At 64.1% G+C, this 44,984-nt stretch carries 41 protein-coding genes; 27 read left to right on the forward strand and 14 right to left on the reverse strand.

Going from position 1 to position 44,984, the window contains the following annotated elements; translation table 11 throughout:
* Positions 1–404: PhzF family phenazine biosynthesis protein (locus EOA49_RS08625; RefSeq protein ID WP_164749203.1), on the reverse strand; the 404-nt coding region annotated here is incomplete at its 3' end.
* A gap of 249 nt (positions 405–653) precedes the next feature.
* Here EOA49_RS08625 and dps point away from each other — a divergent pair.
* Complete coding sequence (gene dps / locus EOA49_RS08630) at positions 654–1,142, forward strand: DNA starvation/stationary phase protection protein Dps (RefSeq protein ID WP_066995949.1); 489 nt, start codon at positions 654–656, stop codon at positions 1,140–1,142.
* 32 nt (positions 1,143–1,174) lie between these two features.
* Here dps and xdhC read toward each other — a convergent pair whose 3' ends face one another.
* The 4 genes from xdhC to uraH form a co-directional block, all read right to left on the reverse strand.
* Positions 1,175–2,170 carry a xanthine dehydrogenase accessory protein XdhC gene (gene xdhC, locus EOA49_RS08635; RefSeq protein ID WP_127239727.1) on the reverse strand — a complete coding sequence of 332 codons (996 nt, stop codon included), beginning with the start codon at positions 2,168–2,170 and terminating at the stop codon, positions 1,175–1,177.
* A 62-nt stretch (positions 2,171–2,232) separates the two neighbouring features.
* Positions 2,233–4,596, reverse strand: a complete 2,364-nt coding sequence (xdhB, locus tag EOA49_RS08640; protein ID WP_127239728.1) for a xanthine dehydrogenase molybdopterin binding subunit — start codon at positions 4,594–4,596, stop codon at positions 2,233–2,235.
* Positions 4,596–6,074 carry a xanthine dehydrogenase small subunit gene (xdhA, locus tag EOA49_RS08645; RefSeq protein ID WP_127239729.1) on the reverse strand — a complete coding sequence of 493 codons (1,479 nt, stop codon included), beginning with the start codon at positions 6,072–6,074 and terminating at the stop codon, positions 4,596–4,598. Before xdhA ends, xdhB begins: the two co-directional genes overlap by 1 nt.
* 3 nt (positions 6,075–6,077) lie before the next feature.
* On the reverse strand, positions 6,078–6,452 hold the full coding sequence (gene uraH / locus EOA49_RS08650) for a hydroxyisourate hydrolase (RefSeq protein ID WP_066995957.1): 375 nt from the start codon (positions 6,450–6,452) through the stop codon (positions 6,078–6,080).
* Positions 6,453–6,628: 176 nt separating this feature from the next.
* Between uraH and puuE the strand changes: the two genes are divergently transcribed.
* From puuE to EOA49_RS08715, 13 genes are all read left to right on the forward strand, one after another.
* Positions 6,629–8,053 carry an allantoinase PuuE gene (gene puuE, locus EOA49_RS08655; RefSeq protein ID WP_127239730.1) on the forward strand — a complete coding sequence of 475 codons (1,425 nt, stop codon included), beginning with the start codon at positions 6,629–6,631 and terminating at the stop codon, positions 8,051–8,053.
* Between the two features lie 10 nt (positions 8,054–8,063).
* Positions 8,064–8,924: a bifunctional allantoicase/(S)-ureidoglycine aminohydrolase gene (locus tag EOA49_RS08660; RefSeq protein WP_067324113.1), complete on the forward strand. Its 861-nt coding sequence runs from the start codon at positions 8,064–8,066 to the stop codon at positions 8,922–8,924.
* Positions 8,921–9,412, forward strand: a complete 492-nt coding sequence (locus tag EOA49_RS08665; RefSeq protein WP_127239731.1) for an ureidoglycolate lyase — start codon at positions 8,921–8,923, stop codon at positions 9,410–9,412. The genes EOA49_RS08660 and EOA49_RS08665 overlap by 4 nt, the downstream gene beginning before the upstream one ends.
* 19 nt (positions 9,413–9,431) lie before the next feature.
* Complete coding sequence (locus tag EOA49_RS08670) at positions 9,432–10,025, forward strand: nucleoside deaminase (RefSeq protein ID WP_127239732.1); 594 nt, start codon at positions 9,432–9,434, stop codon at positions 10,023–10,025.
* 83 nt (positions 10,026–10,108) lie between these two features.
* Entirely contained in the window at positions 10,109–12,094 is a 1,986-nt protein-coding gene (locus tag EOA49_RS08675; RefSeq protein ID WP_095824371.1) for a CocE/NonD family hydrolase, read from the forward strand.
* Between the two features lie 149 nt (positions 12,095–12,243).
* On the forward strand, positions 12,244–13,830 hold the full coding sequence (locus EOA49_RS08680) for an ABC transporter substrate-binding protein (RefSeq protein ID WP_067324106.1): 1,587 nt from the start codon (positions 12,244–12,246) through the stop codon (positions 13,828–13,830).
* A gap of 17 nt (positions 13,831–13,847) precedes the next feature.
* The gene (locus EOA49_RS08685; protein ID WP_127239733.1) at positions 13,848–14,807 is read left to right on the forward strand and encodes an ABC transporter permease; all 960 of its coding nucleotides are present in this window, start codon (positions 13,848–13,850) and stop codon (positions 14,805–14,807) included.
* Positions 14,808–14,819: 12 nt separating this feature from the next.
* Positions 14,820–15,647: an ABC transporter permease gene (locus EOA49_RS08690; RefSeq protein WP_066995982.1), complete on the forward strand. Its 828-nt coding sequence runs from the start codon at positions 14,820–14,822 to the stop codon at positions 15,645–15,647.
* Positions 15,647–17,302 (forward strand): ABC transporter ATP-binding protein, encoded by a 1,656-nt coding sequence (locus EOA49_RS08695; RefSeq protein ID WP_067324103.1) that lies wholly within the window; start codon positions 15,647–15,649, stop codon positions 17,300–17,302. Before EOA49_RS08690 ends, EOA49_RS08695 begins: the two co-directional genes overlap by 1 nt.
* An 87-nt stretch (positions 17,303–17,389) precedes the next feature.
* Positions 17,390–18,229 (forward strand): alkaline phosphatase family protein, encoded by an 840-nt coding sequence (locus EOA49_RS08700; RefSeq protein ID WP_082953873.1) that lies wholly within the window; start codon positions 17,390–17,392, stop codon positions 18,227–18,229.
* Between the two features lie 272 nt (positions 18,230–18,501).
* Entirely contained in the window at positions 18,502–19,068 is a 567-nt protein-coding gene (locus EOA49_RS08705) for a sigma-70 family RNA polymerase sigma factor (RefSeq protein WP_067324697.1), read from the forward strand.
* Entirely contained in the window at positions 19,065–19,733 is a 669-nt protein-coding gene (locus EOA49_RS08710; protein WP_127239734.1) for an anti-sigma factor, read from the forward strand. Before EOA49_RS08705 ends, EOA49_RS08710 begins: the two co-directional genes overlap by 4 nt.
* Positions 19,723–21,165, forward strand: coding sequence for a S8 family serine peptidase (locus tag EOA49_RS08715; protein WP_127239735.1), 1,443 nt, complete (start codon positions 19,723–19,725; stop codon positions 21,163–21,165). Before EOA49_RS08710 ends, EOA49_RS08715 begins: the two co-directional genes overlap by 11 nt.
* A 229-nt stretch (positions 21,166–21,394) precedes the next feature.
* On the opposite strand, the gene EOA49_RS08720 is transcribed toward EOA49_RS08715, so the two are convergent.
* On the reverse strand, positions 21,395–22,417 hold the full coding sequence (locus EOA49_RS08720; RefSeq protein ID WP_067324096.1) for a substrate-binding domain-containing protein: 1,023 nt from the start codon (positions 22,415–22,417) through the stop codon (positions 21,395–21,397).
* Positions 22,418–22,763: 346 nt separating this feature from the next.
* Between EOA49_RS08720 and EOA49_RS08725 the strand changes: the two genes are divergently transcribed.
* From EOA49_RS08725 to ugpC, 5 genes are all read left to right on the forward strand, one after another.
* Positions 22,764–24,119: an ABC transporter substrate-binding protein gene (locus EOA49_RS08725; RefSeq protein WP_127239736.1), complete on the forward strand. Its 1,356-nt coding sequence runs from the start codon at positions 22,764–22,766 to the stop codon at positions 24,117–24,119.
* A 167-nt stretch (positions 24,120–24,286) separates the two neighbouring features.
* Positions 24,287–25,300, forward strand: a complete 1,014-nt coding sequence (locus tag EOA49_RS08730) for a sugar ABC transporter permease (protein ID WP_127239737.1) — start codon at positions 24,287–24,289, stop codon at positions 25,298–25,300.
* 1 nt (position 25,301) lies between these two features.
* Complete coding sequence (locus tag EOA49_RS08735; RefSeq protein WP_067324093.1) at positions 25,302–26,456, forward strand: carbohydrate ABC transporter permease; 1,155 nt, start codon at positions 25,302–25,304, stop codon at positions 26,454–26,456.
* A 4-nt stretch (positions 26,457–26,460) separates the two neighbouring features.
* Positions 26,461–28,125: an alpha-glucosidase gene (locus EOA49_RS08740; RefSeq protein WP_095799147.1), complete on the forward strand. Its 1,665-nt coding sequence runs from the start codon at positions 26,461–26,463 to the stop codon at positions 28,123–28,125.
* Between the two features lie 33 nt (positions 28,126–28,158).
* Positions 28,159–29,271, forward strand: a complete 1,113-nt coding sequence (ugpC, locus tag EOA49_RS08745; protein WP_127242226.1) for a sn-glycerol-3-phosphate ABC transporter ATP-binding protein UgpC — start codon at positions 28,159–28,161, stop codon at positions 29,269–29,271.
* Positions 29,272–29,427: 156 nt separating this feature from the next.
* On the opposite strand, the gene EOA49_RS08750 is transcribed toward ugpC, so the two are convergent.
* The 6 genes from EOA49_RS08750 to EOA49_RS08775 all read right to left on the reverse strand — a co-directional run bounded on the left by EOA49_RS08750 (position 29,428) and on the right by EOA49_RS08775 (position 35,111).
* Positions 29,428–29,607: a DUF680 domain-containing protein gene (locus tag EOA49_RS08750; RefSeq protein ID WP_164747077.1), complete on the reverse strand. Its 180-nt coding sequence runs from the start codon at positions 29,605–29,607 to the stop codon at positions 29,428–29,430.
* 147 nt (positions 29,608–29,754) lie between these two features.
* A complete protein-coding gene (locus tag EOA49_RS08755) occupies positions 29,755–29,961 on the reverse strand; it encodes a DUF680 domain-containing protein (RefSeq protein ID WP_066996029.1) in 207 nt (68 codons plus the stop codon).
* A 611-nt stretch (positions 29,962–30,572) separates the two neighbouring features.
* Positions 30,573–32,117, reverse strand: a complete 1,545-nt coding sequence (locus tag EOA49_RS08760; RefSeq protein WP_066996035.1) for a DegQ family serine endoprotease — start codon at positions 32,115–32,117, stop codon at positions 30,573–30,575.
* Between the two features lie 191 nt (positions 32,118–32,308).
* On the reverse strand, positions 32,309–33,055 hold the full coding sequence (locus tag EOA49_RS08765) for an MBL fold metallo-hydrolase (protein ID WP_164746838.1): 747 nt from the start codon (positions 33,053–33,055) through the stop codon (positions 32,309–32,311).
* On the reverse strand, positions 33,055–34,221 hold the full coding sequence (locus EOA49_RS08770) for a diphosphate--fructose-6-phosphate 1-phosphotransferase (protein WP_066996041.1): 1,167 nt from the start codon (positions 34,219–34,221) through the stop codon (positions 33,055–33,057). Before EOA49_RS08770 ends, EOA49_RS08765 begins: the two co-directional genes overlap by 1 nt.
* 122 nt (positions 34,222–34,343) lie before the next feature.
* Entirely contained in the window at positions 34,344–35,111 is a 768-nt protein-coding gene (locus tag EOA49_RS08775) for a L,D-transpeptidase (protein WP_127241162.1), read from the reverse strand.
* 231 nt (positions 35,112–35,342) lie between these two features.
* Between EOA49_RS08775 and EOA49_RS08780 the strand changes: the two genes are divergently transcribed.
* The 3 genes from EOA49_RS08780 (at position 35,343) to xylB (ending at position 38,940) form a co-directional block, all read left to right on the forward strand.
* Entirely contained in the window at positions 35,343–35,966 is a 624-nt protein-coding gene (locus EOA49_RS08780) for a LysE family translocator (protein ID WP_066996047.1), read from the forward strand.
* Between the two features lie 111 nt (positions 35,967–36,077).
* Positions 36,078–37,403 carry a tetratricopeptide repeat protein gene (locus EOA49_RS08785; RefSeq protein WP_127241163.1) on the forward strand — a complete coding sequence of 442 codons (1,326 nt, stop codon included), beginning with the start codon at positions 36,078–36,080 and terminating at the stop codon, positions 37,401–37,403.
* Positions 37,404–37,485: 82 nt separating this feature from the next.
* Entirely contained in the window at positions 37,486–38,940 is a 1,455-nt protein-coding gene (xylB, locus tag EOA49_RS08790) for a xylulokinase (protein WP_127215605.1), read from the forward strand.
* A gap of 191 nt (positions 38,941–39,131) precedes the next feature.
* On the opposite strand, the gene EOA49_RS08800 is transcribed toward xylB, so the two are convergent.
* Positions 39,132–39,500 carry a nuclear transport factor 2 family protein gene (locus EOA49_RS08800; RefSeq protein WP_127241164.1) on the reverse strand — a complete coding sequence of 123 codons (369 nt, stop codon included), beginning with the start codon at positions 39,498–39,500 and terminating at the stop codon, positions 39,132–39,134.
* Positions 39,501–39,610: 110 nt separating this feature from the next.
* On the opposite strand from EOA49_RS08800, the gene xylA reads away from it, so the two are divergent.
* From xylA to EOA49_RS08815, 3 genes are all read left to right on the forward strand, one after another.
* Complete coding sequence (gene xylA / locus EOA49_RS08805) at positions 39,611–40,936, forward strand: xylose isomerase (RefSeq protein ID WP_127241165.1); 1,326 nt, start codon at positions 39,611–39,613, stop codon at positions 40,934–40,936.
* 185 nt (positions 40,937–41,121) lie between these two features.
* Positions 41,122–41,325 carry a hypothetical protein gene (locus EOA49_RS08810; protein ID WP_066996194.1) on the forward strand — a complete coding sequence of 68 codons (204 nt, stop codon included), beginning with the start codon at positions 41,122–41,124 and terminating at the stop codon, positions 41,323–41,325.
* Positions 41,326–41,411: 86 nt separating this feature from the next.
* On the forward strand, positions 41,412–42,197 hold the full coding sequence (locus EOA49_RS08815) for a TIGR01458 family HAD-type hydrolase (RefSeq protein WP_348626864.1): 786 nt from the start codon (positions 41,412–41,414) through the stop codon (positions 42,195–42,197).
* Positions 42,198–42,257: 60 nt separating this feature from the next.
* Here EOA49_RS08815 and EOA49_RS08820 read toward each other — a convergent pair whose 3' ends face one another.
* Positions 42,258–43,238, reverse strand: coding sequence for a GlxA family transcriptional regulator (locus EOA49_RS08820; protein WP_127243120.1), 981 nt, complete (start codon positions 43,236–43,238; stop codon positions 42,258–42,260).
* Positions 43,239–43,366: 128 nt separating this feature from the next.
* Here EOA49_RS08820 and EOA49_RS08825 point away from each other — a divergent pair, with 128 nt between their 5' ends.
* Both EOA49_RS08825 and EOA49_RS08830 read left to right on the forward strand, forming a co-directional pair.
* The gene (locus tag EOA49_RS08825) at positions 43,367–44,284 is read left to right on the forward strand and encodes a 3-keto-5-aminohexanoate cleavage protein (RefSeq protein WP_066996067.1); all 918 of its coding nucleotides are present in this window, start codon (positions 43,367–43,369) and stop codon (positions 44,282–44,284) included.
* A 96-nt stretch (positions 44,285–44,380) separates the two neighbouring features.
* On the forward strand, positions 44,381–44,984 hold a 604-nt coding region (locus EOA49_RS08830), incomplete at its 3' end, for an HD domain-containing protein (protein WP_127243121.1).

Consider the following 44,984-nt stretch of genomic DNA (forward strand, 5'->3'; position numbering starts at 1 on the left):
AACATGGCCAGGGTCTCGCCGGCCAGCTCCGACGGGGCCGGCCGGCTGCGCGTCGGCGGCGACTGCAGGGCGGCGGCAAAGTTGGCGCCGTCGCGAAACCCTTCGACGGTGATGGCGGCCTGGTTCAGGAGCAGCTTGAAAATTCCGTCGCCGAACCTTCTGACCAACGCCGCGCCCAGCGCGATGGTGGCGTGGCCGCAGAACGGCACTTCCGATTCGGGCGAAAAGTAGCGGACACGCCAGCCTTCCCCTTCACTTGCGGCAAAGGCGGTCTCGGAAAAGCCGACCTCTGCAGCGACGCGCTGCATGTCTGCGGCGTCGGGCAGAACCTCGCCAATCATCACGCCGGCCGGGTTCCCGCCGCTGTTGCCGTCCGAAAACGCCGCTATGCGCAAGACATCCATGTCCGCTCGTCCAGTGTTCGTCATTCGTGTTCGTCAGGCGCGCAGAAGACACGGTTCAATCCGGTTTGGGAAACGAAGAAAGCGACGAGCAGCTGTGAGCATCAGTCATACCTTCGCCAGCTGTGCGCCCCTCGATCCGACGCGGAACGAAACCCGCTCCGTCGCCGTTCTGGCGATTGGCGACTGCACGGCCGCCCTTCGAGACCAGTCCCCAGCTTTCACAGCGACCCAGCGCCACAGGAGCCGACCATGGACGCCATTGTCACCAAGAACGACCTCAAATCCGACGCCAAGAAGGAATCGATCGATCTTCTCAATGCCAGGCTTGCCGATGCCATCGACCTGGCGCTGGTCACCAAGCAGGCGCACTGGAACGTCAAGGGACCGCAGTTCATCGCCATCCATGAGATGCTCGACGAGTTCCGCGAGGAGATCGACGGCCATGTCGACATCATCGCAGAACGCGCCGTGCAGCTTGGCGGCACCGCGCACGGCACCTCGCAGGACGTGTCGAGGGCAACGAAGCTCCAGCCCTATCCAACCGACATCCACAAGACCAAGGATCATCTGGCGGCGCTGATCGACCGTTATGCCACGGCTGCCAGGCTGGCGCGTGAGGCGATCGACGAGGCGGACGACGCCGGCGATGCCGACACCGCCGACATCTTTACCGCCTACTCGCGTTCGCTCGACAAATTGCTGTGGTTCCTCGAAGCGCATACGCAGGAAAAGGAATAGAGGGCTCAGCGTTCCTCCGATGGCCGGGTGAATCAGCCGGCCATCGCCTTTTCAGGCGCGGCCGAAGCCTGGGCCGCATGCGACACCAGCGCCGTCATGATTTCGGCGGCGGCGAGCGCGGCGATCACCGGCGGGCGCTTGTCCTTCACGGTATTGCAGCCGATCGGCGAGACGAGACGGTTGAACTGGGCCTCGCTGCCCTCGTCGGACTTCAGGAACCAGTTCTTGAACGTCGCCTTCTTGGTCTTCGAGCCGATCATGCCGACATAGGCGGCGTCGTCGCGCTTGAGCGCCTCGGCGACAATCAGGAAATCGAGCGCATGGTCATGGGTGAGGATGACGAAGGCCGATCCCGCCCGGGCTTCGCGCACCACCGCTTCGGGCATCGGCGTCAGCCGCGTCTCAACCGTTTCCGGCATGCCTTCCAGCGCATCGGCCCGCGTCTCGACGACCTCCACACGAATGGGCAGCAGCCCCAACGACGCGGCCAGCGCCTGGCCGACATGGCCGCCGCCAAAGACATAGACATGCGGCAGATGCGCCTCCTCGGCCTCGGCCTTGGCTACCAGTTCCTGTTCGATCTTAGCGTCAACCAAGCGGATCAGAACCTCGACTCGGCCGCCGCAGCATTGGCCGATTTCAGGACCCAGTGGAACATCCAGGGTCGCGCAGGTTTCGTCGACCTCGATGCGGGCTTCCCTCCCCCTCCAGGGCAGGGTGGCGGCGGAGCCGCCAGGTTGGGTCACCGGGGCAGTGCTCGGCGCTCGCTTGCCTTCTGAGAGCACCCCCTCTGGCCGCTTCGCGGCCATCTCGCCCTCAAGGGAGGAGAAAAGCATCTGCCGCGCCTTGTCGATCGCCATGAATTCAAGCTGGCCGCCGCCGATGGTGCCGAAAATCGCTGATGACGAGACGAGCATGAAGGCGCCGGTCTCACGCGGGGTCGAGCCCTTGGTGGCCGCGACCTCGACGAGCGCGGCCCGGCCGGCCTGGCCGAGAAACGCCTTCAGGCTTTGCACTTTCGAGTTCATCGTCTGCATTTCCACCCAGGAAATATAGCGTTTTGTGCCCCGAATTGCACGTTTTGGCCGGTTCAGGCCGGCTTTGCGGCTTCCCGCTTCAGCCTTTCGATCGCCATCAGCACCCGTTCCGGCGTCGCCGGGGCATCGAGGCGCGGGCAGATCCTGTGATCGGCGACACTCGCCACCGCGTCGGAGAGCGCATGCAGCACCGACATGCCGTGCGGCAGCGGCGGCTCGCCGACCGCCTTGGAGCGATGGATGGTCGGCTCGTAGGCCGATGACCAGTCGGTCAACTTGACGTTGAAGATTTTTGGCCGGTCGGAAGCGAGCGGGATCTTGTAGGTCGACGGCGCATGCGTGCGCAGCCGGCCGCCGTTGTCCCACCAAAGCTCTTCCGTCGTCAGCCAGCCCATGCCCTGGATGAAGCCGCCCTCGACCTGGCCGAGGTCGATCGCGCGGTTCAGCGAGCGGCCGGCATCGTGCAGGATGTCGGTGCGCTCGACGACATATTCGCCGGTCAGCGTATCGACCGAGACTTCCGAGCAGGCCGCGCCATAGGCGTAGTAGTAGAAGGCATGGCCGCAGCCCTTGCTGCGGTCCCAATGGATCTTCGGCGTCTTGTAGAAGCCAGCCGCCGAGAGCTGGACGCGGTTCATGTAGGCTTGCTTGACCAGATCGTTGAAGGCGATTTCCTGGTTGCCGATGCGCACCCGGTTGGGCAGGAACACGACCTGGTCGAGCGGCACCTGGTATTTTTCGGCCGCGAAATCCGTCAGCCGCTTGCGGATCTGCCGAGCGGCATCCTGCGCCGCCATGCCGTTGAGGTCGGCGCCGGAAGATGCCGCCGTCGGCGAGGTGTTCGGCACCTTGGCTGTGGTGGTGGCGGTGATCTTGACCCGGTCGAGATCGATCTGGAATTCCTCGGCGACGACCTGCGCCACCTTGAGATGCAGGCCCTGGCCCATTTCGGTGCCGCCATGGTTCATATGCACCGAGCCGTCTGCATAGACATGCACCAGGGCGCCGGCCTGGTTGGCCTCGGTCTTTGTGAAGGAAATGCCGAACTTGACCGGCGTCAGCGCCAGGCCGCGCTTGATAAAGCGGCTGTTGTTGTTGAAGGCGCTGATCTCGCGCCGTCGCCGCGCATAGTTGGCGCTTTCCTCCAACTCCGCGACGATGCGGTGGATGATGTTGTCCTCGACCTTCTGGTGATAGGGCGTGAGGCAGCGTTCGCCGATCGCATCCATCGGGTCATAAAAATTGAGCTTGCGGATTTCGAGCGGATCCTTGCCGACCGCGAAGGCCACTTCGTCGATGACGCGCTCCGCGCCGACCATGCCTTGCGGGCCACCAAAGCCGCGGAAAGCGGTGTTCGAGACCGTGTTGGTGAAAAGCGGCGCCGATTTCGCGTGCACCGCCGGATAGAAGTAAGCGTTGTCGCAATGGAAGAGCGCCCGGTCGCCGACCGGACCGGACAGGTCGGCGGAGAAGCCGCAGCGCAGCGCATAGGTGAAATCGACGCCGAGGATGTTGCCCTCGTCGTCGAAGCCGACCTCGTAGTCGATGGCAAAATCATGCCGCTTGCCTGTGGCGGTCATGTCCTCGTCGCGGTCGAGCCTGATCTTCACCGCGCGCCCCAGCTTCTTGGCGGCGATGGCGGCTATGGCCGCGCATTGGTTGGCCTGCGTCTCCTTGCCGCCGAAGCCGCCGCCCATGCGGCGCACTTCCACCGTCACCGCATGGCTCGGCACGCCGAGCGCATGCGCAACCAGATGCTGCGTCTCGCTCGGCCCCTGCGTCGAGCAATAGACGATCACCTCGTCGTCCTCACCGGGGATCGCCAGCGAGACCTGGCCCTCGAGGTAGAAATGGTCCTGGCCGCCAAGCCACATGCGGTTCTTGATGCGGCGGGGCGCCGCCGCAATCGCGGCAGCCGCATCTCCACGCTTCAGGATCAGCGGCGTGGTGACCTGCTTGTCCTTGACCGGGTCGAGGTCCCAGATGTCGATCACGGCCGGAAGCTCGTCATATTCGATCCTAGCCAGGCGTGCCGCGCGGCGCGCCGCCTCGCGTGTCTCAGCTACCACGGCGAAGATCGGCTGGCCGTAGAAGTGCACCTTGTGCTCGGCGAGCACCGGATCGTCATGCATGTTGCTCGGCGAGACGTCGTTCTCGCCGGGCACGTCGGCACAGGTCAGCACATCGACGACGCCTGGCGCTGCGCGCACCGCCGACAGATCAATGCTCTTCAGCGTGCCGTGCGCGACCTTGGCGAGGCCAAGGCCGACATGCAGCGTGCCGGCAGGCTCGGGCATGTCGTCGATATAGACGGCGGCGCCGCTGACATGCTTGTGCGCAGAATCGTGCCGCTGCTCGGTGGCGACGCCGCCGACGATTTTTTCGGCCTTGAGGTTGGGAGTGGCGTCCTTGTTCATCAGGCCGCCTCGTTGCGGGTCACTTGAAACGGCGCCCTGGTGCCGGTGGTTTCGATATAAAAACGCAGCAAAAGATTTCTCGCCGCCAGCGCCCGATACTCGGCCGTTGCACGCATATCGGTAATTGGCGTGAAGTCGCTGGCGTATTCGGCCATCGCGGACTCGACACTCGCTTCGCTCCAGACTTTGCCGATAAGGGCGGTTTCAACCGCAGTCGCCCGCTTCGGCGTCGGCGCCATGCCGCCATAGGCGATACGGATATCCGCCACGGTGCCGTTCTTGGCCTCGGTCAGATAGAAGGCGCCGAGGGTAGCGGTAATGTCCTCGTCGCGGCGCTTGGTGACCTTGTAGACGGCAAATTTCGTGCCCTCTGCCGGCACGGGCACATGGACGGCCTCGACGAATTCGCCGGGCTGCCGATCCTGCTTGCCATAGGCAATGAAGAAGGTTTCGAGCGGGATCGTGCGTCGGGCATTGCCCTTGCGGAGCGTGAGCCGCGCGCCGAGCGCGATCAGCGGCGGCGGCGTGTCGCCGATCGGAGAGCCGTTGGCGATGTTGCCGCCGATGGTGCCCATGTTGCGCACCTGCTCGCCGCCGATGCGGTCGACCAGCGGTCCCAAGGCCGGGATACGCCTGGAAAGCGTGGCGAAGGCTTCGCTGTAAGTCACGCCGGCGCCGATCGTAATCACGCCATCGGTCTCCGAGATCGTGCGCAAGCCGTCGAGGCCACCGATGAAGATAGCCGGCGAGATGTCGCGCATATGCTTGGTGACCCACAGCCCGACATCGGTTGAGCCGGCAACGATGGTGGCGCCAGGCTCCTTCTCGAGCGCCATGGCGAAATCGTCGACGCCAGCCGGCACGATCAGCCGCTCCTTACCCGAACCGACCTCGACCCTGGCGCCGTCGCGCAGCGCTCCCAGCCGTGCAGTGATATCCTTGCGCTCCACTGCCAGCGGGTCCTTCGCCGCCTTGCCGTAGCTTGATATGGCGCGCGCGGCGCGCATGATCGCCTCGTAGCCGGTACAGCGGCAGAGATTGCCCTGCAGCGCCTTTTCGATCGCCGCGTCGGCCGGGTTGGGCGTCTTCATCCACAGCGCATAGAGCGACATGACGAAGCCGGGCGTGCAGAAACCGCATTGCGAGCCATGGAAATCGACCATCGCCTGCTGCACGGGGTGAAGCTGTTCGCCATTGCCGCGCAGGTGCTCAACGGTGACGACATGCGTGCCGTCGAGCGAGCCCATGAAGCGGATGCAAGCATTGACGCTTTCATAGACCAGGCCCTCGACCGACAGCTTGCCGACCAGCACCGTGCAGGCGCCGCAATCGCCCTCGGCGCAGCCTTCCTTGGTGCCGCGCAGCGAGCGGTTCAACCGCAGCCAGTCGAGCAGGGTCGCGTCGGGGGCGATGTCGTTCAGCGCGACATCGTCGCCGTTCAGGATGAAGCGTATCTGGTTACGGGTCTTGTCGGCCATGTCTCAGCTCCCGCGATAGGTCGAGTAGCCGTAGGGCGAGATCAAGAGCGGCACATGATAATGCCGCTCCTCCGCCATGCCGAAGCGGATCGGCACGGTGTCGAGGAAAGCCGGCTCCGGCAGGCTGGCGCCCTGCCCGCGCAGATAATCGCCGGCAGCGAAGACCAGCTCGTACTCGCCGGTGCGGAAGTCGGCGCCGGCAAGCAACGGCGCGTCGCAGCGGCCGTCATCATTGGTGGTGACGGTCTTCAAATGCGTGCGGGCCTGGCCTTCGAGGCGGAAAAGCCCAATCGAGAGGCCCTTTGCCGGCCTGCCGGTCGCGGTATCGAGGACATGGGTCGTCAGACGCCCGCCATCGGCTTTCGACGTTTCTGCCACTGGCCGCCTCCCATCCCAAGTAGTCGAACGTTTTCAGGTCAATTGTGCGCCAATTAAAGGCGATGCATAAGCCCCGGTCGAGCGGAGTGCGGCAAAAAGCACTTTCAAAAATTTTCGGGGGAATGCACGAGCACTCCTTTCGATATCTTCATCTCAACAGTCGGGCAGGAGCGATCATGCGTTACGAACGGGACATGCGCGGTTACGGAGCCAATCCGCCAGACCCGAAATGGCCCGGCGGCGCCTATGTCGCGGTGCAGTTCGTCGTCAATTACGAAGAAGGCGGCGAGAACTGCGTGCTGCACGGCGACAAGGCTTCCGAAGCCTTCCTGTCCGAGATCGTCGGCGCCGCCCCCTGGCTCGGCCAGCGCCACTGGAACATGGAATCGATCTATGAATACGGCGCCCGCGCCGGCTTCTGGCGGCTCTACCGGCTGTTCACGCAAGCTGAGGTGCCGGTGACCTGCTACGGCGTCGCCACGGCGCTGGCACGCTCCCCCGATCAGGTCGCGGCGATGCAGGAGGCCGGCTGGGAGATCGCCTCGCACGGGCTGAAATGGATCGACTACCGCGACCATAGCGCGGAGGACGAGCGACGCGACCTCGAAGAGACGATCCGTCTGCATTACGAAGTGACCGGCGCGCGGCCGACCGGCTGGTACACCGGCCGCACTTCGGTCAGCACGGTGCGACTCGTCGCCGAGGAAGGCGGCTTCGATTACGTCTCCGACACATATGACGACGAATTGCCCTACTGGTTCGACCGGGGTGGTCTGGAGAAGCCGCAGCTCATCATCCCCTACACGCTCGACGCCAACGACATGCGCTTTGCCACGCCGCAGGGCTTCAATTCGGGCGACCAGTTCTTCGCCTATCTGAAGGACAGTTTCGACACGCTCTATGCGGAGGGCAAGGCGGGGCGGCCGCGCATGATGAACATCGGCCTGCATTGCCGGCTGGTCGGCCGTCCGGGCCGCGTGGCGGCGCTGAAGCGCTTCGTCGACTATGTGAAGTCGCATGACAGGGTGTGGCTGACCCGGCGCATCGATATCGCAAAACACTGGCGCGAGACGCACCCCTACCAGGCGCCGGCGCTGCGCCCGTCTCGGATGGAATTCGAGGAATTCGTGCATGCCTTCGGCGGGGTGTTCGAGCATTCGCCGTGGATCGCCGAGCGGGCCTACGAACTGGAGCTCGGCCCGGCCCATGACAGCGCCGGCGGCCTGCACAACGCGCTCTGCCGCGTCTTCCGCGCGGCGACCGAGGCCGAGCGGCTTTCTGTGCTCAACGCCCATCCCGACCTTGCCGGCAAGCTGGCGGCGGCCAAGCGGCTGACGCCGGAATCAGCCAAAGAACAGGCCTCCGCCGGGCTCGACGCGCTGACCGACAAGGAGCGCGAGCTGTTTTCGAAGCTCAACGCCGCCTATGTCACGACCTTCGGCTTTCCCTTCATCATCGCGGTCAAGGGCAAGACGAAGGACCAGATCCTGGCGGAGTTCGAGGCTCGCATCGGCAACAGCCGCAGCAATGAATTCGACACCGCGTGCAAACAAGTCGAGCGCATCGCGCTGCTTCGGCTGAAAGACATGCTTCCAAAATAGGCTTCAACACATGGACAGGATGAACATGGCCGAGCGAACCTATTACGCGCCGCATGGCGGCCATCCCGGTCAGCACGAGCTGTTGACCGGCCGCGCCGTCTTCACCGAAGCCTATGCGGTGATCCCCAAGGGCGTGATGCAGGACATCGTCACCAGCCCGCTGCCGTTCTGGGACAAGACAAGGGCCTGGATCATCGCAAGACCGCTTTCGGGCTTCGCCGAGACCTTTTCGCAGTACATCGTCGAGGTCCTGCCCGGCGGCGGCAGCGACCGGCCTGAGCTCGACCCCGAAGCCGAGGGCGTGCTGTTCGTGGTCGAGGGCGAGCTTACGGTCTCGCTTGCCGGCAAGAACCATGTGCTTCGCCCAGGCGGCTTCGCCTTCCTGCCGCCGGGCAGCGGCTGGACGGTGCGCAATGAGAGCAGCGGTGCGGTCCGCTTCCACTGGGTCCGCAAGGCCTATGAGGCGGTCGACGGCCTCGACGTTCCGGAAGCCTTCTTCAGCAGCGACAAGGAGGTCGAGCCGAGCCCGATGCCCGGCACGGGAGGCCACTGGGCGACGACGCGCTTCGTCGACCCGGCCGACATGCGCCACGATATGCATGTCACCATCGTCACGCTCAAACCCGGCGCGGTCATCCCCTTCGCCGAGACCCATGTCATGGAGCATGGGCTCTATGTGCTCGAAGGCAAGGCAGTCTATCGCCTCAATCAGGACTGGGTCGAGGTCGAGGCCGGCGACTTCATGTGGCTGCGCGCCTTTTGCCCGCAGGCCTGCTACGCCGGCGGTCCCGGGAATTTCCGCTACCTGCTATACAAGGACGTCAACCGGCACGCCAAGCTTGGCGGCGCCCTTGGGGCTCGCGCGCGGTGACCAAAATCGTGGCCCAGCCGCTGACACGCGAAAACTTCGCGCCGTTTGGCGACGTGATCGATATGGGCGGCGAGAACCGCTACCCGATCAATGGCGGCAAGGCGATGCGCTACCACGATCTCGCCACTGCCGAGGCCACCGGGCCGAATGCCAAGGTGCTGATCTCGATGGTGCGCGGCACCCCCTACGAGATGCCTCTGAAACTGACCATGGTCGAGCGCCATCCGCTCGGCAGCCAGGCCTTCATTCCGTTGTCGCCGCGGCCATTCCTGGTTGTCGTCTGCCATGACACTCAGGACGGCCCAGGCGAGCCGCACGCCTTCATCACCGCGCCCGGGCAGGGCATCAACTACCGGCGCAACCTCTGGCACGGCGTGCTGACGCCGATCGGCGAGGAACAGGACTTCCTCATCGTCGACCGCGGCGGCGACGGCGCCAACCTCGAAGAGTGCCATTTCTCGCACCCTTACGAGATCCATCTTCCCTGAAAGCTGCCAGTTTTCCCCGATGACAGACATTTCGCTGATCGACCGCCTGCTCGACGTTATCGAGCACGATATCGTGCCGAAGACCGCTGAAGGCGTTGCGCATGGCAACAAACTCTTCGGCGCCGCCATCCTGCGGAAAGACGACCGCTCGCTGGTGATTGCCGAAACCAACAACGAGATCGAAAATCCGCTCTGGCATGGCGAAATGCACTGCCTGAAGCGATTTTACGAAATGCCAAAAGCCGAGCGCGTCGACACCAGGGATGCACTGTTCCTGGCCACGCACGAGCCCTGCTCGCTGTGCCTGTCGGCGATCACCTGGACCGGCTTCGACAATTTCTACTACCTCTTCAGCCACGAGGACTCGCGCGACAGCTTCGCCATCCCGCATGACCTGAAGATCCTGAAGGAGGTCTTCACACTCGATCCCGGCGGCTACAACGCCGAGAACGCCTATTGGAAGAGCTTTTCCATACGCCGGCTGGTGCGCGCTTTGCCCGAGGCGGAACGCAGGCGGCTGGAGGCGCGCATTGCCAAGATCTCCGCACGCTATGACGCGCTGTCCGGCACATACCAGGCGAGCAAGGCCGACAACGACATTCCGCTGAACTGACGCTTTGAACTGACGCTTATTGACCAGCCGATTTCGCCGGCTGGCCCACGACGCCTCGGCGACGGTTCCATCATGTGCCTTGCATGAAAACCGTCACAGAATTCCCTCGCAAGGTCGTCGAATTTCCCGATATGGGCATCGACATGCCGGATGGCTGCCGGCTGTCGGCGCGCATATGGATGCCTGAGGATGCCGGCGACAACCCGGTGCCGGCGGTCCTCGAGCATTTGCCCTACCGCAAGCGCGACGGCACCATCTTCCGCGATCAGCTGACGCATCCTTATTTCGCCGGACACGGCTATGCCTCGATCCGCGTCGACATGCGCGGCAACGGCGATTCCGAAGGGCTGATGGACGACGAATATTCCGAGCAGGAATTGCAGGACGCCTGCGACGTCATCGCCTGGGCGGCCGCGCAGCCCTGGTGCAACGGCAATGTCGGCATGATGGGCATATCCTGGGGCGGCTTCAACTGCCTGCAGGTCGCGGCAAAGCAGCCGCCGGCGCTGAAGGCGGTGATCAGCCTGTGCTCGACCGTCGACCGCTATGCCGACGACATTCACTACAAGGGCGGCTGCCTGCTGCTCGAGAATTTCGGCTGGGCCTCGACGATGCTCTCCTACTCGTCGCGGCCGCCGGATCCGGAAATCGCCGGCGGCAACCGCTGGCGCGATCTGTGGCTGAGCCGTCTGGAGAACCAGCCTTTTCTCGCGCCGCTATGGCTCAGCCACCAGCATCGCGATGCCTACTGGAAACGCGGCTCGATCTGCGAGGACTTTTCGGCCGTTAAGGCGGCAGTGCTGTCGATCGGCGGTTGGCATGACGGCTACCGCAACACGATCTCCAATCTCGTCACCAACATCCAGGCGCCGGTGAAGGGCATCGTCGGCCCCTGGATCCACAAATATCCGCATTACGCGGCACCCAATCCGGCCATCGGTTTCCTGCAGGAGGCGCTGCGCTGGTGGGACCGCTGGCTGAAGGGCGCGGCGACCGGCGTCGAGGCCGACCCGGACTACCGCGCCTATGTAATGGATAGCGTGCGTCCGGCCCGCTGGCATCCCGAACGGCCAGGCCGCTGGATTGCGGAACAGCAATGGCCCTCGCCCAACATCAAGATCAAGGCAACCGGGCTCATTCCCGAGGGCGTCGGGCCGGCAATCGTCGCCTCGCCGCAAAGTTGCGGGCTTGCCGGCGGCGAGTATTTTCCCTTCACCTTCGGTCCGGAACTGCCGGGCGACCAGCGCTCCGACGACGCGCTTTCGGTATGCTTCGACCAGGTCGAACTCGAGGAGGCGATCGACATCGTCGGCGCGCCTGAAGTCGAAGTACGGGTTGCCTCGGACCGCCGCCAGGCCAACCTCGCGGTGCGTCTCTGCGACGTGCATCCGGACGGCGCCTCGGAGCTGATCTCCTATGGCGTGCTCAACCTCACCCACCGCAACTCGCACGAGTTCCCGGAAGCGCTGGTGCCAGGCGAGACGGTCTCGGCACGCGTCGTGCTCGACCAGTGCGCCTATCGGGTGCCGGCCGGCCACCGGCTGCGGGTTGCCGTCTCGACCGCCTACTGGCCGATGATCTGGCCTTCGCCGGAGCCGGCGACGCTCGAACTGTCGGCCGCGACGCTCAAGCTGCCGCTGCGCCCGCCGGCGACGGCCGACGAGGTGTCGTTCCTCGAACCGGAAGGGGCTACGCCCTGGGCGACCGAGACGATCAGGCCGACCAATTCCGAGCGGCATATCCACCGCAACGAAAAGACCGGCGTCGTCACGCTTGCCGTAACGGACGATTTCGGCGAGGTGCGCGACCTGGAGCACGGGCTGGTCCACGGCAGCATGGTCAGGGAGACATGGGCGATCCAACCCGACGATCCCCTGTCGGCGACGGGCAGCACGCATTGGACGCAGACATTGTCGCGAAATGAATGGTCGGTGCGGACCGAGACCTTCGCCGAGATGCGCTCGGACGCGCAAGACTTCATCCTCAGCGCCAGAATCGAGGCCTATGAGGGCGAAAAACTGGTGTTCGAGCGCGATTTCAAACAGACGATTCCCCGCGCTCTCGTGTGAGCGCTGACAAGATTGGTCCAAATGCGACGCGCCATTTACGCCACGGCATGTCGCATTCGGTCTTGCTTACAGCTTTCCGTTGCGCTCATTATCCCTCACAAGAACAAGAACCGACCACATGGTCGTACCATCAGAGTGAGGAACCCATAATGACAAACGAACTCGACTATCTCAGCCGGCGCGTCGCTGCCGGAAAGCTCAGCCGCCGCGACTTCCTTGGCCGCGCCGCCGCGCTCGGCGTCACCGCGCCCTTCGCCAACTCGCTGCTTTCGAGCGCTGCCCGGGCTGCCGGCCCCGTCAAGGGCGGCACGTTGAAGGCCGGCCTGGTCGGCGGTGAATCCACCAACAGCCTCGACCCGGCGCTGATGATGACCCAGGTGCCCTTCGCCTTCGGCAAGTGCTGGGGCGAAATGATCGTCGAACTGTCGCCCGACGGCAAGCTCGAGAACCGCATCGCCGAGGAAATCGGCTCTTCCGACGACGCCAAGGTCTGGACGCTCAAGATCCGCGACGGCATCGAATTCCACAACGGCAAGACGGTGACCGCCCAGGACGTGGCCGCCACGCTGGAGCGCCATTCGGACGAGAAGTCGAAGTCCGGCGCGCTCGGCTACATGAAGGGCATCGAGACCATCAAGGTTAACGGTAAGGAAGTGGTGCTGACCCTGAAGGAAGCCAACGCCGACCTTCCCTATCTGCTCAGCGACTATCACCTGATCGTGCAGCCGAATGGCGGCAAGGACAAACCCGATGCCGGCATCAGCGCCGGCCCTTACAAGGTCAAGGTCAACGAGCCCGGCGTGCGCCATGTCGGCGAACGCTTCGCCAACTACTGGCAGGGCGACAAGATGGGCCATGCCGACCAGGTCGAAGTCGTCGTCATCAACGACGCGACGGCGCGCACGGCGGCCCTGCAGGGCGGTCAGGTCAACATGATCAACCGCGTCGAGCCGAAGATCGTCGACCTGATCAAGCGCGTGCGGGGCGTCACCATCCGCAACCACTCCGGTCCCGGCCACTACGTGTTCATCATGCATTGCAACACGGCGCCGTTCGACAACAACGACCTCAGGATGGCGCTGAAGCTGGCGATCAACCGCGAAGAGATGCTGAACAAGGTGCTGCGCGGCTACGGCTCGCTCGGCAACGACTTCCCGATCAACGCCTCCTACCCGCTGTTCACAGAGATCGAGCAGCGCAAATACGATCCCGACAAGGCCAAGTTCCACTACAAGAAGTCGGGTCACGACGGCGCCGTGCTGCTCAGGACGTCGGACGTCGCCTTCCCCGGCGCGGTCGATGCCGCGCAGCTCTATCAGCAGAGCGCGGCCAAGGCCGGCATCAAGCTGGAAATCAAGCGCGAGCCCGGCGACGGCTACTGGAACGAAGTCTGGAACAAGCAGCCCTTCTGCGCTTCCTATTGGGGCGGCCGCTCGACGCAGGACCAAATGTACTCGACCGCCTACCTGTCGAGCGCCGACTGGAACGACACGCGGTTCAAGCGGCCGGACTTCGACAAGATGGTGCTGGCGGCGCGCGCCGAGCTCGACGAGGCCAAGCGCAAGCAGATGTACCATGACATGGCTGTGATGGTGCGTGACGAGGGCGGCTTGATCCTGCCGATGTTCAACCAGTTCATCGACGCAACTGGTCCCAAGGTCGGTGGCTGGGTGGACGATCCGCATCAGGAGCTGATGAACGGCTACGCCTTGGCGAAGTGCTGGATGGAAGCCTAAGGTCCGGCCTTGCGGAGATGTCCTCACCCGTCGTGAAACTGGTGGCCCAGCGCGTTGCGCTGGGCATCCTCCTTCTGCTGGCCGTTTCGGTCCTGATCTTCGCCGGCACGCAGATCCTGCCCGGCGACGTCGCCCAAGCCATCCTCGGACAATCGGCGACGCCGGAGTCGCTCGCCAATCTGCGCGAACAGCTCGGGCTCAATCAGCCTGCCTATATCCGCTACTTCCACTGGCTGGGCGGCGTGCTCACCGGCGATCTCGGCACGGCGATGTCGAGCGGGCAGGACATCGCGACATCGATCAAGGAACGGCTGTGGAACACCTTGTTCCTGGCCTTCTGGGCGGCAATCGTGGCCATTCCGCTGGCGATCGCGCTTGGCCTGATCGCGGTGCGCTACCGCAATGGCTGGGTCGACAAGATGATCTCCGGCGTGGCGCTCGCCTCGACCTCGTTCCCGGAATTCTTCATCGGCTACCTGCTGGTCTTCTACTTCGCGGTCGAGCATCAATGGTTCCCCGCCATCTCGACCGTCTATGACGGAATGTCGTTAGGCGAGCGATTGCAGGCGATCGCGCTGCCGGCGGCGGCGCTGACGCTGGTGGTGCTGGCCCACATGATGCGCATGACGCGAGCGGCCATCCTCAACGTCATGCAATCGGCCTATGTCGAGACGGCGGAGCTCAAGGGGCTCTCGGCTTTCGCGGTCATCCGCAAGCATGCCTTCCCGAACGCGATCGCACCGATCATCAATGTCGTCATGCTGAACCTCGCCTATCTCGTGGTCGGCGTCGTCGTGGTCGAGGTGATTTTCGTATACCCGGGCATGGGGCAATATCTCGTCGACCATGTCACCAAGCGTGACGTTCCCGTCGTCCAGGCGGTCGGCCTGATCTTTGCGGCCGTCTATATCGCCCTCAACATCATCGCGGACATTGCGGCGATCGTCGCCAATCCGCGGCTCAGGCATCCGAAGTAGGGGGGCGCCGGTATGCTCGATATCAGACGCACTCCTGTCGCGGCGCTGATCGGCATTGTGCTGACGACGCTGTTCGTGCTGGCGGCGGTCTTGGCCCCATGGATCGCCCCGCACGGCAATGCCGAGATCGTCAGCGACGTCCCTTGGGAACCGATGTCATCGGTGCACCTGTTGGGCACCGACAATCTCGGCCGCGATCTCTTGTCCCGCATGATCTATGGCGCCCGCATCACGCTGTTCATCGCCGTGCTGGCCACCGCGCTGTCCTTTTCGCTCGGCGCCATTCTGGGCTTTTCGGCGGCGGTGTTCGGCGGCTGGTTCGACACGATGCTGTCGCGCCTCGTCGACCTGCTGATGTCGATCCCGACGCTGATCATGGGCCTGGTCGTCCTGTCGGTGCTGCCGTCCAACCTGGTGACGCTGATCCTGGTGATGGGCATCCTCGATTCGACCCGTGTCTACCGCTTGTCGCGCGCGGTGGCGGTCGACATCAACGTCATGGACTATGTCGAGGCCGCGAAACTGCGCGGCGAAGGCAGCGGCTGGATCATTTTCCGCGAGATTCTGCCGAACGCGCTGTCGCCCCTGGTCTCGGAACTCGGCCTGCGCTTCATCTATGCGGTGCTTTTCCTGTCGACGCTCTCCTTCCTCGGCCTCGGCGTGCAGCCGCCGGACGCCGACTGGGGCGGCATGGTGAAGGAGAACAAGGACGGCATCGTCTTCGGCATCCCGGCGGCGCTCATCCCGGCGGCGGCGATCGCAGCGCTGGCGATCTCGGTCAACCTTGTCGCCGACTGGGTGCTCAACCGCACGACCAGCCTGAAGGGAGGGCGCGGGTGATGGCTGACAGCAAAGCAAACTCCGGCCGACTCCTCGACATCCGCAATCTGCGCATCGAGGCGACCGTCTACCCGCCCGGCGAGGCGCCGAAAACCATCACCCTTGTCCATGATGTCTCGCTGACGCTGGAGAAGGGCAAGGTGCTCGGCTTGATCGGCGAATCCGGCGCCGGCAAGTCGACGATCGGCCTGTCCTCCATGGGCTATGGCCGGGGCGGCGTGCGCATTACCGGCGGCGAGGTGATCCTCAACGGCCGCGATATACTGAAGGGCGGCAAGGAGGGCTTGCGCAAGCTGCGCGGCCGCGAAGTGTGCTATGTCGCCCAGTCGGCGGCGGCGGCCTTCAATCCGGCGCACCGGCTGATGGACCAGGTGGTGGAGGCGACGCTTCTGCACGGCACGGCAACCCGGGCCGAGGCCGAAAAGCGAGCCGTCGCGCTGTTCAAGAAGCTCAGTCTGCCCAATCCGGAAACGATCGGTGAGCGCTTCCCCCACCAGGTCTCCGGCGGCCAGTTGCAGCGCGTCATGACGGCGATGGCGCTTTGCTCCGAGCCCGACCTGATCGTCTTCGACGAGCCGACCACGGCGCTCGACGTGACGACGCAGATCGATGTGCTGGCGGCGATCAAGGACGCCATCCGCGATACCCATGTGGCGGCTTTATACATCACCCACGACCTCGCCGTGGTGGCGCAGGTAGCGGACGAGATCATGGTGCTGCGCCATGGCCGGCTGGTCGAATGGGGCGGTACTCGCCAGATCATCAAGGAGCCGCGCCAGGAATATACCAACGCGCTGGTCTCGGTGCATGAGATCGAGCACAACGAACAGCAGCCCGGCACCACACCGATGCTCTCGGTGAAGAACGTGACGGCCGCCTATGGCGGCGGTCTCGTCAAGGTGCTGAAGAACGTCTCGGTCGACATCTACCCGGGCCAGACGCTGGCCGTCGTCGGCGAGAGCGGTTCCGGCAAATCGACGCTGGCGCGCGCCATCACCGGCCTCCTGCCGCCCGAGCAGGGCAGCGTCTTCTTCGACGGCCGAACGCTTGGCAACAGGCTCGCCGACCGGCCGAAGGAGGATCTGCGCCAGTTGCAGATGATCTACCAGATGGCCGATGTCGCGATGAACCCGCGCCAGACCGTGGGAACGATCATCGGCCGGCCGCTCGAGTTCTATTTCGGCATAAGAGGCCGCGAGCGCGACAAGCGCGTCGCCGAGCTGCTCGACCAGATCGAGATGGGAAAGGGCTTCATCGACCGCTATCCGGCCGAGCTTTCGGGCGGCCAGAAGCAGCGCGTCTGCATCGCCCGTTCGCTGGCCGCCAAGCCGAAGCTGATCATCTGCGACGAGGTGACCTCGGCGCTCGATCCGCTGGTCGCCCACGGCATCCTCAAGCTGCTGCTCAACCTGCAGCAGATCGAGAAAGTGGCTTATCTCTTCATCACCCACGACCTCGCGACAGTGAAGTCGATCGCCGATTCGATCGCGGTCATGTATCGCGGCGAGGTCGTCCGCTACGGCTCCAAGAGCAAGGTGCTGGCGCCGCCCTTCGATGCCTATACCGACCTTCTCTTGTCCTCCGTCCCCGAAATGGAGATCGGCTGGCTGGAGAAGGCGATTGCCGGCCGGCGCATGGAAAGCGCCGGCAACTAAGCTGGCTAGCTCTTCGCTGCACTTCTCGGACTTGGCCGGACCGGTCAAGCCCGCCGATCTCTCCCGCCAGACCGCATGGAATTGCCCGTGGCGCTTAAATCCAAATTGCTGCTCATCATCCTTGACGGCGTGCCCTACCGGAACTGGCGCCGGCTCATGGGCAATCTCGAAGGCTGGGTACAGTCTGGTGAGGCGCAAGTGTGGAGAATGCGCTCCGTGCTGCCGTCAACATCGGCCTGCTGCTACGCCTCGATCCATACCGGGGTCACGCCGCAGGTTCATGGCATCCTCTCCAACGAGAACCGGTTCCGGGTCAGGCAGCCCGATATCTTCTCGGAGGTCAGCAAAGCCGGCGGCAGGACCGGGGCGGTGACGCATTCCTACTGGTCGGAATTCTTCCGCTCCTATCCATTCGATCTCGTCGAGGACATGGAATTCGACGAGCCTGGCGGGCCGATCACGCATGGCCGCTTCCACACCATGACCGGCTACAATCTCAAGAACCAGATGACGCCGAGCGATGTCGACCTGTTCGCGACATTGACCATGCTCACCCGCCGCCACGGCATCGACTACGGCGTCCTGCACAGCTGCACGCTGGACTCGATGGGCCATCGCTTCGGCCACGACTGCCACGAGATGGATCATGCCTGCTACGCGATGGACGGTATGCTCGCCGCCTTCCTGCCCGGCTGGCGCGAAGCCGGCTATGAAGTCATCGTCACCGCCGATCACGGCCAGACGGACCGCGGCCATCACGGCGGGCATGACGACGAGATGCAGGATTTCGCGCTCTACTATTTCGGGCCAGCGAAGGGTCCAGAAGCCGACGCGCTGCTCGACCAGCTGCAGCTCGCGCCGACGGTGCTGAGCCGGCTCGGCGTGGAGGTGCCGGCGACGATGAAGGGGAAGGTGTTTTTGATTTAGCTTCCCCTTCTCCCCTTGTGGGAGAAGGTGTCGCCAAAGGCGACGAATGAGGGGTGTTTCAGTGAACGCCAACGTCTCACTCCGCTGGAACACCCCTCAACCCGTCTCGGCGCTCCGCGCCGATCTACTTTCTCCCACAAGGGGAGAAGGGGGCGCCACCTCTGGCAACGCTCATCTTCTTCGGTTAGCTTCCGAAAATTCCCTGGCGGAGGATGAACCTTTTTGGACCGACCAGCGACAGAGCCACGAGGAGCCAGGCGGCTCGACCGGCCATGAACGCGGCGACCGAAACCGATCGCGCGCTTGTAGACCGGGTCGCGAAGGGCGACCGGGCCGCCGTGCGGCTCCTGTTCATGCGTCACCACGCGCGGATCTACCGTTTCGTGGCGCGCCAGACGGGATCGGAAATGATGGCCGACGATATCACCAACGAGGTCTTTCTCGAGCTGTGGCGCCAAGCGCCGAGCTTCGAAGGCCGCTCCGAAGTCTCGACCTGGCTGCTCGGCATCGCCCGCTTCAAGGCACTGTCCTTGCTGCGCAAGAAGAAGGAAGACTGGATCGACGACGATGACGCGGCGCAGGTTCCCGACAGCGCCGACACGCCGGAAGTGGTCACCATGAAGGAAGACAAGGCCGCCGCCTTGCGCCGCTTTGTCGATGCCTTGCCGGAGGAACACCGCACGGTGATCGACCTTGCCTATTACCATGGCCAGTCGGTGACCGAGATCGGCGAGGTGCTCAACATCCCGGTTGCCACTGTCAAGACCAGGATGTTCTACGCCCGCAAGAAACTCGGTGAGGCCCTCAAGGCGGCCGGTTACGACAGGGGGTGGCCATGAGCGCCGCTGAAAAGATGTCGCGCCGCGACGAGATGGAGACGTTGCTGCCGTTTTACCTCAACGGTTCGCTGGAAGGCGCAGAACTCGAAGCCGTCGAGGAATGGCTGGCCTCCGATCCTGCGGCGATGGCCGCGCTCGGCGAGGCGGAAGCCGAATTCTCCGGCACCGCCGCCGCCAACGAGGCGATCCGACCGCCGGCCGACGCGCTCTCCCGCTTTGCAAGGGCGCTCGACGCCGAGGCCGGTCCGGCGCGCACGCCCCCCGGCCAGTCATGGCTGGCGAAGGTCTTCGGCCGGGTCACGGCAATCCCGTCGGGTGTCGCTTGGGCGGCGGCCGCGGCGCTGCTTGCACTGGTCGTCGCGCAGTCTTTCGAGCGGCCGGGCGGCAAGCGCAACGACTTTGAAATCGCCGGCGATCAGGATGATCTAGCAAACCTGCCCTTCGCCCTGGTCAAGTTCAAGCCGGATGCCAGGATGTCGGATATCGCCGCCTTCCTTGGGCAGAACGGGCTGAAGATCGCCGGCGGGCCGACCGCCGACGATGTGTTTCACGTGACAATCCCGGCCAGCACGGCGGCCGACTACGACAAGCTCGTCGGCCTTATTGCCGCCCAGCCTTTCGCGGAAGCTGTGGTGCAGGGAAGGAAACCGGTCGATGGCGGCTAAGGCGGTCGTTCTTCATGCGGCAATCCTCGCGGCGACATTTGTAGGCGCTCCCGCCGTGGCGCAGACCAACGATCCGAACCTCTCGCAAAAGCAGATCGACTGCCTCAACCGGACGACGGCGGCCGGCGCTGACTGCGACGAGGACGGCGTCAGGAATGGCAGCGGGAAATCCGGCGCGGGCAATGCCGCCGTTGGCGCTGTGTTCCTGCCGGCGCTGATCGTCGACCTGTTCCCGAATCCGCCGGCACGGCCGACGCCTGCGCCAACGCAGCCGGCGCCTCCAAAGAGTCCAACAAGCACAGCGGCGCCCGCTCCGCCGCCAAGCGGCCCCATCACATCGCCTACCGGGCTCAATGTCGTCGCGCCGCCGCGTGCGGTCAGTGGCGAGTTCGTGCCCGACGAGGTGCTGGTGACGGTCGCCGGCGATGCCGGCGCGGTGCAGCAGATCGCCACCACCTTCGGCCTTCAGGTGCGCTCGCAGCGCCAGTCGCGGCTGCTCGGCACAACGCTGGTGCGCTACGGCATTCCGGACGGACGGCCGGTCGGCGTCGTGCTGGCGCAGCTTGCCGCCGACGGGCGCACGCAGCGGCGTGAGCCCAACCACATCTATTCGCTGCAGCAGGCCGCCGGCATCGTGAACTATGCCTTCGAGCGCATCGCGCTCGATTCGAAACAGGCGAGCGGCGAGAACGTGCGCGTCGCCGTCATCGACACCGGCATCGACGATACCAACCCAGCGCTGAAAGGCGTGATCGCCGGCCAGTTCGACGCCATGCCGAACGTGCCGATCAAGAAGCGCGACCACGGCACCTCCGTCGACGGGCTGATCGCCGGCGTCGGCGCGCTGGAAGGCATGGCGCCGGGCGCCAAGATCTATCACGCACGGGCCTTCGAGGGCGGCAAGTCGAGTATGGACGTCATCCTGTCGGCGCTCGACTGGGCGGCTGAACAGGACGTGCGCATCATCAATATGAGCTTCGTCGGGCCGAAGAACGACCTCCTCGGCACCGCCTGCCGCAATGCGCGCGCGCTCGGCATGGTGCTGGTCGCAGCGGCCGGCAACAACGGGCCGAAAGCGCCTTATGGCTATCCGGCAGCCTTCGACGGGGTCATCGCGGTCACCGCGACCGACGCCAAGGACGGGCTGATGCCGCAAGCCAATCGCGGCGCCTATGTCTTCCTCTCGGCGCCGGGCGTTGAGATGGTTGCGCCGAGCGGCACCGGCTCGGACGTGGTGACCGGCACCTCCTTCGCCGCCGCGATCGTCTCAGGCGCGATCGCCAACCTGATCCATGCCGCGCCCGACCGCTCGGCCGATGAGATCGAGAAGGCGCTGGCGGCCACGGCCAAGGATCTCGGCCCGAAGGGGCGGGACAATGACTTCGGCTATGGGCTGTTGGATATAAAAGCAGCTGGGGTTGCGAAGAAATAGGCTCCCGAAAATCTGTGGCGCCGGCGGGACAGCACCCCCCTCTGGCCTGCCGGCCATCTCCCCCGCAAGGGGGGAGATCAGCAGTTTCAGCGGCGACCCCGCTCCTCAAAGTCGAGTATTGGCGAATACGGCTGCGACGTCCAATCTCCCCCCTTGCGGGGGAGATGTCCGGCAGGACAGAGGGGGGTGCGACGGAACTCAACGCGTCTCGTCTGTCGGAACACGATCCCTACACCGGCGCGCCGGCCACCGATCCCCGCACGACCAGATCGACCGGCCAGACCTCGCCGCGCGCGCCCTCTTCCAGCCCTGATATGCGCGCCGCCAGCCGCTCGGCAACACGCGCGCCGGCAAGGCGGATCGAGGAGCGGGTGGTCGAGAGCGGCACCGGGAAATTCTCCGGCCGCAGCCAGGGAAAGACGTCGTCATGGGCGACCAGCGACAGATCGCCCGGAATGGTCAGGCCGAGATCGCGCACGGCGCGGACGACGCCCAGCGCCATGATGAGACTGGAGCAGACGATCGCCGTCGGGGCTCCGCTTTCTTCGAGCAGGCGGCGGGCGGCGCGATAGCCATTTTCCTCGGTCATGGTCGTGGAACAGATGTGGCGCTCGCCCAGTGTCAGTCCGCTGGCGGCAAGCGCCCGGCGCACGCCGCGCTCGCGATGGATGGCGAAGGTCTCGCGGTCGTCGCCGTTGATCAGAGCCAGCCGCTTGTGGCCGAGCTGGACGAGAAGCCTGGCCGCTTCGTGGAAGGCGCCCTCGTTGTCGATATCGAGATAGGGATAGTCGAACTCAAAACCCTCGCTGCGGCCATGGACGATGAAGGGGATGCCCAGCGTGTTGACCAGCGCCAGCCGCCGGTCGGCCGGGCGTGGCGAGGAAATGTAGACGGCGTCGACCTGGCGGTTGGCGACGATACGCCGATATGTCGTCTCCTGGTCGTCGGCATCGGCCGGCGAGAGCACCAGATCGAGCTCGTGCGAGCGGGCATAATCGCCGAGACCCGAAAGAAACTCGACGAAATGCGGATCGATGTCGACGGCGTTGCCCGTCGGCAGCACATAGCCGATCATTCCCGATTTGCCGGTGGCCAGCCGCCGCGCGCTGGGGTTCGGCCGGTAGCCGTGGCGCTTAGCGGCATCCATCACGCGACGCCGCGTCTCCTCGCTGACCTCCGGGTAGCCGTTCAGCGCCCGGCTTACCGTCGTCTGCGAAAGCGACAGCATGTGCGAGAGTTGCTTCAGGTTCATCGAGGCTCCAGCCTCAAAGCGCTTTCAATTTGAAATTCGATGATAGGCACTATCGCCCGGTGTTATGACCTTAGGGGCGGCCACAGGCAGTTTGAAGCCGAAATTGCTGCTGCAGCGCCAAAAAAGCTTGCTGCATTGCACTTTTCCTCTCTCGCGACCCGGATCTAAATCGATTAGCACGCCCAACCTCTTGACTTCCGCATGATTCAATGGCGAGATCAGATTAGCCAAAGCGCTTTGGAAGACTCTTCGAAAGGTTGCGGTTGCCTTCTCGCTGAGTCACCGTGGGCGTCGGCGGACGAGATGGAGGTTTCGTCCGAACTGTCTCAACACTGGGAGGACTGCCATGAAGAAAATGCTTCTCTTGGGTGCTGCGTTCGCTGCGCTCACCCTTGGCCTGCCGGCACATGCCGAACTGAAATTCAAGCCGGGCGAGGATTCGAAGTTTCATTGGGCGAATTACGACGATCTCAAGAAGGTCGACCTCAAGGGCGAAACGCTGACCATCTTCGGTCCGTGGCGCGGCGAGGACGAGACGCTCGTGCGTTCGGTGCTCGACTATTTCTCCGAGGCGACGGGAGCGGAGGTCAAATACTCCTCGTCGGAGAATTATGAGCAGCAGATCGTCATCGACACACAGGCCGGCAGCCCGCCCAACATCGCCATCCTGCCACAGCCGGGACTGATCCAGGATCTCGCTTCCAAGGGTGTGCTGACCCCGCTGGGCGACGACGTCGCCGCCTGGATCAAGGAAAATTATGCCGCCGGCGACTCCTGGGCCAAGCTCGGCACCTATACGGGCAAGGACGGCAAGCCGGGCTTCTATGCCTTTCCCTACAAGATCGACGTGAAAGGTCTGGTCTGGTACTCGCCAGATAATTTCGAGGAGGCCGGCTACAAAGTTCCGAAGACCCAGGAGGAACTGGCCGATCTCGAAAAGAAGATCATTGCCGACGGCGGCAAGCCCTGGTGCATCGGGCTGGGTTCGGGCGGCGCCACCGGCTGGCCGGCAACCGACTGGGTCGAGGACATCATGCTGCGCACCCAGCCGCCGGAAGTCTACGACAAATGGGTGAAGAACGAGATTCCCTTCACCGATCCGGCCGTGGTCAACGCCCTCGACATCTTCGGCAAGATCGCAACCGACGACAAGATGGTCGACGGCGGTGCCAAGGCAGTCGCGGCAACCGACTTCCGCGACAGCCCGAAGGGCATCTTTACGGTGCCGCCGAAGTGCTACATGCACCATCAGGCATCGTTCATTCCTTCCTTCTTCCCGGAGAATGTGAAGCTCGGCCAGGATGCGGACTTCTTCCCGTACCCGCCCTACGCCTCGAAGCCGGAACTGGGCACGCCGCTGGAAGTGGCCGGAACGCTGGTGATGATCACCAAGGATTCCAAGGCTTCGCGTGAGTTCATCAAGTTCCTCGAGATGCCGCTCGCGCATGAATTGTGGATGGCGCAGAAGAGCTTCGTCACGCCCTTCAAGGGAGCCAACAAGGACGCCTATGGCAGCGACGCGCTGAAGAAGCAGGGCGAGATCCTGGTCGGGGCCACCACGGTGCGTTTCGACGGCTCGGACCTGATGCCCGGCAAGGTCGGCGCAGGCTCCTTCTGGACCGGCATGATCGACCTGGTCGGCGGCAAGTCCGCCCAGGACGTCGCCGCCGATATCCAGAAGAGCTGGGATGCCATCAAGTAGGCCGCCGCGCGCGACCCGAGACTTTTCTCATCCTCCTACTGGATCCGGGCTACGGCCCGGGTCCGACCGGCAGCCCACGCCGGAAGCCTTCGCGTTCCGAATAACTGAAAGTCGGCGCATGCGGCTGCCAGCCTTGGCCGGCCGGTCATGCCCAGGGAGAGGGACCCATGGCGGCTCAGATTTTCTCGGCCATATTCGTCATCATCATCGGCGTCGGCGGCTGTGTCGCGTATTTCTGGGGCGCCAACAAGCTGCTCGATCTCATCTTTCCGTCGCGCGGCGTCTCCGGCAGCGCCGCCGTCGACAATCTGCGCCGGCAAGGGCTGGTGCGGCCATGGCTGTTCGTCGGGCCGGCGATGATCATCCTGACCATCTATCTGATCTATCCAGTGATCGAGACGCTGCGGCTCTCTTTTCTCGACCGCGGCGGCGAGCATTTCGTCGGCCTCGCCAACTACCAATGGGCGTTCAGCGACCAGGATTTCCGCAACTCGATCTTCAACAACATCCTATGGCTGGCGGTGGTGCCGGCGGCCTGCACCTTCCTCGGCCTGATCATCGCCGTGCTCACCGACAAGATCTGGTGGGGGACGATCGCCAAGAGCCTAATCTTCCTGCCGCTGGCGATTTCTTTCGTCGGCGCCAGCGTGATCTGGAAATTCATTTACGAGTATCGCGGCGAGGGCCAGGTGCAGATCGGCCTGCTCAACGCCATCATCCAGTATTTCGGCGGCCAGCCGCAGGTCTGGATATCGCTGCCGTTCTGGAACAATTTCTTCCTGATGGTGATCCTGATCTGGATCCAGACAGGGTTCGCCATGGTGATCCTGTCGTCGGCCTTGCGCGGCATTCCGGAAGAGACGCTGGAGGCGGCCGTCATCGACGGCGCCAGCCCGTTCCAGATCTTCTGGAAGATCATGGTGCCGCAGATCTGGGGGACGATCGCAGTTGTCTGGACCACCATCACCATCCTGGTGCTGAAAGTGTTCGACATCGTGCTGACCATGACCAACGGCCAATGGAACAGCCAGGTGCTCGCCAATCTGATGTTCGACTGGATGTTCCGCGGCGGCGGCGATTTCGGCCGCGGTGCCACGATCGCCATCATCATCATGATCGCGGTCATCCCGATCATGGTCTGGAACATTCGCCAGGCCAACAAAGAGACGGGAGGACACTGAGATGGCTGCGACCCGCGGAAAGTCCTTCGTCGGCCGATTCGGCGTTCATCTCGCCGTGCTGGTCTTCGTCGTCATCTGGACCATCCCGACACTCGGCATCCTCGTGTCGTCGCTGCGCGACAAGGACCAGATCATCGCGTCGGGTTGGTGGAACTCCTTCTCAAGCTCCAGCCAGACCGAGGCTGGGCGTCTGCCGGCTGCGTCCGCACAAACCCAGAAGGACGGCAAATATGTCATCGAAGGCAACGTCTTCGGCGACGGCGCCAAGCGTGCGATCAGCGCCTTCGGCACCAAGGCGGCGGCGCCGACACAATACAAGGCCGGCACGGCTGCCGATCTCGGCGATGGGGTGTCGCTGCAGGTCAACGCCGACGGCACGTTCGTGCTGTCTTCGCCGAAGCCCTTCGAAGGCGATCGCGGCCAGCGTGTCTATTATGCCTCCTCGGCGCCGCCGAAATTCACCACGGAAAACTACGAGAACGTGCTTCTGTCGCAAGGTATCGGCCGCTCCTTCATGAACTCGCTGACCGTGACCATTCCGGCGACGGTGATCCCGATCCTGATCGCGGCCTTCGCCGCCTATGCGTTGGCCTGGATGCGCTTTCCCGGAAGGGCGCTGCTGATTGCGGTGATCATCGGCCTGCTCGTGGTGCCGCTGCAGATGTCGCTGATCCCGCTGCTCAAGCTCTACAACGGCGTCGGGACCTTCTTCGGTGTGCCGTCGAAAACCTATCTCGGCATCTGGCTGGCGCATACCGGCTTCGGCCTGCCCTTCGCCATCTACCTGCTTAGAAGCTATATCGCCGGCCTGCCGCGCGAGATCATGGAATCGGCACGGATCGACGGCGCCAGCGATTTCGAGATCTTCGTCAAGATCGTGCTGCCGCTGTCATTCCCGGTGCTTGCCTCCTTCGCCATCTTTCAATTCCTGTGGGTGTGGAACGATCTGTTGGTGGCGATGGTTTTCCTCGGCACGGCGCCCGACCAGATCGTGCTGACGGCGCAACTCAACGCGCTGCTCGGCTCGAGAGGCGGCAATTGGGAAATCCTCACGACATCGGCCTTCATCACCATCATCGTGCCGCTGATCGTGTTCTTCTCACTGCAGCGCTATTTCGTCCGCGGGCTGCTTGCCGGCTCGGTGAAAGGAGGTTGAGACAATGCAATCGGCTTTGAAGACGAGTTCGAGACCGGACCCCGCCGTAGACCGCGACTGGTGGCGGGGCGCGGTGATCTACCAGATCTATCCGCGCTCTTATCAGGACTCGAACGGCGACGGCATCGGCGACCTGCAAGGCATTGTCCGGCGGCTGCCCTACATCGCCTCGCTCGGCGTCGACGCCATCTGGATCTCGCCCTTCTTCAAATCGCCGATGAAGGATTTCGGCTACGACGTGTCGGACTATTGCGACGTCGATCCGATGTTCGGCACGCTGGCCGACTTCGACGCGCTGGTGGCGGAAGCCCATCGGCTGGGCCTCAAGGTGATGATCGACGAGGTGCTGTCGCACACCGCCGACATCCACCCCTGGTTCAAGGAAAGCCGCTCCAGCCGGACCAATCCGAAAGCCGACTGGTATGTGTGGGCGGACGCCAAGCCCGACGGCACGCCGCCCAACAATTGGCTGTCGATCTTCGGCGGCTCGGCCTGGCAATGGGATACAAGCCGCCAGCAATATTACATGCATAATTTCCTGGCCGAGCAGCCCGATCTCAACTTCCACAACGCCGAGGTTCAGGACGCGCTGCTCAACATCACCCGCTTCTGGCTGGAGCGCGGCGTCGACGGCTTTCGGCTCGACACCATCAATTTCTACTTCCACAGCCTGGGGCTGGAGGACAACCCGCCGCTGCCGCCGGAAGAGCGCAACGACCAGACGGCGCCGGCCGTGAATCCCTACAATTACCAGGACCATATCTACGACAAGAGCCGGCCGGAGAATCTCGGTTTCCTTGAACGCTTCCGCGCGCTGCTCGACGAATATCCGGCGCAGGCCGCCGTCGGCGAGGTCGGCGATTCGCAGCGCGGGCTGGAAGTGGTGGCCGCCTACACCGCCGACGGCAAGCGCGTTCACATGTGCTATTCCTTCGACTTCCTGGCACCGGAAAAGATCAGCGCCGCCAAGGTGCGGGCGGTGCTGGAGGCCTTCGGCCGGGTCGCCAGAGACGGGTGGTCCTGCTGGGCGTTCTCCAATCATGACGTGATGCGCGTGGCCTCGCGCTGGGCCGCCAACGAAGCCGATCCGAGCGCCTATCTCAAGGTGATCTCGGCGCTTTTGATGTCGCTTCGCGGCTCGGTCTGCATCTATCAGGGCGAAGAGCTCGGCCTCGGCGAGGCGGAACTGAAATTCGAGGACCTGCAAGACCCCTACGGCATCCGTTTCTGGCCGGAATTCAAGGGCCGCGACGGCTGCCGCACGCCGATGGTGTGGGATGCGGCGGCCAAGAATGGCGGCTTCTCGACCGCCAAGCCCTGGCTGCCGGTGCCCGGCAAGCATCTGGCGCAAGCCGTGAATGTGCAGCAGGGCGATCCGAGCTCGCTGCTCGAGCATTACCGGCGCTTTCTCGCCTTCCGGCGTCAGCATCCGGCGCTGGGCAAGGGCGAAATCGACTTTATCGAAAGCGATGGCGACACCGTCGCCTTCACGCGCCGCGAAGGCAACGAGCGCATCGCCTGCGTCTTCAACCTCGGCAGCAAGCCGGCCGAAGTCGATCTCGGCAAGGGCTCGCTGCAGCCCTTGCCGGGACATGGCTTTTCGGGACAAGGTGGCACCGGGCCCATCCGCCTTGGCGGCTATGGCGCCTGGTTCGGGCGGATCGACTGAGTTGAGAACAGACAATCACTGGGAGAGGAAACCATGGCCGATGTCACGCTGAACCAGGTGAAGAAATCATACGGCAACCTCAACATTCTCCACGGCATCGACCTCGACATCAAATCGGGCGAGTTCATCGTGTTCGTCGGGCCGTCGGGCTGCGGCAAGTCGACCTTGCTGAGGTCGATTGCCGGTCTTGAGGAAATCACCTCCGGCGTGCTCCAGATCGACGGCGAAGTTGTGAACGACGTGCCGCCTTCGAAGCGGGGCATCGCCATGGTGTTCCAGTCCTATGCGCTCTATCCGCATATGACCGTTTACGACAACATGGCCTTCTCGATGAAGATCGGTAAGGAAAGCAAGGCCGAGATAGACAAGCGCGTGCGCCAGGCGGCCGAGATCCTGCAGCTCACCAAGTATCTCGACCGCCTGCCCAAGGCGATGTCGGGCGGCCAGCGCCAGCGCGTCGCCATCGGCCGTGCCATCGTGCGCAATCCGAAGGTGTTCCTCTTCGACGAGCCGCTGTCGAATCTCGATGCGGCACTGCGCGTCGCCACCCGCATCGAGATCGCCAAGCTGAAAGAATCGATGCCGAACACGACGATGATCTACGTCACGCACGACCAGGTCGAGGCGATGACGCTGGCGGACCGCATCGTGGTGCTGAAGGAAGGCGTCGTCGAGCAGGTCGGCACGCCGATGGAGCTCTACAAGCGGCCCGGCAATCTCTTCGTCGCGCAGTTCATCGGATCGCCGGCCATGAACATATTGCCGGCGAAGATCGAGAAGGCCGGCAATCCGACCGTGGTCAGCCATGTCGGCGACCGCAGGGCGACGGTGCCGATCACAACGCCCGCTTCGGCGAACGGCGCGGCGGTGAGCTTCGGCGTGCGGCCCGAGGATCTCGCGATCGCGACCGGGACGGATTACCTGTTCGAAGGCAAGGTCGATTATATCGAGCAGCTCGGCGAGGTTCAGCTCGTCTATGTCGACATCGGCCGCGCCGATCTGCCGCTGGTGGCCAAACTGCCGGGAAATGTCGAGGTCAAGCGCGGCGAGACGCTGCGGCTCAATGCCGGCGCCGGGGATCTGCACATCTTCGACGCGGAGGGGCATTCCTTCACGCTGCATCGCGACGAGGCGAAGGCGGCCTGACGCGCGGTGCTGCCGTTTCGGCCAAGAGGCGCGAGACGGTCCGGCTAAAGAAAGAGCGGCGAGGTTTGCCTTCGCCGCTCTTTTTCGTCAACTGCTTGCGGCTGTTAGCGGCCGAACAGATTGCGGTCGCTGCCCTGCGGGGCCGACTTGTGCACGTCATTCGACGAGTTCAGCAGCTTGTAGACCGGCGAGTCGGTGCCCACCGACGAAAGTGCGGGTCGTGTCGACGGCAGGGGCCTGCTGGCTGGCGCCAGCCGAGCCGTAATTGTCGCTGCCTGCGAAAGCTGCGCCGGAGAGGGCCAGAACGGCCGTTGCGGCAAGAACGATCTTCTTCATTTCAATACTCCTGAATTCTTAACCTGATGTCTTTTCCAAAACTGGGGTACTCTTTTGGGCAACATGCCTTGGGGACGCGGCGGGTGACCCCACCGCCTGTCTCCTGTCGGCCATGGCCCCTGATGGATCATGGCCAGGTTCGGCAGTTTAGTTGTTGCCGAAGAGGTTGTGGTCCGCGCCCTGGGTGACGGGCTTCTGAGCGGCCGCTTCCGACCTGTGGGTCGAGGCCGTGCGAGAAGTGTCGACCGCTGCGGCCGGCTGATTGGCGGCGTTGGAACCGTAGTTGTCGCTACCAGCGAAGGCGCTGCCGGAAATGGCCAGAAGGGCGGCGGCAGTGAGAACAATCTTTTTCATTTTTGGTACTCCAGTATGTTTTTTCGTCCGTCTAGCGGCGTGTCTTGGGAGTGAAAATCGCGTCGTTCGGACAGCCCCGATGTGGGTGAGCCGGCTGCCGGATTCCAATCACGAAGTTGTTTCGGCTGGCCCATGAATCCCCATCTTGAAATTGTACCAATCGCCCGCCGCGATCGGTTTTTACACTGTTGAATCAGATGGTTATCGCATTTATCCATTTGGCTCACCAAGTGTATACGCGCGCCGATGTTCACCCCGTCCTGCACGCACCGTCAACAGAAACGAACTGTTCGGTTCGATTTTAGAATCTCCTAATAGTCACTTTCCGATACCGCTTAACCATTGTGGACCTACCGGCTTGATTTGGGAGCGTTGCCGCCCACGGGTCAAAGGCGTCGGCAACTCTGGGCGCAGCCTCGTCTGAGCGTCCTTCTCTCCGATCTGGAAGGATCGCGCCGGCCGGGCGCCTAGCCTGCTCGCGCGTCAGCGTCAGCACCAGATCGAAGCCCTCGAGACGATCGTCGTCGCAGACGTCGACCTCGTTTGCGGGCAACCGAAAATCTTGTCGGCGGAGCCTGCCGAAGAGGCCGGCAGGCTCCTTGGAAGTTTTCTCAGCCGGCGGCGAAAGGCACGGCGACGAATATCTGCGCGTCGCCGCGATCGACCAGCAGCAGCACCGACTTCCTGCCGGACTTGCCGGCCTCGGCGATCGCCTGGTTCGCTTGCCTTGCGTTTTTCACCGGCGTGCGGTCGACGGCGACGATGACATCGCCGGGTTCAATGCCGGCCGCGGAGGCCGCCTTGTCCGGGTTGACGCGCTCGACCACGGCGCCGCGCTGGTTGTCGGCCAGGTTGAGCTGCTCCCGGATGTCCGGCGTGAGGTCCGTAAGGCCAAGGCCGAGCGAGGGCACGCGCAGGCCCTGTTCGGCCGATGGCTTGCCGCCCTCGTCATTCGAGGCGGTCTTCTGGTCTTCGGCATTGCGGCCGACATCGGCCGAGATCTGCATCGCCTTGCCGTTGCGCCAGACACTCAGCGTTTCCTTGCTGCCGGGGGAGACGTCGGCGACGGCGCGCGACAGATCCTTGGGGTCCTTGATCTCCTGGCCGGCGAAGCCGGTGATGACGTCGCCGGTCTCGATGCCGGCCTTGGCCGCCGGCGAACCGTCGGTGACCGCCGCGACCAGCGCGCCGCCCGGATGGTCGAGGCCGATGGCGCTAGCGACGTCCTGCGTGACCGGCTGGATCTGCACGCCAAGATAGCCGTATTCGATGTCACCGCCCTTCATAAGCTTGTCGACCACTTTTTGTGCCTGGTCCGAAGGAATGGCGAAGCCGACGCCGACGCTGCCGCCATTGGGCGAATAGATCGCCGTGTTGATGCCGACCACATTGCCCTTCACGTCGACAAGCGGGCCGCCGGAATTGCCGTGGTTGATCGGCGCGTCGATCTGGATGAAATCGTCGAACGGCCCGCTGTGCAGGTCGCGGCCGCGCGCCGAGACGATGCCGGCGGTGACCGTGGTGCCGATGCCGAACGGATTGCCGATCGCCAGCACCTGGTCGCCGGTCATCAGCTTGTCGGAATCGCCCCATTTGACGGTCGGCAGCGGCTTGCTCGCCTTGACCTTGAGCACCGCCAGATCGTTCTTTGCGTCGTGGCCGACGAGCTTGGCGGGAAGCTCGGTGCCGTCGTCGAGCGTCACCTTGATCGAGGTCGCGCCGTCGATGACATGGTTGTTGGTGACGATGGTGCCATCGGACCCGACGATGAAGCCGGAGCCCAAAGCCTCCTGCCGCGGCGCCTGCTGCGGCGGCGTCTTGGGCATCGGGATGCCCTGGTCGCCGAAGAACTGCTGGAAATACTGGTCGAAGGGCGAATTGCCGTCGAAAGGCGAGCCGTCATCCGTCGCGCCGGGCTGGGCTTTCATCACGGTCGTCACGGTCACGACTGCCGGCTTGGTGGTGGCGACAACCGGCGCGAACGAGCCGTTCGGGGCGGTAATGCCGGCGACCGGCGTCTGTGTCGTCGCGACCACGTTGCTCAGGCCGGCATTGCCGGGATTTTGCGCAAAGGAAACAACGACGGGGGAGATGATCAGCGCAGCGCCCAGCAGGGCCGCGACGCGATGTCTGCGAAGAATGCTAAATGGTGACATGGTCGTTTCTGTCCGGGCGAGAGTTGATCCGGCGCCGCGGACGGCTCTCTCCAAGGACGCGCCCGTCGGCGTGTCGACGGCCGGGATTGCCCGTCTCGCCATGCATGGCAGCCGGCCGGATCGACAGCCACGCATTTAGGGCGTGGAATGGTCCGAATTAGGGTTTTGGCGCGACCTTACAAAGATTTAATTCAGACAGCGCTCACGAAGCGCTCTCGGCGGCGTAGGTAGGAAGACGCGATCTCTCCCATCCTCGCGCGGCCGAAACTCGGGCCATGGCCGCCATGGCCGATACGTATCGGCAGTTCGAGCAGCCGCTGTATGGTGCGGCAATAGGCGGCGCGGTCCGAATCCGGCAGGTCGTCGATCAGCATGCCGTCATAGATGGCGTCGCCGGCGAAGAACAGGCCGTCGGCCTCATTGAACAGCGCGATCGAATCCGGCGAATGTCCGGGCAGATGCAGCACGCGGAATTTCCGGTCGCCGAGGTCGACGATGTCGCCCTCGTCGAGCATTCGCGTCAACGGTGCGGAAGGGATGCGATAGTCAGCCGCCTTCCAGCCGGGCGCCGGCAATTTGGATACCGCATCGTCGAGATTGTGGAACATGTTGGCGTAGGTGACGGCATCATCCATGCCATCGAACTCCCCCGCGCTGACCTTCGGCCCCATCCTGAGCGGGAATTCGTGCAGCGAGCCGACATGGTCGAGATGGATGTGGGTGGCGACGACGATCAGCGGCTTGCCGGCCGGGGTGTCGATCTCGGGCGCCAGCGGGCAGATGCCCATGCCGGTGTCGACCAGCAGGTCGGCGTCCCGGCCCTTGAAATGCCAAATATTGGCGCGCACGAAATCGTGCACGAATGGCTCGGTCAGCATCGTCGTTCTGGCATCGACAACGGATTTGCCGAACCAGTCGCCCACCACAAGGTCGCCCATCAGACGAACGGCTTTCCGACCTTGTATTTTTCCGGCACCAGCCGCTTCAGATAGGCCATGCCGGCCTCGGACAACTGGTTGACGTCCGGCTTCATGAAATTGTCCGGCATGTGGCGGGTCTTGCCGGCCACCGCCTCGAGCGGCACCTTCTTCAGCACGGTCTTGGTGCCGTCATATTGCAGCGCCACCGAGCCGCCACCCTCCCCGGCAACGGCAACCGCGAACGCGCCGGCTTCGAAGGCTTCCTTGGCGTCCACGGGACTGATCGCGCCGACATAGCCGCGCGGCATATAGCCCAGGGCATCGACGCGCGCCCGCTTGCCCGGCAGGCCTTCCGCCAAAGCGCGTTCGAGCGCCGCCGGCAGATCGCTGCCCGACAATTTGACGTTGCCGTGCTGGTCGCGCTCGAGCTTTTCCGGCGGCACCAGGCTCTCGACCAACGCCTTGCCGTCGGCGGTGCTGACGCCTTCCGAGACGGCGACGATGCAGCGCTTGTGGCGGTCGAGCGTCCTGCGGACATCATCGATGAAACGTTCGGCGGAGAAGGCGCGCTCCGGTACATAGACCAGATGCGGACCGCTATCCGGATCGAGCTGCCAGGCGGCGGCCGCGGCAGTCAGGAAGCCGGCGTGCCGGCCCATGACGATGCCGACATAAATGCCGGGCAACGCGCGGAAATCCAAATCGACCGACAGGAAAGCGCCGGCGACGAATTCGGCCGCCGAGATGAAGCCCGGCGTATGGTCGTTCTCCTCGAGATCGTTGTCGATGGTTTTCGGCGCATGCACGAAGGCGATCGCGCCGCCGGCGGCGTCGGTCAGGATCTGCTGGGTGCCCGAAGTGTCGTTGCCGCCGATATAGATGAAGGCATCGGCGCCGGCCTTCTTGAGGCCGTTGAGGATGACCTCGCAATAGGCCGCGTCGGGCTTGTCGCGGGTCGAGCCAAGGGCGGCGCTCGGGGTGCCTGCGATCAGCCGCAGCCGATCTTCGGGGATGGCTGAGAGGTCGACATAGTTGCCGTCGCGGATGCCGCGCACGCCATGGATCGAGCCGAGCACCTTGGCGCCGGGATGCCGCTTGCGGATCTCCAGCGTGGCGCCGACGACCGTCTGATTGATGACGGCGGTCGGGCCGCCGCCCTGCGCGATGACAAAGGTTCCGGCCATGATCGTTCTCTCCCGAGGCGAAGCTTTTCAGAGCACCTTCGCCTGTCTTGCGGCATCACGCAACGGGAGAAAGGAGGCGCATGATCCCGAAAAAATAGCGGCCGTGCTGACCGCCGAAAAAATCAGACGACGACGACTGGGTTCTTCTTCGATACCCTGTTGTAGAGGTCGATGATGTCTTGGTTGATCAGCCGCACGCAGCCCGACGACATCGCCTGGCCGATGGTCCACCATTCGGGCGAGCCGTGGATGCGGTAACCGGTGTCCTTGCCGTTCTGGTAGATGTAAAGCGCGCGGGCGCCCAGCGGATTGGTCAGGCCGCCGGGCTGGCCGCCCTGCCATTTCACCAGTTCCGGCTTGCGCTTGACCATCTCCGGCGGCGGCGTCCAGACCGGCCATTCCTTGCCGTACTGGATGTTGGCGCGGCCCGACCAGCGGAAGCCGTCCTTACCGATGCCGACGCCGTAGCGGATGGCGTCGCCGCCGGGCTGGACGAGATAGAGCATGCGCTCCTGCAAATGCACGACGATGGTGCCGGGCGCTTCGCCGGTCTTGTCGACAACGATCTGGCGACGGAACTCCGGCTTGACCTTCTGGTAGGGCACCGCCGGGACCTGGAAGCCGTTGTCGGTCAAGGCAGCATACATCACGTCGGGACCGGTGATGTTCTTGTCGACGCTGATCGCCGGTCGGATCGGCACCGATCCGGTGGTGGTGTCGTCGATCTGCAATTGCGGCAGGTCGAGCGTGTTGGTGGTGCTGCAGCCGGCCATGCCGAGCAGCGCCATGGCGCCCATGCCTGAAAGCACGGCGCGGCGGGAAAGCGGAACTTCGGTTTCGACGGTTTCGCCGCTCGAAGGCGGCGTCAGACTTTGCGGCAATTCGCGCATACACCAAACCCTACGCTGTCGGCGGGAAGCACGGTCCGGCCGAATGGCTGCAATTTTCGTCAGTCATGGTTGAAAAAGGGTGAAAGAACTTTGCCCGCACTTAACCCTGACAGGGCGTTATCCGGGCCAGGCGACAGGGCAGGCCGGCGCCGAAGATTTTCTCCAACGCCTCTTTACAATCTCGCATACCCCAGGATTTATCCTGTTCTTTGCGCTCAAGGAGTAGGGAAAATGTCCTTCGAAAACTGGGCTGCCTTTGCCGCTGCCTCCGCCATCCTCCTCGTCATCCCGGGCCCGACGATCCTCTTGGTCGTCTCCTATGCGCTCGGCCAGGGCTGGCGTACGGCGCTGCCGATGGCAGTCGGCGTCGCGCTCGGCGATTTCACCGCCATGACGCTTTCGATGCTCGGCATCGGCGCGTTGCTTGCGGCTTCGGCCACTGTGTTCACCGTGCTCAAGGTGATCGGCGCCGGCTACCTCATCTATCTCGGCATAAAACTGTTCCGCGCCGGCGGCGCGCTGAAGGCCGAACCGCGCACCGACGCCGTGTCGGCGGCAAGGATGATGGCGCATGCCTGGCTGGTCACGGCGCTCAACCCGAAGAGCATCACGTTCTTCGTCGCCTTCCTGCCGCAGTTTCTCGACCGGCATGCCGATTTCTGGACGCAGATGCTGATCTTCGAAGCGACCTTCCTGGCGCTCGCATTCAGCAATGCCTTCGGCTATGCGCTGATTGCTTCGCGAGCGCGCGCCATCGTGCGCAACCCAAGGGCGATCCGTATCTTCAACCGCACCGGCGGGACATTGCTTGTCGGCGCCGGCATCGCCACGGTGGCGATGCGTTCGGGGAATTGAGGAGAAGTCCGGTTCGACACAGTCGAAGCCCTCGCCGGTTGGCGGTCCGACGGTCGATGTTCTAGGATTGCATCGGTCCGACCGGACGAATAGGCATCAAAGGACGCGGCTATGGCGCTGAAGGACGCATTCGGCCTGACGCACTCGGGCGCGACCGAAGCCGGGCTTTCGTCCTACGCCAGAGCCGTCCGTGAGCTGCAGTGCTTCATCGGCGACCCGGTCGGCTCCGTCGATAGCGCGATCGCCGATGAGCCCAGCTTCGTGATGGCGCATGTGTTCAAGGGCTATCTGTTCGGCCTCGCCACCGAGCGGGAGGCGATGGCGATTGCGCAAACCTGCCATGCGGCGGCGCTGCCGCTCGCCGGCACCGCGCGCGAGCGCGCGCATGTCGCGGCGCTCGGCCATCTTGCCAGCGGCCGCTGGCATGACGCCGCCCGCATCCTCGAGGACGTCGCCATCGACAACCCGCTCGATGCGGTGGCGCTGCAGGTTGGCCACCAGATCGACTTCTTCATCGGCAATGCGCGCATGCTGCGCGACCGCATCGGGCGGGCGTTGTCGGCTTGGGAGAAGGACATGCCGGGCTACCATGCCGTTCTCGGCATGCAGGCTTTCGGGCTGGAGGAAATGGGCGACTATGCGCGCGCCGAAGCCTTCGGCCGGCAGGCCATCGAGATCGAGCCGCGCGACGGCTGGGCGCAGCACGCGGTCGCGCATGTCATGGAAATGCAAAGCCGGCAAAGGGAGGGCATCGCCTGGATGCGCGCCAATCCGGAGGCGTGGACGAAGGACAGCTTTCTCAAAATCCATAATTGGTGGCATCTGGCGCTGTTCCACTACGATCTCGGCGAGACAAACGAGGTGCTCCAGCTCTATGACGGGCCGATCTACGGCGACCGCTCGACGCTGGCGCTCAACATGGTCGACGCCTCGGCGATCCTGTGGCGACTTTATCTCCACGGCGTCGATGTCGGCGACCGCTGGGCGGCGCTTGCGGCGAACTGGGCGCCAAAGGCGGCCGCCGGCAATTACGCCTTCAACGATGCGCATGCGATGATGGCCTTTGTCGGCGCCGGGCTGCACGCGCCGGCCGAGACCCTGCTCGAAGCGCAGCGCGAAGCAATGCGCGGCGATGACGATAACGCCGCATTCACGCGCGACGTCGGCCACCCTCTGACCTTGGCGATCAAAGCATTCGGCGAGGGCAACTACGGAGAGGTGGCGCGCCTGATCCGGCCAATCCGCTGGATCGCGCACCGCTTCGGCGGCAGCCATGCACAACGCGACGTGATCGACCTGATGCTGATCGAGGCGGCGCTGCGTGCCGGTGACAGCGCGCTGGCGCGGGCGCTGACCGCCGAGCGTCAGCTGGCGCGGCCGGACAGCCCGCTGTCGGCGCTGTTATCGCGCCGCGCGGCCGATTTGTCAGAGAATTGACCGGAGGCGGATCTTGGCTTAAGAACTGGCCATTCCAGATTTTTTCGAGACCCGAAAAAATTAATGGCATCGGGAGGAAATCATGTATCTCGGCCTCGACCTGGGCACCTCGGGCGTCAAGGCGCTCCTGATCGATGATCGCCAGACGGTCGTCGGGTCCGGCCACGGCTCGCTGGACGTCTCGCGGCCGCATGCCGGCTGGTCCGAACAGAATCCGGCGCACTGGATCGAAGCCTGCCAGACAGCGATTGCCGAGCTCAAGACTTCCCATCCCAAGGAGCTTGCAGCGGTCAAGGGTATCGGCCTCTCCGGCCAGATGCATGGCGCGACCCTGCTCGACGCCTCGGACAAGGTGCTGCGTCCCTGCATCCTTTGGAACGACACCCGCAGCCATGTCGAGGCAGCGGCGCTCGACGCCGACCCGCGTTTCCGCAAGCTCACCGGCAACATCGTCTTCCCGGGCTTCACGGCGCCGAAGCTGGTGTGGGTGAAGGACAACGAGCCCAGTGTTTTTGCCGCTGTCGCCAAGGTGCTCCTGCCCAAGGACTATCTGCGGCTCTGGCTGACCGGCGAGCATATTTCGGAGATGTCGGATTCGGCGGGCACATCCTGGCTCGACGTCGGCAAGCGGCAGTGGTCCTCCGAACTGCTCGCCGCGACAACGCTCGACGAGAAGCATATGCCGTCGCTGGTCGAAGGCACGGCGAAGGCCGGCGGCTTGCGCGGCGAGCTTGCCTCGAAATGGGGTATTGCTTCAGGCATTCCGGTCGCCGGCGGCGCCGGCGACAATGCGGCCTCGGCCTGCGGCATGGGCACCGTGGGCGCCGGCCACGCCTTCGTGTCGCTCGGCACGTCGGGGGTGCTGTTTGCCGCCAACGCCTCCTATCTGCCCAATCCGGAAAGCGCGGTGCACACCTTCTGCCACGCGCTGCCCAACACCTGGCACCAGATGGGGGTCATCCTGTCGGCCACCGATTCGCTCAACTGGCTGTCGGAGATCACCGGCAAAGGCGCCGGCGACCTGACCGGCGAGCTCGGCGACAAGCTCAAGGCGCCGACAGGCATCGCTTTCCTGCCTTATCTCTCCGGCGAGCGCACGCCGCATAATGATGCGGCCATTCGTGGTTCCTTCACCGGCCTCGCGCATCAATCGAGCCGCGCCGTGCTGACCCAGGCCGTGCTCGAAGGCGTGGCGTTTGCCTTCCGCGACAGCCTCGAGGCGCTGAAAACGGCGGGCACGACCCTGACCAGGGTGACGGCGATCGGCGGCGGCTCTCGCTCGCGCTACTGGCTGAAGGCGATCGCCACCGCGTTGCAGCTGCCGGTCGACATCCCGGCCGACGGCGATTTCGGCGCCGCCTTCGGCGCGGCGCGTCTCGGGCTGATCGCCGCGACCGGCGCCGATCCGCTTGCCGTTTGCACCGCGCCGGCGACCGATGCGACGATCGAACCGGATGCCGGGCTTGGTGGGGCGTATGCAGATGCTTATCAACGCTATCGTGCGCTCTATCCGGCGATCAGGGCGGTAACCGCGTGAGTATGCGCGAGGCACCCCCCTCTGCCCTGCCGGGCATCTCCCCCTCAAGGGGGGAGATTGGCAGCTTGGGCGCCTCGCTCCCTTTTGCAGCGTTGGAGATTGGGGAAATCCTAGATGAAAGCCGATCTCCCCGCTTGCGGGGGAGATGGCCGGCAGGCCACAGGGGGGTGCCTCGCGCCTCCCTTACCCGGTTAGCCTCGCTGCGCCGGCACCTTGTCGAGGAAGCCGGTGACGCTCTTCAGGCGGCCGTTCTCGATGACGCAAATATCGGTGCCTTCGATGACGGATTCTGCGCCTTCGGGGCCCAGATTCCACGAAAAGCGGATGCGGTCGGCAAAACCGTCCGGCTCACCCTTCAGGGAGAAGCGGAAGCCGGCGAATTGCTGCTGCACGCCGTCGATCAGCGCGGCGATGCCGTCGTGGCCGTCGCCTTGCATGATCGGGTCGCGATAGCTGACGTCGCTGGTGAAGGCGGCCTCGAGCAGGGCCTTGCGGCGCGCCGCATCGCTCTCGTTCCAGGCGGTGATGTAGTTGCGGGCGATTGTGTTGAGGTCGGTCATGGTCTTCATCCTTCATTGGATCGTTCGACATGACCCTTTTGGACCCACGGAAGCGCCAAACCAATTACGCCTGAGGTAATCGGCGAAAGCAGTTGGAGAGGAAGGAAACCATGAGCAGCGGATTTTTCGGCGACATCAAGACCATCAAGTATGAAGGGCCCGATTCAACCAATCCACTGGCCTACCGATATTACAATCCGGACGAGGTGGTAGGTGGAAAGCGGCTGGAGGACCATCTGCGCTTTGCCGTCGCGTATTGGCATTCCTTCGCCTGGCAGGGGGGCGACCCGTTCGGCGGCCAGACCTTCGACCGACCCTGGTTCGCCAAGCCCGGCGGCATCGACACGATGGAACTGGCGAAACTGAAGGCCGACGTCGCCTTCGAGCTGTTCTCGCTGCTCGGCGTGCCCTATTTCTGCTTCCACGACGCCGACGTTCGCCCGGAAGGCAAGGATTTCTCCGAAAGCGCGGCGCGCCTCGACGAGATCGCCGATTATTTTTCGGCCAAGATGAACCAGACCGGCGTCAAGCTGCTCTGGGGCACGGCGAACCTTTTCTCGCATCGGCGCTTCATGGCGGGCGCCGCCACCAATCCCGATCCGGACGTGTTCGCCTATGCGGCGGCGACGGTGAAGAAATGCATCGACGTGACCAAGAAGCTGAAGGGCGAGAACTATGTGCTGTGGGGCGGGCGCGAAGGCTATGAGACGCTGCTCAACACCGACCTCGCGCGAGAGCAAGAGCAGGCCGGCCGCTTCCTCAACCTCGTCGTGGATTACAAGCACAAAATAGGTTTCGAGGGCACGATCCTGATCGAGCCGAAACCGCAGGAGCCGACCAAGCACCAGTACGACTACGATGTCGCTACCGTCTACGGCTTCCTGAAGCGCTTCGGGCTGGAGAAGGAGGTGAAGGTCAACATCGAGCAGGGCCATGCGATCCTTGCCGGCCACTCCTTCGAGCATGAGCTGGCCTTGGCCAACGCGCTCGGCATTTTCGGTTCGATCGACATGAACCGAAACGACTATCAGTCCGGCTGGGACACCGACCAGTTCCCCAACAATGTGCCGGAGATGGCTTTGGCCTATTACCAGATCCTGCAGGGTGGCGGCTTCAAGACCGGCGGCACCAATTTCGACGCGAAGCTGCGCCGCCAGTCGCTCGACCCGGAGGATCTGCTGATCGGCCATATCGGCGGCATGGACGCCTGCGCGCGCGGGCTCAAGGCGGCGGCCAGGATGATCGGAGACAAGGCGCTGTCGGGTCCGCTTAACGAACGCTATGCCGGCTGGAACACGGCCGAAGGCAAGGCGATGCTTTCCGGCAAGCGTACGCTGGAGGAGATCGCCGAACGCGTGGTGACGGAGAAGATCGAGCCGCAGCCGCGCTCCGGCCGGCAGGAGCTCCTTGAAAACATCGTCAACCGCTACGTCTGAGGCTTTCCTGCGGCGCCCGAATCGAGCGCCGCAGAGCTGAAATTACATTCCATGCGGGGTGAACCTACACGACAAGGTTTTGCCCCGCGCTGCCTCTCAATCGCCGCGCTCTTGCCTTCAAACAGCCGTCACGAATCGCGTATATTGTCGACATCCGGCGGGAAGGAAAGAAGGAGGCGAAACGTATGCAGCACGAACGCGAAATCGACGCCCTGCTCTCTTCCGGCGAGGCTGGTTCGATCATCGATCGGCTGATGGCGCTGCCGCATCCGAAGGATGGCGCCGGCGAAGCAAATGAATGGGATCGCGCGGTCGCCGCGCGGTTGGAAACGGCGCTGGCCAAGAGCATGCGCTCGCGCATTGTGCGCGAAGGCCGCGACGCCGCCTGATTCTTCGGCCCCTGTGTCCGAGGGCGTATTTTCGGCAGTTTGACGAACGGAGACTGTTTCTCCATCCTGCACCGATGATACGCGCGGTGCTGCTCGATCTCGCGGGTGTCGTCTATGATTGCGACACCCCGATCGCAGGCGCTGTGGCTGCGGTCGAGCGTTTGCGCAAGGCCGGACTGCCGCTCCGCTTCGTCAGCAACACGACACGTTCGCCGCGCCATAAAATCATCGCGCAGCTCGCCGCGCTGGGCGTCGAAGCCAGTGATGAAGAATTGCTGACGCCGGCGCGCGCCGCAGTCGAATGGCTGCGAAGGCATGGCCGCCAACCTCACCTGCTCGTCCATCCCAACCTCGAAGCCGAGTTTACCGGTTCGGAGGGCGGCAAGAGCCGCGCTGTCGTCGTCGGCGACGCCGGCGAGGCCTTCGACTATGCCGGCCTAAACCGAGCGTTCCGCGAACTTGTTGCCGGAGCCGATTTTCTGGCTCTCGCCGCCAATCGCAGCTTCAAGGATGCCGACGGTGAGCTCAGCCTCGATGCCGGCGCCTTCGCGGCAGCGCTCGAATTCGCCAGCGGCCGAAGCCCTATCGTGCTCGGCAAGCCGTCGCCGGACTTCTTCCTCGCGGCGCTTGACGATTTGAACTGCTCGGCAGCCGATGCAGTCATGGTCGGCGACGATGCGGAGAGCGACGTCGCCGGCGCGCTCAGCGCCGGGCTTGGCGCGGGGCTGCTGGTGCGGACCGGCAAGTACTGCCCAGGCGATGAAACGCGCTTCGATCCGCCTCCCACGGCGCTGGTCGACGACCTTGCGGCCGCTACCGACTGGATCCTCAAAGCGCGCCGCACAGAAGCGGATTCAGGCGACGCGCTTTGAATCCCTTGTTTTGATCTATGCCGCTTCCCAAAACCGCTGCGCGCTTTTGGCCGATCTGCATCAGCCGCGCCGCAGCCTGACCGGCGCTTCGCCGAACGCGCGGGAAAACGCCCTGGAAAACGCCGCGGCTGATGAAAAACCCGTACGCCCGGCAATGTCGGCCATGGCGATGCGCGTGTCGACCACCAGACGTCGGGCGGCGGCGAGCCGCAGCCGCAGATAATAGGCACCCGGCGTCTCGCCGATGGACTTGCGGAAGATGCTCTCGAGTGTTCGCGCCGTGACGCCGGCGCGCTTGGCCACGGCATCGATGGTCAGCGGCTCATCGACATGCGCTTCCATCAGCCGGATCGCCTGCGCCAGGCGCGGATCGTAGCCGTCGAGCCGGCCGAGCGAGACCAGCGGCTGGGCGTCGGTCGCCGCGCGCGTCTGATCGTAGATGAAGACGCTCGCCACATCGAGCGCGGCCGCCATGCCGAGCCGGGTGCGGACCAGATGCAGCATCAGGTCGAAGGTGGGCGAGGCACCGCCCGAGGTGAAGACCGGCCCGTCGATGACATAGCGGTCGGGGCGCACATCGACGCCCGGAAAGGCGGCGGAGAAATCCTCCATGTCTTCCCAATGCGTGGTGGCGCTGCGGCCTTCGAGCAGGCCGGCGCGCGCCACCAGCCAGGTGCCGGCCTCGACGCCGCCGCAGGCGCGGGCTGCACGCGCCGCGCGGCGCAACCCGGCCAGCAACGCCGACGTCGCATAGTTCTGCGTTCCGAAGCCGGCGACGACGACCAGCATGTCGGTCGCTTCGGCGGCATCGAAGCGGCCGCCGACGGCGACCGGCAAGCCGCAGGTCGTCACCGGCGCCTCCCCGGTGAGCGAGACCAGCTTGAAGTCGAACAAAGTCTCGCCGGAAATGCGGTTGGCGGCGCGCAGCGGGTCGACCGCCGAGGCCACGCACATGATCGACGAGCCCGAGAACACCAGAAACGTCACCTTGAGCGTTTCCCGCTCGGCGCGAAAGATCGTCGGTTTTTCGCTTTTAGTCATGGTGACTTCGTAAAATGCAAAACAGTTTCCGGCAAGTCGGTCATGCTTGGCCAGCTTCGGCGCAGGTCGTCATAGCAAAGCCGGTTTCCGGCTTCATCAATGGCTGATCGAATTTGGGAGGAAAGACGATGCCGCTCGCGATGAACCGTGAGGTTTTCATTACCTGTGCCGTGACCGGTTCGGGCGGGACGCAGGACCGCAGCCCGAACGTGCCGCGCTCGCCCAAGCAGATCGCCGATTCGGCGATCGAGGCCGCCAAGGCGGGTGCTGCGATCGTCCATTGCCATGTGCGCGACCCCGAAACCGGCAAGCCCAGGCGTGACGTCCATCTCTACCGTGAGGTCACCGAGCGCATCCGCGAGGCGAACGTGGACGTGGTGCTGAACCTCACCGCCGGCATGGGCGGCGACATGGTGTTCGGCTCGCCGGAAGCGCCGCTGCCGCTCAACGAGAAGGGCACCGACATGGGCGGCGCCACCAACCGCATGGAGCATGTGCGCCAGTGCCTGCCGGAGATCTGCACGCTTGATTGCGGCACGATGAACTTCGCCGAAGCCGACTATGTGATGACCAACACGCCCGGCATGCTGCGCGCCATGGGCGGCATGATGACGGCGCTCGGCGTGAAGCCCGAGATCGAGGCTTTCGATACCGGGCATCTGTGGTTCGCCAAGCAGCTGGTCGAGGAACAGGTGCTGAAGCCGGATGCGCTGGTGCAACTGTGCATGGGTGTGCCTTGGGGCGCACCGGACGACCTCAACACCTTCATGGCGATGGTCAACAACGTGCCGTCGACCTGGAACTGGTCGGCCTTCTCGATCGGCCGCAACCAAATGGCCTATGTCGCGGCGGCGGTGCTGGCCGGCGGCAATGTCCGTGTCGGGCTGGAAGACAATCTGTGGCTGGACAAGGGCGTGCTGGCGACCAATGCGCAGCTCGTCGAGCGCGCGGTGAGCATCGTCTCCAATCTCGGTGCGCGCGTGCTCGGACCGGAGGAAGTGCGCAAGAAGCTCAACCTCACCAAGCGGGCTCCGATCGCGGCATGAGCATGACCCCGAAAAGTGGGGAACCGGTTTTTGCTTCGCTGACCTGCGGTTCGGAAAAGATCATGCTCAAACAACATTGAAAAGCGGGAGGTCGAGATGGCTACCGTCAAATTCACCGCGATGAAGGACGGCGACAAGGAAGACTATGAATTCCTGACCGCCCACGAGATCGACTATGCCGCCAGGACGGGGGATCGGCTGCTTTCCGCGCTGGTGCAGCTGGACGAAGGTTTGTCCGGCTACAAGATCACCCGGCTCGGCCATTCGCTGCAGGCGGCGACGCGCGCCTGGCGCGACGGCGCCGACACTGACTGGATCGTCTCCGCGCTGCTGCACGACATCGGCGACATATACGCGCCCTACAATCATGACGAATATGCCGCCACCATCCTGAAGCCGTTCGTGCGCGAGCAATGCACCTGGGTTGTCGAAAAGCACGGCGACTTCCAGCGCCTCTATTACGCGCATCATTTGGGCGGCAACCAGTATGCCCGCGACCGCTTCGCCGGCCATCTCTATTTCGACGATTGCGCCCGGTTCTGCGAGCGCTGGGACCAGTCGAGCTTCGATCCCGACTACGAGACGCTGCCGATCGAGTTCTTCCGGCCCCTCGTGCTCGAAGTCTTCGCGCGCAAAGCTTACGACCCGGCCGTGATCCGCGCCGGCGAGCGCGTGCCGCTTTCCGATCCCGAAACAGCCA

It is taken from the genome of Mesorhizobium sp. M1A.F.Ca.IN.020.04.1.1 (assembly GCF_003997315.1).
Classification (GTDB): Bacteria; Pseudomonadota; Alphaproteobacteria; order Rhizobiales; family Rhizobiaceae; genus Mesorhizobium.

Excerpts from the sequence above, each read along its gene's own strand:
- xylB (WP_127215605.1), top strand. The coding sequence starts at position 37,486 with ATGTATCTCGGCCTCGACCTGGGCACCTCGGGCGTCAAGGCGCTCCTG.
- EOA49_RS08800 (WP_127241164.1), bottom strand. The coding sequence starts at position 39,500 with ATGACCGACCTCAACACAATCGCCCGCAACTACATCACCGCCTGGAAC.
- xdhB (WP_127239728.1), bottom strand. The coding sequence starts at position 4,596 with ATGAACAAGGACGCCACTCCCAACCTCAAGGCCGAAAAAATCGTCGGC.
- EOA49_RS08715 (WP_127239735.1), top strand. The coding sequence starts at position 19,723 with ATGGCGGCTAAGGCGGTCGTTCTTCATGCGGCAATCCTCGCGGCGACA.
- ugpC (WP_127242226.1), top strand. The coding sequence starts at position 28,159 with ATGGCCGATGTCACGCTGAACCAGGTGAAGAAATCATACGGCAACCTC.
- EOA49_RS08755 (WP_066996029.1), bottom strand. The coding sequence starts at position 29,961 with ATGAAAAAGATTGTTCTCACTGCCGCCGCCCTTCTGGCCATTTCCGGC.
- EOA49_RS08770 (WP_066996041.1), bottom strand. The coding sequence starts at position 34,221 with ATGGCCGGAACCTTTGTCATCGCGCAGGGCGGCGGCCCGACCGCCGTC.
- EOA49_RS08690 (WP_066995982.1), top strand. The coding sequence starts at position 14,820 with ATGCTCGATATCAGACGCACTCCTGTCGCGGCGCTGATCGGCATTGTG.
- EOA49_RS08720 (WP_067324096.1), bottom strand. The coding sequence starts at position 22,417 with ATGAACCTGAAGCAACTCTCGCACATGCTGTCGCTTTCGCAGACGACG.
- EOA49_RS08750 (WP_164747077.1), bottom strand. The coding sequence starts at position 29,607 with ATGAAGAAGATCGTTCTTGCCGCAACGGCCGTTCTGGCCCTCTCCGGC.
- EOA49_RS08680 (WP_067324106.1), top strand. The coding sequence starts at position 12,244 with ATGACAAACGAACTCGACTATCTCAGCCGGCGCGTCGCTGCCGGAAAG.
- EOA49_RS08675 (WP_095824371.1), top strand. The coding sequence starts at position 10,109 with ATGAAAACCGTCACAGAATTCCCTCGCAAGGTCGTCGAATTTCCCGAT.
- EOA49_RS08825 (WP_066996067.1), top strand. The coding sequence starts at position 43,367 with ATGCCGCTCGCGATGAACCGTGAGGTTTTCATTACCTGTGCCGTGACC.
- dps (WP_066995949.1), top strand. The coding sequence starts at position 654 with ATGGACGCCATTGTCACCAAGAACGACCTCAAATCCGACGCCAAGAAG.
- xdhC (WP_127239727.1), bottom strand. The coding sequence starts at position 2,170 with ATGAACTCGAAAGTGCAAAGCCTGAAGGCGTTTCTCGGCCAGGCCGGC.
- EOA49_RS08660 (WP_067324113.1), top strand. The coding sequence starts at position 8,064 with ATGGACAGGATGAACATGGCCGAGCGAACCTATTACGCGCCGCATGGC.
- EOA49_RS08695 (WP_067324103.1), top strand. The coding sequence starts at position 15,647 with ATGGCTGACAGCAAAGCAAACTCCGGCCGACTCCTCGACATCCGCAAT.
- EOA49_RS08785 (WP_127241163.1), top strand. The coding sequence starts at position 36,078 with ATGGCGCTGAAGGACGCATTCGGCCTGACGCACTCGGGCGCGACCGAA.
- EOA49_RS08725 (WP_127239736.1), top strand. The coding sequence starts at position 22,764 with ATGAAGAAAATGCTTCTCTTGGGTGCTGCGTTCGCTGCGCTCACCCTT.
- EOA49_RS08820 (WP_127243120.1), bottom strand. The coding sequence starts at position 43,238 with ATGACTAAAAGCGAAAAACCGACGATCTTTCGCGCCGAGCGGGAAACG.
- EOA49_RS08685 (WP_127239733.1), top strand. The coding sequence starts at position 13,848 with ATGTCCTCACCCGTCGTGAAACTGGTGGCCCAGCGCGTTGCGCTGGGC.
- EOA49_RS08760 (WP_066996035.1), bottom strand. The coding sequence starts at position 32,117 with ATGTCACCATTTAGCATTCTTCGCAGACATCGCGTCGCGGCCCTGCTG.
- EOA49_RS08730 (WP_127239737.1), top strand. The coding sequence starts at position 24,287 with ATGGCGGCTCAGATTTTCTCGGCCATATTCGTCATCATCATCGGCGTC.
- EOA49_RS08710 (WP_127239734.1), top strand. The coding sequence starts at position 19,065 with ATGAGCGCCGCTGAAAAGATGTCGCGCCGCGACGAGATGGAGACGTTG.
- EOA49_RS08670 (WP_127239732.1), top strand. The coding sequence starts at position 9,432 with ATGACAGACATTTCGCTGATCGACCGCCTGCTCGACGTTATCGAGCAC.
- puuE (WP_127239730.1), top strand. The coding sequence starts at position 6,629 with ATGCGTTACGAACGGGACATGCGCGGTTACGGAGCCAATCCGCCAGAC.
- xdhA (WP_127239729.1), bottom strand. The coding sequence starts at position 6,074 with ATGGCCGACAAGACCCGTAACCAGATACGCTTCATCCTGAACGGCGAC.
- EOA49_RS08810 (WP_066996194.1), top strand. The coding sequence starts at position 41,122 with ATGCAGCACGAACGCGAAATCGACGCCCTGCTCTCTTCCGGCGAGGCT.
- xylA (WP_127241165.1), top strand. The coding sequence starts at position 39,611 with ATGAGCAGCGGATTTTTCGGCGACATCAAGACCATCAAGTATGAAGGG.
- EOA49_RS08735 (WP_067324093.1), top strand. The coding sequence starts at position 25,302 with ATGGCTGCGACCCGCGGAAAGTCCTTCGTCGGCCGATTCGGCGTTCAT.
- EOA49_RS08705 (WP_067324697.1), top strand. The coding sequence starts at position 18,502 with ATGAACGCGGCGACCGAAACCGATCGCGCGCTTGTAGACCGGGTCGCG.
- EOA49_RS08740 (WP_095799147.1), top strand. The coding sequence starts at position 26,461 with ATGCAATCGGCTTTGAAGACGAGTTCGAGACCGGACCCCGCCGTAGAC.
- EOA49_RS08765 (WP_164746838.1), bottom strand. The coding sequence starts at position 33,055 with ATGGGCGACCTTGTGGTGGGCGACTGGTTCGGCAAATCCGTTGTCGAT.
- EOA49_RS08780 (WP_066996047.1), top strand. The coding sequence starts at position 35,343 with ATGTCCTTCGAAAACTGGGCTGCCTTTGCCGCTGCCTCCGCCATCCTC.
- EOA49_RS08775 (WP_127241162.1), bottom strand. The coding sequence starts at position 35,111 with ATGCGCGAATTGCCGCAAAGTCTGACGCCGCCTTCGAGCGGCGAAACC.